Annotated in this window: 48 protein-coding genes (1 of these 48 cut by a window edge); 30 read left to right on the forward strand and 18 right to left on the reverse strand. The window is 72.4% G+C overall.

Annotated features, from left to right (window positions below; translation table 11 throughout):
• Window positions 1-69 precede the first annotated feature (69 nt).
• A complete protein-coding gene (locus tag AC2EAQ_RS07885; RefSeq protein WP_484641726.1) occupies window positions 70-228 on the reverse strand; it encodes a hypothetical protein in 159 nt (52 codons plus the stop codon).
• Between the two features lie 246 nt (window positions 229-474).
• Here AC2EAQ_RS07885 and AC2EAQ_RS07890 point away from each other — a divergent pair, with 246 nt between their 5' ends.
• The 8 genes from AC2EAQ_RS07890 to AC2EAQ_RS07925 all read left to right on the forward strand — a co-directional run bounded on the left by AC2EAQ_RS07890 (window position 475) and on the right by AC2EAQ_RS07925 (window position 11,655).
• On the forward strand, window positions 475-1,461 hold the full coding sequence (locus AC2EAQ_RS07890; RefSeq protein WP_484641730.1) for an AAA family ATPase: 987 nt from the start codon (window positions 475-477) through the stop codon (window positions 1,459-1,461).
• Window positions 1,462-1,522: 61 nt separating this feature from the next.
• A complete protein-coding gene (locus AC2EAQ_RS07895) occupies window positions 1,523-3,538 on the forward strand; it encodes a DUF1631 family protein (protein WP_484641735.1) in 2,016 nt (671 codons plus the stop codon).
• A 238-nt stretch (window positions 3,539-3,776) separates the two neighbouring features.
• A complete protein-coding gene (locus AC2EAQ_RS07900; protein ID WP_484641739.1) occupies window positions 3,777-4,673 on the forward strand; it encodes a 5'-nucleotidase in 897 nt (298 codons plus the stop codon).
• A gap of 151 nt (window positions 4,674-4,824) precedes the next feature.
• Window positions 4,825-6,090, forward strand: coding sequence for a hypothetical protein (locus AC2EAQ_RS07905; protein ID WP_484641742.1), 1,266 nt, complete (start codon window positions 4,825-4,827; stop codon window positions 6,088-6,090).
• Window positions 6,091-6,201: 111 nt separating this feature from the next.
• Complete coding sequence (locus tag AC2EAQ_RS07910; protein WP_484641744.1) at window positions 6,202-6,780, forward strand: RNA polymerase sigma factor; 579 nt, start codon at window positions 6,202-6,204, stop codon at window positions 6,778-6,780.
• Window positions 6,781-6,853: 73 nt separating this feature from the next.
• Window positions 6,854-7,390 (forward strand): hypothetical protein, encoded by a 537-nt coding sequence (locus tag AC2EAQ_RS07915; RefSeq protein ID WP_484641747.1) that lies wholly within the window; start codon window positions 6,854-6,856, stop codon window positions 7,388-7,390.
• A gap of 5 nt (window positions 7,391-7,395) precedes the next feature.
• Window positions 7,396-10,224: a CHAT domain-containing tetratricopeptide repeat protein gene (locus tag AC2EAQ_RS07920; protein WP_484641752.1), complete on the forward strand. Its 2,829-nt coding sequence runs from the start codon at window positions 7,396-7,398 to the stop codon at window positions 10,222-10,224.
• A gap of 81 nt (window positions 10,225-10,305) precedes the next feature.
• Complete coding sequence (locus tag AC2EAQ_RS07925; RefSeq protein ID WP_484641757.1) at window positions 10,306-11,655, forward strand: S8 family serine peptidase; 1,350 nt, start codon at window positions 10,306-10,308, stop codon at window positions 11,653-11,655.
• A gap of 27 nt (window positions 11,656-11,682) precedes the next feature.
• Here the strand turns inward: AC2EAQ_RS07925 and AC2EAQ_RS07930 are convergent, their stop codons facing one another.
• A complete protein-coding gene (locus AC2EAQ_RS07930; protein WP_484641761.1) occupies window positions 11,683-12,411 on the reverse strand; it encodes a Crp/Fnr family transcriptional regulator in 729 nt (242 codons plus the stop codon).
• Between the two features lie 155 nt (window positions 12,412-12,566).
• Between AC2EAQ_RS07930 and AC2EAQ_RS07935 the strand changes: the two genes are divergently transcribed.
• The 8 genes from AC2EAQ_RS07935 (at window position 12,567) to AC2EAQ_RS07970 (ending at window position 21,238) form a co-directional block, all read left to right on the forward strand.
• Window positions 12,567-14,504: an AMP-dependent synthetase/ligase gene (locus AC2EAQ_RS07935; protein WP_484641765.1), complete on the forward strand. Its 1,938-nt coding sequence runs from the start codon at window positions 12,567-12,569 to the stop codon at window positions 14,502-14,504.
• A complete protein-coding gene (locus AC2EAQ_RS07940; protein ID WP_484641769.1) occupies window positions 14,504-15,298 on the forward strand; it encodes an ABC transporter ATP-binding protein in 795 nt (264 codons plus the stop codon). Before AC2EAQ_RS07935 ends, AC2EAQ_RS07940 begins: the two co-directional genes overlap by 1 nt.
• On the forward strand, window positions 15,298-16,227 hold the full coding sequence (locus AC2EAQ_RS07945; protein WP_484641774.1) for a branched-chain amino acid ABC transporter permease: 930 nt from the start codon (window positions 15,298-15,300) through the stop codon (window positions 16,225-16,227). The genes AC2EAQ_RS07940 and AC2EAQ_RS07945 overlap by 1 nt, the downstream gene beginning before the upstream one ends.
• A gap of 100 nt (window positions 16,228-16,327) precedes the next feature.
• Window positions 16,328-17,404 (forward strand): branched-chain amino acid ABC transporter permease, encoded by a 1,077-nt coding sequence (locus AC2EAQ_RS07950; protein ID WP_484641778.1) that lies wholly within the window; start codon window positions 16,328-16,330, stop codon window positions 17,402-17,404.
• Window positions 17,405-17,435: 31 nt separating this feature from the next.
• Window positions 17,436-18,764: an ABC transporter substrate-binding protein gene (locus tag AC2EAQ_RS07955; protein ID WP_484641781.1), complete on the forward strand. Its 1,329-nt coding sequence runs from the start codon at window positions 17,436-17,438 to the stop codon at window positions 18,762-18,764.
• A 103-nt stretch (window positions 18,765-18,867) separates the two neighbouring features.
• Window positions 18,868-19,674, forward strand: coding sequence for an ABC transporter ATP-binding protein (locus tag AC2EAQ_RS07960; protein ID WP_484641786.1), 807 nt, complete (start codon window positions 18,868-18,870; stop codon window positions 19,672-19,674).
• Window positions 19,671-19,964 (forward strand): hypothetical protein, encoded by a 294-nt coding sequence (locus tag AC2EAQ_RS07965; protein ID WP_484641790.1) that lies wholly within the window; start codon window positions 19,671-19,673, stop codon window positions 19,962-19,964. The genes AC2EAQ_RS07960 and AC2EAQ_RS07965 overlap by 4 nt, the downstream gene beginning before the upstream one ends.
• Window positions 19,961-21,238, forward strand: coding sequence for a phenylacetate--CoA ligase family protein (locus AC2EAQ_RS07970; protein ID WP_484641795.1), 1,278 nt, complete (start codon window positions 19,961-19,963; stop codon window positions 21,236-21,238). The genes AC2EAQ_RS07965 and AC2EAQ_RS07970 overlap by 4 nt, the downstream gene beginning before the upstream one ends.
• On the opposite strand, the gene AC2EAQ_RS07975 is transcribed toward AC2EAQ_RS07970, so the two are convergent.
• Complete coding sequence (locus tag AC2EAQ_RS07975; RefSeq protein ID WP_484641799.1) at window positions 21,229-21,939, reverse strand: TetR/AcrR family transcriptional regulator; 711 nt, start codon at window positions 21,937-21,939, stop codon at window positions 21,229-21,231. The genes AC2EAQ_RS07970 and AC2EAQ_RS07975 overlap by 10 nt on opposite strands.
• Before the next feature lie 120 nt (window positions 21,940-22,059).
• On the opposite strand from AC2EAQ_RS07975, the gene AC2EAQ_RS07980 reads away from it, so the two are divergent.
• The 4 genes from AC2EAQ_RS07980 (at window position 22,060) to AC2EAQ_RS07995 (ending at window position 26,026) form a co-directional block, all read left to right on the forward strand.
• The gene (locus AC2EAQ_RS07980; RefSeq protein ID WP_484641804.1) at window positions 22,060-23,874 is read left to right on the forward strand and encodes a feruloyl-CoA synthase; all 1,815 of its coding nucleotides are present in this window, start codon (window positions 22,060-22,062) and stop codon (window positions 23,872-23,874) included.
• Between the two features lie 58 nt (window positions 23,875-23,932).
• The gene (locus tag AC2EAQ_RS07985) at window positions 23,933-24,916 is read left to right on the forward strand and encodes a Bug family tripartite tricarboxylate transporter substrate binding protein (RefSeq protein ID WP_484641809.1); all 984 of its coding nucleotides are present in this window, start codon (window positions 23,933-23,935) and stop codon (window positions 24,914-24,916) included.
• Window positions 24,916-25,707, forward strand: a complete 792-nt coding sequence (locus tag AC2EAQ_RS07990) for an alpha/beta hydrolase (RefSeq protein WP_484641814.1) — start codon at window positions 24,916-24,918, stop codon at window positions 25,705-25,707. The genes AC2EAQ_RS07985 and AC2EAQ_RS07990 overlap by 1 nt, the downstream gene beginning before the upstream one ends.
• A 106-nt stretch (window positions 25,708-25,813) precedes the next feature.
• Complete coding sequence (locus tag AC2EAQ_RS07995; protein ID WP_484641818.1) at window positions 25,814-26,026, forward strand: hypothetical protein; 213 nt, start codon at window positions 25,814-25,816, stop codon at window positions 26,024-26,026.
• Between the two features lie 20 nt (window positions 26,027-26,046).
• Here the strand turns inward: AC2EAQ_RS07995 and AC2EAQ_RS08000 are convergent, their stop codons facing one another.
• Genes AC2EAQ_RS08000 through AC2EAQ_RS08050 form a run of 11 tightly spaced genes read right to left on the reverse strand, consistent with a single transcriptional unit; the run spans window position 26,047 to window position 37,313 of the window.
• Window positions 26,047-27,282, reverse strand: coding sequence for a lanthionine synthetase C family protein (locus AC2EAQ_RS08000; RefSeq protein ID WP_484641823.1), 1,236 nt, complete (start codon window positions 27,280-27,282; stop codon window positions 26,047-26,049).
• A gap of 3 nt (window positions 27,283-27,285) precedes the next feature.
• Window positions 27,286-28,404, reverse strand: a complete 1,119-nt coding sequence (locus AC2EAQ_RS08005) for a CaiB/BaiF CoA transferase family protein (RefSeq protein ID WP_484641828.1) — start codon at window positions 28,402-28,404, stop codon at window positions 27,286-27,288.
• 1 nt (window position 28,405) lies between these two features.
• Entirely contained in the window at window positions 28,406-29,458 is a 1,053-nt protein-coding gene (locus AC2EAQ_RS08010; RefSeq protein WP_484641833.1) for an alcohol dehydrogenase, read from the reverse strand.
• A gap of 51 nt (window positions 29,459-29,509) precedes the next feature.
• Entirely contained in the window at window positions 29,510-30,229 is a 720-nt protein-coding gene (locus tag AC2EAQ_RS08015; RefSeq protein ID WP_484641837.1) for an ABC transporter ATP-binding protein, read from the reverse strand.
• A 1-nt stretch (window position 30,230) separates the two neighbouring features.
• Window positions 30,231-30,992 carry an ABC transporter ATP-binding protein gene (locus tag AC2EAQ_RS08020; protein WP_484641842.1) on the reverse strand — a complete coding sequence of 254 codons (762 nt, stop codon included), beginning with the start codon at window positions 30,990-30,992 and terminating at the stop codon, window positions 30,231-30,233.
• Window positions 30,985-31,995 (reverse strand): branched-chain amino acid ABC transporter permease, encoded by a 1,011-nt coding sequence (locus AC2EAQ_RS08025; protein WP_484641846.1) that lies wholly within the window; start codon window positions 31,993-31,995, stop codon window positions 30,985-30,987. Before AC2EAQ_RS08025 ends, AC2EAQ_RS08020 begins: the two co-directional genes overlap by 8 nt.
• Entirely contained in the window at window positions 31,992-32,870 is an 879-nt protein-coding gene (locus tag AC2EAQ_RS08030) for a branched-chain amino acid ABC transporter permease (protein WP_484641851.1), read from the reverse strand. Before AC2EAQ_RS08030 ends, AC2EAQ_RS08025 begins: the two co-directional genes overlap by 4 nt.
• Window positions 32,870-33,670, reverse strand: a complete 801-nt coding sequence (locus AC2EAQ_RS08035; protein ID WP_484641854.1) for an alpha/beta fold hydrolase — start codon at window positions 33,668-33,670, stop codon at window positions 32,870-32,872. The genes AC2EAQ_RS08030 and AC2EAQ_RS08035 overlap by 1 nt, the downstream gene beginning before the upstream one ends.
• Window positions 33,667-35,265, reverse strand: a complete 1,599-nt coding sequence (locus tag AC2EAQ_RS08040; protein WP_484641859.1) for a benzoate-CoA ligase family protein — start codon at window positions 35,263-35,265, stop codon at window positions 33,667-33,669. The genes AC2EAQ_RS08035 and AC2EAQ_RS08040 overlap by 4 nt, the downstream gene beginning before the upstream one ends.
• Window positions 35,262-36,836 carry a 3,4-dehydroadipyl-CoA semialdehyde dehydrogenase gene (locus tag AC2EAQ_RS08045; RefSeq protein ID WP_484641862.1) on the reverse strand — a complete coding sequence of 525 codons (1,575 nt, stop codon included), beginning with the start codon at window positions 36,834-36,836 and terminating at the stop codon, window positions 35,262-35,264. Before AC2EAQ_RS08045 ends, AC2EAQ_RS08040 begins: the two co-directional genes overlap by 4 nt.
• 6 nt (window positions 36,837-36,842) lie before the next feature.
• Complete coding sequence (locus AC2EAQ_RS08050; RefSeq protein ID WP_484641866.1) at window positions 36,843-37,313, reverse strand: 4-hydroxylaminobenzoate lyase; 471 nt, start codon at window positions 37,311-37,313, stop codon at window positions 36,843-36,845.
• A 96-nt stretch (window positions 37,314-37,409) separates the two neighbouring features.
• On the opposite strand from AC2EAQ_RS08050, the gene AC2EAQ_RS08055 reads away from it, so the two are divergent.
• The 7 genes from AC2EAQ_RS08055 (at window position 37,410) to pcaF (ending at window position 46,711) form a co-directional block, all read left to right on the forward strand.
• Window positions 37,410-38,372, forward strand: coding sequence for a helix-turn-helix transcriptional regulator (locus tag AC2EAQ_RS08055; RefSeq protein ID WP_484641869.1), 963 nt, complete (start codon window positions 37,410-37,412; stop codon window positions 38,370-38,372).
• 114 nt (window positions 38,373-38,486) lie between these two features.
• Window positions 38,487-40,145: a 2,3-epoxybenzoyl-CoA dihydrolase gene (gene boxC, locus AC2EAQ_RS08060; protein WP_484641873.1), complete on the forward strand. Its 1,659-nt coding sequence runs from the start codon at window positions 38,487-38,489 to the stop codon at window positions 40,143-40,145.
• 34 nt (window positions 40,146-40,179) lie between these two features.
• Complete coding sequence (boxB, locus tag AC2EAQ_RS08065; RefSeq protein ID WP_484641878.1) at window positions 40,180-41,607, forward strand: benzoyl-CoA 2,3-epoxidase subunit BoxB; 1,428 nt, start codon at window positions 40,180-40,182, stop codon at window positions 41,605-41,607.
• A 167-nt stretch (window positions 41,608-41,774) separates the two neighbouring features.
• Window positions 41,775-43,058, forward strand: coding sequence for a benzoyl-CoA 2,3-epoxidase subunit BoxA (gene boxA / locus AC2EAQ_RS08070; RefSeq protein ID WP_484641883.1), 1,284 nt, complete (start codon window positions 41,775-41,777; stop codon window positions 43,056-43,058).
• Window positions 43,059-43,170: 112 nt separating this feature from the next.
• The gene (locus AC2EAQ_RS08075) at window positions 43,171-43,959 is read left to right on the forward strand and encodes an enoyl-CoA hydratase-related protein (RefSeq protein WP_484641887.1); all 789 of its coding nucleotides are present in this window, start codon (window positions 43,171-43,173) and stop codon (window positions 43,957-43,959) included.
• Complete coding sequence (locus tag AC2EAQ_RS08080) at window positions 43,956-45,488, forward strand: 3-hydroxyacyl-CoA dehydrogenase (protein ID WP_484641889.1); 1,533 nt, start codon at window positions 43,956-43,958, stop codon at window positions 45,486-45,488. Before AC2EAQ_RS08075 ends, AC2EAQ_RS08080 begins: the two co-directional genes overlap by 4 nt.
• A gap of 20 nt (window positions 45,489-45,508) precedes the next feature.
• The gene (pcaF, locus tag AC2EAQ_RS08085; protein ID WP_484641892.1) at window positions 45,509-46,711 is read left to right on the forward strand and encodes a 3-oxoadipyl-CoA thiolase; all 1,203 of its coding nucleotides are present in this window, start codon (window positions 45,509-45,511) and stop codon (window positions 46,709-46,711) included.
• An 18-nt stretch (window positions 46,712-46,729) separates the two neighbouring features.
• Here pcaF and AC2EAQ_RS08090 read toward each other — a convergent pair whose 3' ends face one another.
• A complete protein-coding gene (locus tag AC2EAQ_RS08090) occupies window positions 46,730-47,398 on the reverse strand; it encodes a trimeric intracellular cation channel family protein (RefSeq protein WP_484641895.1) in 669 nt (222 codons plus the stop codon).
• Window positions 47,399-47,546: 148 nt separating this feature from the next.
• Here AC2EAQ_RS08090 and AC2EAQ_RS08095 point away from each other — a divergent pair, with 148 nt between their 5' ends.
• On the forward strand, window positions 47,547-48,245 hold the full coding sequence (locus tag AC2EAQ_RS08095) for a fumarylacetoacetate hydrolase family protein (protein ID WP_484641899.1): 699 nt from the start codon (window positions 47,547-47,549) through the stop codon (window positions 48,243-48,245).
• Between the two features lie 81 nt (window positions 48,246-48,326).
• Here AC2EAQ_RS08095 and AC2EAQ_RS08100 read toward each other — a convergent pair whose 3' ends face one another.
• Window positions 48,327-51,821 carry a hypothetical protein gene (locus AC2EAQ_RS08100; protein WP_484641903.1) on the reverse strand — a complete coding sequence of 1,165 codons (3,495 nt, stop codon included), beginning with the start codon at window positions 51,819-51,821 and terminating at the stop codon, window positions 48,327-48,329.
• A 126-nt stretch (window positions 51,822-51,947) separates the two neighbouring features.
• The gene (locus AC2EAQ_RS08105) at window positions 51,948-54,875 is read right to left on the reverse strand and encodes an ATP-binding protein (protein WP_484641906.1); all 2,928 of its coding nucleotides are present in this window, start codon (window positions 54,873-54,875) and stop codon (window positions 51,948-51,950) included.
• Window positions 54,876-54,992: 117 nt separating this feature from the next.
• On the opposite strand from AC2EAQ_RS08105, the gene AC2EAQ_RS08110 reads away from it, so the two are divergent.
• Window positions 54,993-55,463 (forward strand): hypothetical protein, encoded by a 471-nt coding sequence (locus AC2EAQ_RS08110; protein ID WP_484641910.1) that lies wholly within the window; start codon window positions 54,993-54,995, stop codon window positions 55,461-55,463.
• Window positions 55,464-55,474: 11 nt separating this feature from the next.
• A complete protein-coding gene (locus tag AC2EAQ_RS08115) occupies window positions 55,475-55,795 on the forward strand; it encodes a hypothetical protein (protein WP_484641912.1) in 321 nt (106 codons plus the stop codon).
• Between the two features lie 412 nt (window positions 55,796-56,207).
• On the opposite strand, the gene AC2EAQ_RS08120 is transcribed toward AC2EAQ_RS08115, so the two are convergent.
• A protein-coding gene (locus tag AC2EAQ_RS08120) for a mandelate racemase/muconate lactonizing enzyme family protein (protein ID WP_484641914.1) crosses the window boundary here: on the reverse strand, window positions 56,208-56,488 show its 3' portion. The gene runs 883 nt beyond the window's last position; only the last 281 of its 1,164 coding nucleotides appear in the window; the start codon falls outside the window, past its right edge; its stop codon occupies window positions 56,208-56,210.

Here is a 56,488-nt window from a genome sequence, read left to right on the forward strand (position 1 = left end):
TCGGCTATCGAGTCTGTCGGCCTTACGTGACGCGACGATGTCCGGATGCGTCCAAACGCAACCGCGCCTTCAGGCGGCGCGGGCGGCGGTCTGCTGGGCCACCAGGGCGGCCGAGCCTTCGGTGCCGGCGAGGTGGTCGATGCCCGACAGCATGGCCAGGGTGACGACGGCCGCGGCAAAGACGGCGTGCAGGCGGGTGGTGACCGGGGTGCTGTACGTGGTGTTCATGGTGTGTCCTTCGTGGGGCGGGTTGACGTTGTCGATGGCTGGACTTTCGGCCCTTCGCCGCCCCGGCGCGAGCCGGATGCGACCAACGGCCGGGACAGCGCGATGAAGTGCCGTCGGCGGCGACGAGCGGTACGTGCAGGCGGCACGCATCGCCGGGATCTGGGGGCCGGGGGACCGGCAATTCCGGGCTTGCGCGGGCACGGCAAGTGCTTCAATGATTCGCACAGGTCGTCACCGGAGGTCCGCATGGCCGTTGCCAGCCCGTCGTCCCCTGCCCTGGGCATCGCCCACATGCGCAGCGTCTACCGCTGCGCCGACGTCGAGAAGCGCCTGTCCAAGCTGCCGGCGCAGGAGCACGAGCCGCTGCGCACCACTTACGAGCGCATGCTCGAGCGCGGGCCGGAGCGGTTCCAGGTCAAGCCCAGCGGCCTGCCGGCGATGGACCGGCTGTACGAGGACCTGCCCAACTTCCACGCCGTGCTCGACGACCTGAAGCGCCAGCTCGCCCTGGTGCACGACAGCGGCGACGCGCTGGAGATCACGCCGATGCTGCTGCTGGGCCCGCCCGGCGTGGGCAAGACGCATTTCGCGCGCGAGGTGGCCGCCCTGCTGGGCACCGGCATGGGCTTCGTCGCGATGAGCAGCCTGACCGCCGGCTGGGTGCTGTCCGGCGCCTCCAGCCAGTGGAAGGGCGCCCGCCCCGGCAAGGTGTTCGAGACCCTGGTCGACGGCAGCTACGCCAACCCGGTGATCGTCGTCGACGAGATCGACAAGGCCCGCGCCGAGCATGCCTACGACCCGCTGGGCGCGCTGTACAGCCTGCTCGAGCACGACACCGCCGCCGACTTCACCGACGAGTTTGCCGAGGTGCCGATCGACGCCAGCCAGGTGATCTGGATCGCCACCGCCAACGACGAGCGCACCATCCCCGAGCCGATCCTCAACCGGGTCAACGTGTACGAGGTGGCCGCGCCGGACCGCGACCAGGCGCGCGCGATCGCGCTGCGGCTGTATCGCCAGCTGCGCGACGGCCACGGCTGGGGCGCGCGCTTTCCGCAGGACCCGGCCGACGCCGTGCTCGACCGGCTGGCCGACCTGGCGCCGCGCGAGATGCGCCGGGCCTGGACCGCCGCCTTCGGCAATGCCCGCCTCGACGGCCGCGACGCGATCGAGCCGCGCGACCTGCCGGTGCCCGGCAGCGGCAAGCGCGCTCCGATCGGCTTCGTCCAGTAGGGCCGGGCCCCGGATTGCTTACAGTCGGGCCGCTGCCCGCTCCGGCCTGACGGCCCCCGCCGTGAACGCACCCCACCTGCTCGACAAGCACATCGGCCTGTGCATCGCCCACGCCCGCGGCTGGCTCGAGCCCGTGCTGCGCGCGGCACATTCCCGGCTGCTGACCCCCAACCACGCCAGCGTGCAGGGCGCGCCGCGCCCGGTCGTCGCCGCCGCGGTCGAGTTCCTGCAGCTGCGGGGATCGGCCCTGGCCGACGCCTTCGAGCGCGAGCTCGGGCGCCAGCTGCGCGACGACGTCGTGCCGGCGCGCCAGGCCGCCGCCGACGGGCCCGACGTGGCCGAGTGGACGCTGGTGGACGAGGAAGCCGCCGCCGAGGAGGTGGAGGTGGTGCGCACCATCCAGCTCGTCGAGGGCGGGGCCGAGTGGGAACTGCGCGAACTGCAGGCCCTCACGGCCACGCTGCGCGGCCAGAGCGCGGTGGGTGCGCGCAGCAACCCGCTGCGCCCCGAGGTCGTGGCCCGCTCGCTGTGGGCCGCCGCCCAGTCGCTCGGCCTGGACGGTGCGGCCCGGCGCGTGCTCATGCGCGCGGCCAGCGACCCGCTCACGCCGGCCATGCAGCAGGCCTGCCGTGACGCGATCGGCTGGCTGACGCAGTGGGGCGTGCAGCCCGCCGCCTGGAAGGTCACCTCGGTGTCCAGCGGCCGGCTGCCGGCGCCGCCGTCGTCGGGCTTCGATGTCACCCGCCCCGGCGCGCTGGACGAACTTCGCGCGGCTGCGTCGGCCTCGGGCCTGCCGGGCCCCGGTGGCTCGGGGCAGCCCGCCGCGGCCTTCGGGGGCGCCGCGGCCTCGCGCGCTGCCAGCGACCAGGCCACCCAGGTGCTGCTGGGCGCCCTGTTCGACCGCATGCTGGCCGACCCCTGCCTGGCCGCGCCGGTGCTGGCGCGCGTGGGGCGGCTGCAGCCGATGGTGCTGCGCGTGGCGCTGGCGCAGGCGCAGCTGTTCGACGACCATGCCCACCCGCTGTGGCGCCTGCTCAACCGCATGGCCAGCCACGCCCTGGGCTATGCCGACGACGGCGACCCGCGCCTGGTGGCCTACCTGGCACTGCTCGATCCCTGGGTCGGCGACCTGGTGACCCTGCGCCAGCCGGACCCGGCGCAGCTCGCCGAGGCTGTGGCGGCGCTGGACGCGCTGTGCCTGACCCATCTGCGCGCGGAACAGAAGTCGCTCGGCGCCGCGATCGAGCGGCTGCGCCGCGCCGGGCGCGAAGCCGAGGCGGCGGCGGCCGCCCGCCAGGCCATCGCGGCGGCGATGGCCGCGCCGGTGGCGCAGGAGCGACTGTCTCCCGTGCTACGCGACCTGTTCACGGGCCCCTGGTGCGACGCCATCGGCCGCGTCGCGGTGCGCGACGGCACCGGCTCGCCGCTCGCGCAGCGGCTGTCGGCGCTGCCGCAGCAGCTCGTCGACAGCCTGCAGCCGATGCCCACGCCGGCGCTGCGCGCCCAGGCGCTGCGCCAGCTGCCGGCGCTGGCTGCCGCGCTGCAGGAGGGCCTGCAGCTCACCGGCCTGCCGGTGTCCCAGCGCGAGGCCGTGGCCGACGAACTGCTGGCGCGCCACACCGAGATGCTCAAGGGCGGGCGCGCCAGCAGCGGCAGCAGCGCCGAGGACATTGTGCGGCGCCTGCGCGAGGAGGACGATTCGTCCGGGCCGGGCGGGCTCGACCCGCGCCTGGCACCGCCCTCGGTCATCGACGAAGGCCAGCTCGACACGCTGCCGGCGGAGATGGTGGACACGGCCCCGGCCACGCGGTCGCTGCGCTGGCTCGACGGCGCGCAACCCGGCCTGTGGTGCCACCTCTTCGTGCAGGGCGGCTGGCGCGCCGCACGCCTGATCTGGATCAGCGAGACGCGTGCCCACTGGCTGCTGAGCAGCACGCCTGGCGTCACCCACTCGCTGACCGCGCGCGCGGTGGAGCGACTGGCGCGCGACGGCCTGTTCGCACCGCTGGAAGAGCGCAACCTGCTCGAGCGCGCGATCGACAGCTGGCTCGCCGACACGCGCAAGCCGCGTCACTAGCGGGCTGGGTTGCCCGGCTTCGCGCTAGTCGCAGGACCTTTGCAGGGGTCAGCGGTGTTGCGGGCGCGCGCTGGCGCGAGCTCGGTTGGGCAGGGGCGGTTTCGACCGCAAGTCAAGGAGGAGGCCCGGACGCCGTCCGGGCCGGGGGACATGGAGGTGCAGGGCTCCCGCCGCCCTCGGCCACCCACGAGCGCTCGCACGCCACAACGCCGCACAACGCGTGGCTATCATCCCCCGCATGCCTGCATCGCTCGACGGCTGCCTGGTGGTGGCCATCTCGTCGCGCGCGCTGTTCGACTTCGAGGAGGAGAACCGCGTGTTCGAGGCGCACGACGACCGCGCCTACATGCAGCTGCAGCTGCAGCGCCTGGAGCAGCCGGCACGCCCCGGTGCGGCGTTCTCGCTGGTGAACAAGCTGCTCGCGTTCAACACGCCGGCACAGCGGCGCGTCGAGGTGGTGATCCTGTCGCGCAACGACCCGGTGTCGGGCATGCGCGTGTTCCGCTCCTGCCAGCACTACGGGCTGCCGGTCGAGCGCGGCGTGTTCACCCGCGGCGAGAGTCCCTGGCGCTACCTCAAGCCGCTGGCCGCCGAACTGTTCCTCACCGCCAACGAGGCCGACGTGCGCCAGGCGCTGGCCGCCGGCGTGCCTGCGGCCCGGGTGGCGGCCGAGTCGGCCCGCGCGTCGGACGCCCACCCGAACGAGGTGCGCATCGCCTTCGACGGCGACGCGGTGCTGTTCTCCGACGAGTCCGAGCGCGTGTACCAGCACGAGGGGCTGGCCGCGTTCCAGGCCCACGAGCGCGACCGCGCCGCGCTGCCGATGGCGCCCGGCCCGTTCAAGCCCTTCCTCGAAGCGCTGCACCGGCTGCAGCGCGAACCGTCGGGCGACATGCGCGTGCGCACCGCCCTCGTCACCGCGCGCAGCGCGCCGGCCCATGAGCGCGCCATCCGCACGCTGATGGCGTGGCAGGTCGACGTCGACGAGGCGATGTTCCTCGGCGGCCTGCCCAAGGGCCGCTTCCTGCGCGAGTTCCAGCCCGACTTCTTCTTCGACGACCAGACCGGGCACGTGGACAACGCGGCGCCGCACGTGCCTTCGGGCCACGTCAGCGCGGGCATCGCCAACGCCTGAGCGGCGCTGCGGCCGGCGGGCGCGGACGCCCGCGCCGCATCGATGTATTTCCCGCGCCCCTGACGGCTCTGTGGAGCACGCCGCCGGACGACCCCGTCGCGGGCGGCAGGCTGTTCCGCCGCGTCCGCGGCTTCCTTCCACGGAGACCCTCATGTCGTCGATCCACCGTTCCCGTTCGATCCCGCCGTTCGCGGCGCGTGCCCTTCCCGCGGCCCTGTGCCTGGCCCTCGCGGCCTGTGGCGGAGGCGGCGGCGACAGCGACGGCGCCACGGCCGCCGCCAACGATGCCGCCGCCGCGGTGGACCAGCGCCTGAACGCGCTGGCCGCACAGCCGGCGCTGCCGCCGGCACCGGCCGGCCTGGCGGGCAACGTGACCTGCGTGAACCAGACCCTGGGCGCGATCGCGCTCGACTCGGTGTTCGTGCCCGCCAACGCGGCCTGCCGGATGGAAGGCACGCGCCTGGTCGGCAACGTGACGGTCGGTGCCGGGGCGTCGCTCGACGCCGTGGACATCGCCGCCAACGGCAGCCTCCAGGCCGAGGGCGCCGCCCACGTGGCGCTGACGGGCCCGTCGAGCATCGGCGGCTCGGTCCAGGTGATGCGCGGCGACAGCGTGCGCGTCGAGGGCGCCCGCATCACGGGGGACCTGCAGGTCGACGCCCTGCGCGGCGCGGTGACCCTGCTGACCAACCGTGTCGGCGGCAGCCTGCAGGCCGTGGGCAACCGCGGCGGCGTGCTGATCGAGTCCAACACGATGGACGGCAACCTGCAGTGCAGCGAGAACCTGCCCGCGCCGGTGGCCACCGGCAACCGCGCCGCGGCCTTCGACGGCCAGTGCGCCACGGGCGCCGGCCCGGCGGTCCCGGGCACGGGCGGCGGCTCGGGTGGCGGTTCGGGCGGCGGCACCGTGCCGGCCCCCGGCCCGCTGTCGGGCAACGTCACCTGCAACGGCCTGCGCATCGGCGCCGTCGCGCTGGACACGGTGATCGTGCCCGCCGGTGCCGCCTGCGTGCTCGAAGGCACGTCGATGATCGGCTCGCTGCTGGTGGGCCAGGGCGCCAGCGTCAGCGCCACCGGCGTGCGCGTCAACGGCAACCTGCAGTCCGAGGGCGCCGCGATGACCAGCCTGGGCGGTGCCTCGCGCATCGGCGGCTCGGTGCAGATCAAGGACGGCCAGTCGGCCAGCCTCACCGGCGCCACCATCGCCGGCGACCTGCAGATCGAGTCGATGTCCGGGCCGGTCAGCGCCTCGGGCAACCGGCTCGGCGGCAACCTCCAGGCCACGGGCAACCGCGGCGGCGTGGCGCTGCTGTCCAACCGCATGGAAGGCGCGCTGCAGTGCACCGGCAACCTGCCCGCTCCCACCGGCAGCGGCAACGTGGCGTCGGTCCGGCAGGAGCAGTGCCGCAACCTGTGAGCGGACGGGCGGGGGGCATCGCCCCCCTGCCTGCGGGTGCGATCGACCGACCCGCCAGCCCGTGGGGCCGGGGCCGCGATGGCATCATGGCCCGCAGGAAGGAAGTGCCGATTGCAGTACGACGAACTCTCCGACGGCGATCTGTGGCAGCGCTGTCGTGGTGGCGAGGCCACCGCATGGTCGGTGCTGGTGCGGCGCTTCCAGCGTCTCGTCTACACCGTGCCGCGCCGGGCCGGCCTTGGCGAGGCCCAGGCTGCGGACGTGTTCCAGACCACCTTCACGCGGCTGGTCGAGCATGCCGACCGCATCACCGATCCGACGCGGCTGCAGGCCTGGCTGGTCACCACCGCCAAGCGCGAGAGCCTGCGCCTGGTCGAGGCGTCGCGCCGCTTCGTGTCGCCGGCACCCGGCGGCGACGACGAGGCCGACCCGGACCCGATGGCCGAGCTGCCGGACCCGGGCCAGCGCCCCGACGAACTGATCGACGACCTGCAGCAGCACCACCGGCTGCGCCTCGCGGTGGACCGGCTCGACGCGCGCTCGCGCCAGTTCGTCGAGCTGCTGTTCCTGCAGGACGAACCCCTGCCGTACTCGGAGATCGCGGCGCGGCTGGGCATCGCCGAGGGCAGCATCGGCCCGACCCGCGCCCGCTGCCTGGCCAAATTGCGCACTTTGCTGGGGTCGCCCTGACGCCGATGTATTTCGGGACCGCCCGCGCTGTCTGTTGTCCAGCACCTCACCGAACCACACACTTCTTGCCGCCATGAACACCACCCCCTCCCCCCAGGACGACGCGCTCGAACAGGCCCTGCGCGCGAGCCGCGTCCTCGAGGACGCGCCCGAGGCGCTGATCACGCGCACGGTGGCCGCGGTCCAGGCCCTGCAGGCGGCGCGAGGCGCGCAGGCGCCCGCAGCGCCCGGGCTGCTGCAGCGGGTGGTGGCGGCGCTGGCCTTCGACAGTGCCGGCGCCCCGGCGCTGGCCTTCGGCATGCGGGCCGGCGCCCCCACCTCGCGGCAACTGCTGTTCACGGCCCACGGCCACGACGTGGACCTGCGCATCACCGCGGCCGTGCCCGGCGCGGGCGACTGGTGGCTGCTGTCGGGGCAGGTACTCGGCCCGCAGAGCCAGGGCCAGGTGAGCCTGGCCGACGCCGGCGGCAGCGTCGTGTCGCACTGCGCGCTCAGCGAGATGGGCGAGTTCCGGCTGGCGGCCGTCCCGCGCGGCCGCTACACGATGAACATCCGCCTGGGCACCGTGGAAGTGGTGCTGCCCGAGTTGTCGGTGCCGCAAGGCCAGTGACGCCCATGCAGGAGGCGCTGCGCGAGCGGGTGCGCGAGCTGGCCGACGGCACGGCGCCACCGCAGGCTGCGCCCGACGGCCGGCCGGCGCACGAGCAGGCCGAGCTGGCCTGGGCCCTCAAGGACGAAGTCCTGGCGTCCTGGACGGCCGACCCCGACCGCGCGCGGCGCTGCGCCGCGGCGCTCGCCGCACTGGCGCGCGCCGCCGCCAACCCGGAGGTGACGGCCGCCGCCGCCTGGGGCGCCGGCATGGAGCAGCTCACCCGCGGCGAGATGGACAAGGCGCTCGAGTGCTTCGACGACGCCGGCCGCACGCTCGCGTCGCTGGGCCAGGAACTGCGCGCGGCGCAGTCGCAGATCCCGCGGCTGATCGCGCTGTCGATGCTCGGCCGCCACGACGAGGCCGTGGCCAGCGCGGAGCAGGTGCGGGCGCGGCTGATCGACTGCGGCGACGAACTGGGGGCCGGCAAGACCGAGCTCAACCTCGGCTCGATGCTGCTGCGCCAGGACCGCCACGAGGCCGCGGCCACCTTCTACCGGCAAGCGGCGGTGCGGTTCGCGCGCGCCGGCGACGTGCGCCACTCGATCATGGCCGACATCGGCCTGGCCGGCGCGCTGACCTGGCTCTACGAGTTCGACGAGGCCCTGCGCCTGTACGACCGGGCGGCGATGCGCGTGCGCTCGCGCCAGCTGCACGACCTGCAGGGCGTGATCGACACCAACCGCGGCCGGCTGGAATTGCACCGCGGGCACTACGACGCCGCGCTGGTGTGCCTGGACGCCGCGCTGCGCGAGGCCGAGCAGCATGGCATGCCGCACGACGTGGCCGAGACGCGTCGCGACCTCGCCGACGCCTACCTCGCGCTGAACCTGCTGCCCGAGGCGATCGCGCTGTACGACCAGACGATCGCGGCCTGCGAGGCCCTGGACGCGCCGGTCGAGCGCGCCTGGGCCGAGCTTCAGCGCGCCCAGGCGCTGGCGCGCAGCGGCCAGGCCGCGCTGGCGGCGCAGGGCCTGGGCCGGGCGCGCGCGCTGCTCGTGGCCCATGGCAGTGCGGTCGGGCCGACGCTGGCCGACCTTCGCCTGGCCACGCTGCAGCTCGAGCTGGGCGACATCGAGAGCGCAGCCGCGCTCGCGCGCGACGCCGCCGCCGCGTTCGCCGACGCCGGCATCGACGGCTGGCGGGCCGAAGCCGAGCTGGTCGGCGCGCGCGCCCTGGTGGCACAGGGCCGGGACGATGCGGCGCTGGACAGCCTGCAACGCACGCTGCAGACCTCGGCGCTGCTGCCCGAGCCGACCGTGGCCTGCCGCACGGCGCTGGGCCGGCTGCTGCAGCGGCGCGGCCGCAGCGCCGAGGCGCGCGAGCATTTCGAGCTGGCCGCGCTGCTGATGGAACAGCAGCAGGCACGGCTGCCCGGCGACGAGTTCCGCGTGGCCTACCTCGCCGACAAGCAACCCGCGCTCGACGCCCTGGTCGAGCTGGCGGCCCAGGACACGTCCGACGGTGCTTCGGCACGCCTGCTCGCGGCGATGGAGCGTGCCCGCGCCCAGGCGCTGGCCACCGCGATCCGCGGCCGCGACGCGCCCGCCGGGGTGGACCCGGCCCGGCGCGAACAGCTGCACTGGCTGCAGGGCCAGTGGCAGGACGCGCTGGCACAGGACGAGCCCGAGCGGGCCCAGGCGCTGCAGGCGCGCATGCGCGACCTCGAGCAGCAGTGGCTGGAACAGCAGCGCCGCCACCAGGCGGCCCAGGGCTCGCGCACGACCGCCGCTGCGGACTCGTTCGACCTCGCTCGGCTGCAGGCCGCGCTGCCCGAGGACTCGGCCTGGGTGCAGTACGCCCTGCTGGACGACCGGCTTGCCGCCGTGGTGGTGCGCGCCGACGCCGTCCACCATGCCGTGCTCGACGCGCGCGGCCTGGGCGAGCGCATCGCCGCCCTGCGGCTGCAGATCGACGCGCTGCGCCACGGCGGCGCGGCGCTGGCGCGGCATGCCGACCAGATGCTGCAACGCACCCGCCATCACCTGCAGGCGCTGCACGCGCACCTGTGGCAGCCGCTGGGGCCGTGGATCGACGGTGCGTCGCGCGTGTTCGTGGTGCCGCACCGCGACCTGCACTACGTGCCGTTCTGCGCGCTGCACGACGGCGAACGCAGCCTGCTCGAGCGGCACGAGCTCGCGCTGGCGCCGAGTGCGGCGCTGTGGTCGGCCGCGCACGACCGGCGCCGCCGGCCCGGCGCGCCCGCACTGCGCCGCGTGGCCGCGGTCGGGGTGGGCGGCCCCACGCTGCCGCAGGTGGGCGCCGAGCTGCGCGCGGTGGCCGCCGCGTTCGAGGACCGGCCCGGCGGGTCGGCGGTGCTGCGGCTGGACGGCGACGCGACGCTGGGCGCCCTGCGCGACGCCCTGGCCGGCGCCGACGTGCTGCACCTCGCCTGCCACGCCCAGTTCCGCGCCGACAGCCCCGAGTTCTCGGCGCTGCACCTGGCCGACGGTGCGCTGACGGTGCGCGACGCCGCCGGGCTGCCGCTGCAGGCGCAGCTGGTCACGCTGTCGGCCTGCGAAACGGGCCTGAGCCGCGTCGCACCGGGCGACGAACTGCTCGGGCTGCTGCGCGGCTTCCTCGTCGCCGGAGCGCCGCAGGTGCTGGCGTCGCAGTGGACCGTGGACGACGACAGCACCGCCACGATGATGCGCGGCTTCTACGCCCGGCTGCTGGCCGGGCAACGCGCCGCGGCGGCCCTGCGCGCCAGCCAGATCGAGCTGGCGGCGCGGCATCCGCATCCGGGCCACTGGGCGGCGTTCGCCCTGCACCAGCGCACACGCTGCGACGCCTGAGCCGCGCACGATGTATCAGGCTCGCGCGTCCCTGCTCTGTTCAATTCCGGCGCATCGCGCCCCGCCACGAGGACCCTTCCAATGAATCCCTTCGCCCATCGCTTCCTGGGAGCAGCCCTGCTGGCCGGCCTGCTGGCCGCCTGCGGCGGCGGCGGTGGCGACGACGCAGCGGGCGGCGGCGGCAACCCGCCAGGCAATCCCGGCGCGGTGGCCGCCGACGTGATCGTGCAGCTGCGCACGGGCGCCGATGTCACGGCGGTGGCGGCGGCGTTCGGCCTGAGCGTGGCCGACCAGTTCGGCCGCCGGCCGATCTGGCGCCTGCGCGCTGCCGGCGGCACCGATCTGACCGCGCTGATCGCGGCCCTGCAGGGCGACGCCCGGGTGCTGTTTGCCGAGCGCAACGTCGAGAGCGAGACCCCCGAAGGCCGGCGCCGCACCGTGTGGGCCGCCGGCGGCGACGCCGGCAGCTACGGCACGCAGTGGGCCCCGGCGGCGCTGCGCCTGGCCGACGCGCACGCGATCAGCACCGGCAGCGGCATCCGCGTCGCGGTGCTCGACACCGGCATCGACCTCGCGCACCCGGCGCTGGCCCCGCGCCTGGCGCGCAATGGCACCGGCGCCGTGCTGGGACGCGACTTCGTCGACGACGACGCGCAGCCGGCGGAAGGTGGCGGCCTCGGCGACGCCGGCTGGGGCCACGGCACGCATGTGGCCGGGCTGGTGGCCCTGGCCGCCCCCGGCGCCACGCTGATGCCTGTGCGCGTGCTCGACGCGCAGGGTCGCGGCAATGCCTGGGTGCTGTCCGAGGCGCTGCTGTGGGCGGTGGACCCGGACGGCAACCCGGCCTCCGACGATGGGGCCCATGTCATCAACCTGAGCCTGGGCACCACGCAGCCCACGCGGCTGCTGCGCACCGCGGTCACGCTGGCCGACTGCGACTTCGACGACGACGACGACGACTTCGCCGATGCCGGCTTCGACGACGACAAGGCGCGCTGCGCCGCCCGGCATGGCGCCGTGGTGATGGCCGCGGCCGGCAACGCGGGCAACGACACCGAGGTCCAGTTCCCGGCCGCCGAGCAGGTGCCCGGGTCGCTGGCGGTGACCGCCAGCAACGCTGCGGGCACGCTGGCCTCGTTCGCCAACCGCGGAAGCTGGGTCGAGATCGCGGCGCCGGGCGACACGGTGATCAGCACCTTCCCCGGCGGCGGCTATGCCACCTGGAGCGGCACGTCGATGGCCTCGCCGCTGGCCGCGGGCACGGCCGCGCTCGTGCTCGCCACGTTCGGCAGCCCGCGCGACGTGGTGCCGGTGGACATCACGAGCCGGCTCGCCGCCCGGTCGGTCAACCTGTGCGGCACCACGCTGCGCCAGGTGGACGCGCTGGGCGCGGTGAGCGGCATCGACCCGCCGGCCCGCACCTGCCCCTGAGCCGGCGCGCGGCCACGCGCCGCGCCGTCACTCGGGCCGCGCCCGCTGCAGCGCCGCGAGGTCGAGCACGCGCACGCCGCCGTACTCGACCCGGATCCAGCCGCGCTGCTGCAGCCGCGTCAGCGCCTCGTTGACGCGCTGGCGCGACAGGCCCACCAAGTAGCCCAGCTCCTGCTGCGTGATGCGCAGCACCTCGCCCACGCCGGGGTAGAGCACCGGGTGGAACAGCGCGCCCAGGCTGCGCGCGACCTTGGTGTCCGGGTCGGCCAGGCGGTCGATCTCGCGCGCCGCGATGAACTGGCCCAGGCGCTCGTTGAGCTGGTTCATCAGGTGGCGGTTGAACGGGATGCTGCGCTCGAGCAGCCAGTCGAAGGTGGCGATCGGCAGGCCGGCCACCACGCTCGGACGCAGCACCTCGATGTTGTAGCGGTACACCTCGTGCTTGAGCAGCGTGCCCTCGCCGAACCAGGCGCCCGACGGCAGGCCGGCGAAGGTGACCGTCATGCCCTGCGCGCTGTCGTTGCTCATCTTGAGCAGGCCGTCCACCACGCCGAGCCACAGCGTGGCCTGGCGCCCGATGCGGCACAGGAACTCGCCAGGGTCCGCGTCGGCCACCTGCATGTCGGTGGCCACGCGGTCGCGCTGCGGCGCGTCCAGCAGCGCCCACCACGGCACGCGCTCGAGTTCCGACGGCGTGGCCGAGCGCACGCGATGACGCAGCGACGGGCTCGGGGGTGCGGACGCGGGCGGGCTCATGCGCTGTGCGGTTGACGCCTTGCTGACACGACGGCCCCGGGAAAGTCCCCGGCGGGCCGACCCTAGGATTGTCGTCAGAACGACAACCGGGCGTCAAACTTCTCCCTAGCATCGCGCTCTCAAACACGGCACCGACCGTGACCCGGAGACCCGCGTTGCAGACCACCTTCCCCCGCCTGTTGCTCGAGCACGCGAAAGCGCGACCCGACGCGCCGGCGCTGCGCGAGAAGGAATACGGCATCTGGCAGACCACCACCTGGTCGGCGCTGGCGCTGCTGGTGCGGCGCCTGGCCTGCGGCCTGGCGCACGCCGGCCTGAAGCGCGGCGACCACATCGTGGTGGTGGGCGAAAACCGCCCGCGCCTGTACGCCACGATGCTGGCGGCGCAGTCGCTCGGCGCGATCCCGGTGCCGCTGTACCAGGACGCCGTGGCCGCCGAGTACGCCTTCCCGATCCAGAACGCCGAGGTGGCGTTCGCGGTCGTCGAGGACCAGGAGCAGGTCGACAAGATGCTCGAGCTGCGCCAGCAGCACCCGGCGCTGGCACGCATCTGGTACGACGACCCGCGCGGCCTGCGCAACTACAACGAGCCGGGGCTGGACTCGCTGGACGCCCTGGTGGCCGCCGGCGCCTCGCACGACGCCGCCAACGCCGCGCTGTTCGAGGACGAGGTGGCGCGCTGCCGGCCCGACGACGTGGCCGCGATGTTCTTCACCTCGGGCACCACGGGCAACCCGAAGGGCGTGGTGCACACGCACTTCACGCTGCTCGACCGCGCCGCGGCCGGCGCGCGCTTCGACCGCCTGACCGAGCGCGAGGAGGTGCTGGCCTACCTGCCGCCGGCCTGGATCGGCCAGAACATCTTCAGCTACGCCCAGTGGCTGGCCTGCGGCTACGTGGTCAGCTGCCCGGAAAGCGCGGCCACCGCCTCGATCGACCTCAAGGAGGTCGGCCCCACCTACTACTTCGCGCCGCCGCGCGTGTTCGAGGCGCTGCTGACGTCGGTGACGATCCGCATGGAAGACGCCGGCGCAGTGAAGAAGTGGCTGTTCCGCCACTTCATGACGCTGGCGCAGCGCGTGGGCCCGGCGCGCATGGACGGCAGGCCCGTGGGCCTGCTCGACCGCCTGCACTACGCGCTGGGCAACCTGTTCATCTACGGGCCGCTGCGCAACACGCTGGGCTTCTCGCGCGTGCGGGTGGCCTACACCGCCGGCGAGGCCATCGGCCCGGACCTGTTCACCTTCTACCGCTCGATCGGCATCAACCTGAAGCAGCTCTACGGCTCCACCGAGACGGCGGTGTTCGTGTGCCTGCAGCCCGACCACGAGGTCAAGGCCGACACCGTGGGCGTGCCGATCGAGGGCGTGGAGATCAAGGTGGACGACAACGGCGAGCTGCTGGTGCGCTCGCAGGGCCTGCTCAAGGGCTACTACAAGAACGACGCCGCCACGCGCGAGGTGCTCACGCCCGACGGCTGGTACCGCACCGGCGACGCCGGCTTCCTGGACGCCACCGGGCACCTGAAGATCATCGACCGCGCCAAGGACGTCGGCCGCCTCGCCGACGGCTCGATGTTCGCGCCCAAGTACATCGAGAACAAGCTCAAGTTCTTCCCGTTCATCAAGGAGGCGGTGGCCTTCGGCGACAAGCGCGACAAGGTCTGCGCCTTCGTCAACATCGACTTCGAGGCGGTGGGCAACTGGGCCGAGCGGCGCAACCTGCCCTACGCCGGCTACACCGACCTCGCCGGCAAGGCGGAGGTGCTCGAGCTGGTGAAGGACTGCGTGGAGAAGGTCAATGCCGACCTGGCCTCCGACGAGCGGCTGGCCGGCTCGCAGATCAGCCGCTTCCTGGTGCTGCACAAGGAGCTGGACGCCGACGACGGCGAGATGACGCGCACGCGCAAGGTCAAGCGCGGCTACATCGCCGACAAGTACCAGGTGCTGGTGGACGCGCTGTACGGCGGCCTGGCCGAGCAGTTCATCGAGACGGCCGTCAAGTTCGAGGACGGCCGCAGCGGCAGCGTCAGCGCGACGCTGAAGATCGTCGACGCGAAGACCTTCGCGTCGGTGGCAGGAAAGGCGGCGTGATGGCCGAGCGCAGGATCGGCGAGGTCATCCTCGACGTCAGGAACATCAGCCTGCGCTTCGGCGGCGTGAAGGCGCTGACCGACATCAGCTTCGACGTGCGCCAGCACGAGGTGCGCGCCATCATCGGCCCCAACGGCGCCGGCAAGAGCAGCATGCTCAACTGCATCAACGGCGTCTACACGCCCCAGGAAGGCAGCATCACCTTCCGCGGCCAGACCTTCGGCCACATGAACAGCCGCCAGGTCGCCGAGATGGGCGTGGCGCGCACGTTCCAGAACCTGGCCCTGTTCAAGGGCATGAGCGTGCTGGACAACATCATGAGCGGCCGCAACCTGCGGATGAAGACCAACCTGTTCCAGCAGGCCCTGCGCAACCCCTGGTGGAGCGCCGCCGAGAAGGAAGAGGCCGAGCACCGCGAGGTGGTCGAAAGGATCATCGACTTCCTGCAGATCCAGGCCGTGCGCAAAACCCCGGTGGGCCGCCTGCCCTACGGCCTGCAGAAGCGCGTGGACCTCGGTCGCGCGCTGGCCATGGAGCCCAGCGTGCTGCTGCTCGACGAGCCGATGGCCGGCATGAACGTCGAGGAGAAGCAGGACATGAGCCGCTTCGTGCTCGACGTCAACGACGAGTTCGGCACCACCATCGTGCTGATCGAGCACGACATGGGCGTCGTGATGGACATCTCGGACCGCGTCGTCGTGCTCGACTACGGCAAGAAGATCGGCGACGGCACGCCCGACGAGGTGCGTTCCAACCCCGACGTCATCTCGGCCTACCTGGGGACCTCTCACTGATGGGCTTCTTCATCGAGGCAACGATCGGCGGCCTGATGGCCGGCATGCTGTATTCGCTGATCGCGCTCGGGTTCGTGCTGATCTTCAAGGCCAGCGGGGTGTTCAATTTCGCCCAGGGCGCGATGGTGCTGTTCGCGGCCCTGGCGATGGCACGCTTCTCGGAGTGGTTCCCCAAGCTGCTGGGCCTGGACAGCAAGGTGCTGGCCAACGTGCTGGCCTTCGCCGCGGCCATGGTGCTGATGGTGCTGGTGGCCTGGCTGATCGAGAGGCTGGTGCTGTCCAAGCTGGTGAACCAGGAAGGCATCACGCTGCTGATGGCCACGCTGGGCATCACCTACTTCCTCGACGGCTTCGGGCAGACGATCTTCGGCAGCGAGATCTACAAGATCGACGTCGGCCTGCCCACCGAGCCGATCTTCCTGCTCGAGCAGGTGTTCCAGGGCGGCGTCCTGGTGAACAAGCAGGACCTGTACGCCGCGGTCATCGCGGCCGGGCTCGTCGTGGTGCTGGCGATGTTCTTCCAGTACACGTCCACCGGTCGCGCGCTGCGCGCGGTGGCCGACGACCACCAGGCGGCGCAGAGCATCGGCATCCCCCTGGGCCGCATCTGGGTCATCGTCTGGAGCGTGGCCGGCTTCGTGGCACTGGTGGCCGGCGTCATCTGGGGCAGCAAGCTCGGCGTGCAGTTCTCGCTGTCGCTGGTGGCGCTGAAGGCGCTGCCGGTGGTCATCCTGGGCGGCCTGACCAGCGTGCCGGGCGCCATCATCGGCGGGCTGATCATCGGCGTGGGCGAGAAGCTGTCCGAGGTCTACCTCGGGCCCGTCATCGGCGGTGGCATCGAGATCTGGTTCGGCTACGTGCTGGTGCTGCTGGTGCTGCTGGTGCGGCCGCAGGGTCTGTTCGGCGAGAAGATCATCGACCGCGTATGAAGCAAGCAAGCATCGAATCGGGTGCCCGGCGCGGAACCGGCCTCGCCGGCCGGCGTCAGGCGTCCCGCCGTGACCGCGCGACCGCAGGAGGCCTGCGCGCATGATCTACCGCGAGAACGGCCAGTTCAAGACCAGCTACGCGCTGGATAGCCAGGTGTTCCCGATCGCGCAGGACCGCGTGGCCATCGGCGCGCTCGTCCTGTTTGCCGTGCTCGGCGTGCCCCTGCTGGCCGACGAGTACCTGTTCCGCGCCATCCTGATCCCCTTCCTGATCCTGTCGCTCGCCGCGATCGGGCTGAACATCCTGGTCGGCTACTGCGGGCAGATCTCGCTGGGCACCGGGGCCTTCATGGCGGTGGGCGCCTATGCGGCGTTCAACTTCTTCGTCCGCATCGACGGCATGCCCGTGGTGGTGGCCATCCTGCTCGGCGGCGTCTGCACCACCGTGTTCGGCGTGCTGTTCGGCATCCCGTCGCTGCGCATCAAGGGCCTGTACCTCGCCGTGGCCACGCTGGCGGCGCAGTTCTTCATCGACTGGGCCTTCCTTCGCATCTCCTGGTTCACGAACAACTCGCCGTCGGGCTCGGTGTCGGTGGGCGCCTTCAGCGTGCTGGGCATCGGCATCGACACCCCGGTGGAGAAGTACCTGTTCTGCCTGGGCTTCGTCCTCGTGTTCGCGCTGCTGGCCAAGAACCTCGTGCGCAGCCACATCGGGCGCGAGTGGATGGCGATCCGCGACATGGACGTGGCCGCCGCGGTGATCGGCATCCGCCCGGTCTACGCCAAGCTCACCGCCTTTGCCGTCAGCAGCTTCATCGTCGGCGTGGCCGGCGCGCTGTGGGGCTTCGTGCACCTGGGGTCCTGGGAGCCGCTGGCGTTCTCGATCGACCGCTCGTTCCAGCTGCTGTTCATGATCATCATCGGCGGGCTGGGTTCGATCATGGGCAGCTTCTTCGGCGCGGCCTTCATCGTCATCCTCCCGATCTTCCTCAACCGCGCGCTGCCGTCCCTGGGCGACCTCGTCGGCGTCACCATCGACACCGCGCTGGTGGCGCACGCCGAGTTCATGATCTTCGGCGCGCTGATCGTGTTCTTCCTCATCGTCGAACCCCACGGCCTGGCGCGGCTGTGGTCGATCGCCAAGGAAAAACTGCGCCTGTGGCCCTTCCCTCACTGACACCCCCACCGACAACCACGGAGACTGACCCATGAAATTCAAGTCGATCGCCCTTGCAGCGGCCCTGGTCGCCGCGGCCGGCAGCTTTGCCAACGTCGCGATGGCGCAGGCCAAGGTGCAGTTCTTCCCGAGCCTGACCGGCCGCACCGGCCCGGTCGCGCCGAACGCCACGCCGTTCGCCAACGGCTACGCCGACTACATGAAGCTCGTCAACGCGCGCGGCGGCATCAACGGGGTGCAGACCCTCGTCGAGGAGTGCGAGACGGCCTACGCCACCGACCGCGGCGTGGAGTGCTACGAGCGCCTGAAGGGCAAGCACGGCGGTGCCACGGTGTTCCAGCCGCTGTCCACCGGCATCACCTTCGCGCTGACCGAGAAGGTGCCGGCCGACAAGATCCCGCTCATCACCTCGGGCTACGGCCGCAGCGACAGCGCCGACGGCGGCGTGTTCAAGTGGAACTTCCCGCTGATCGGCCACTACTGGGTGGCGGGCGACACGGTGCTGCAGCACATCGCCAAGACGCAGGGCGGCTGGGACAAGCTGCAGGGCAAGAAGATCGCCGTCGTCTACCACGACAGCCCGTTCGGCAAGGAGCTGCTGCCCATCATCGAGGAGCGCCGCAAGATGCACGGCTTCGAGGTGCAGCTGCTGCCGGTGCCGGCGCCGGGCGTGGAGCAGAAGGCGATCTGGCTGCAGGTGCGCCAGCAGCGCCCCGACTTCGTGATCATGCAGACCTGGGGCGTGATGACGGCCACCGCCATCAAGGAAGCCGTGGCCACCGGCTACCCGCGCGAGAAGATGTTCGGCACCTGGTGGAGCGGCGCGGAACCCGATCTGCGCGACATCGGCGCCGCGGCCAAGGGCTACAACGCGGTGATGATGCAGCACGGCGCCGAGCCGGGCTCGGCGGTCGTCAAGGAGATCCTGGACAAGGTGCATGCCAAGGGCCAGGGCACCGGCCCGAAGGACGAGGTCGGCCAGGTGCTGTACATGCGCGGCGTGGTCGGCGCGATGCTGGCCGTCGAGGGCGTGCGCGCGGCGCAGGAGCGCTTCGGCAAGGGCAAGGTCATGACCGGCGAGCAGGCGCGCTGGGGCTACGAGAACCTGAACCTCACGCAGGCCAAGCTCGACGCGCTCGGCTTCAAGGGCGTGATGCGCCCGGTGTCGACGAGCTGCTTCGACCACATGGGCTCGGCCTGGGCGCGCGTGCACACCTGGGACGGCGCCAAGTTCACCTGGTCGTCCGACTGGCTGCAGGCCGACGACCAGATCATCAAGCCGCTGGTGCGCGGCTCCGCCGATCGCTATGCCGGCGAGAAGAAGCTCACCCGTCGCGATCCGAAGGACTGCCAGAGCTGAACCACCCCCGCCGCGGCTGGCGCCGCTCCCCCTCAAGGGGGCGACGCCAGCAGCCCGGCCAAGCCGGGCTGCGGCGTCCGCTGGACTGCGCTCCCTCACTACCATGGCCAACGTACTGCTCAACGTCAACGGCATCGAGGTCATCTACAACCACGTGATCCTGGTGCTCAAGGGCGTGTCGCTGCAGGTGCCCGAGGGCGGCGTGGTGGCGCTCCTCGGCGGCAATGGCGCCGGCAAGACCACCACGCTGCGCGCGGTGAGCAACCTGCTGGCCGGCGAGCGGGGCGAGGTCACCAAGGGCTCGATCGAGCTGCGCGGCGAACGCATCGAGAACCTCAGCACGGCCGAGATGGTGCAACGCGGGGTGATCCAGGTCATGGAAGGCCGGCACTGCTTCGCCCACCTGTCGATCGAGGAGAACCTGCTCACCGGTGCCTACACGCGCCGCGACGGCAAGGCCGCGGTCGCGGCCACGCTGGAGAAGGTCTACAACTACTTCCCGCGCCTGAAGACGCGGCGCACCTCGCAGGCGGCCTACACCTCCGGCGGCGAGCAGCAGATGTGCGCGATCGGCCGCGCGCTGATGGCCAACCCCAAGATGGTGCTGCTCGACGAGCCGTCGATGGGCCTGGCGCCGCAGATCGTGGAAGAGGTGTTCGAGATCGTGAAGGACCTCAACCAGCGCGAGAAGGTCACCTTCCTGCTGGCCGAGCAGAACACCAACATGGCGCTGCGCTACGCCGACTACGGCTACATCCTGGAGAACGGGCGCGTGGTGATGGACGGCGCCGCCCGGTCGCTGCGCGAGAACGAGGACGTCAAGGAGTTCTACCTCGGCATGGGCGGCGGCGACCGCAAGAGCTTCCGCGACGTCAAGAGCTACAAGCGCCGCAAGCGCTGGCTGTCATGAGCGACGACGGCTGGATGGCGGCGCCGGCCTTCCGCCCCGACGCCGCCCTCGAGACCCTGCGCCGCACGCTGCGCGACCTGCGGCTGGCCGAACGCGGCACGGGCTTCGAGCTGCGCGGCAAGCGCGTGGTCGAGCTCGCCGTGCAGGGCGATGCCATCGACGCCCGGCTGGCGCGGCGCCTGATGAACACCCCCGAATGGGACCGCCTGCCGGTGCGTTCCGCCGCCGACCAGCGCAAGCTGGTGGACGAAGTGAAGAAGCGCCTCGCGCGCTGGGAGAGCGAGGAATGAGCGACGCCTCGGCCACGCCGTTCTACGACACGCTGGAAACGCGCGACCCCGCGCAGCGCGAGGCCGCGCTGATGGCCGCGCTGCCGCGCCAGGTGGCCCAGGCCCAGGCCCGCACCGACGCCTTCGCGCGCCTGCTGGCCGGCGTCGACGCCGCCGCGGTGACGAGCCGCGCCGCGCTGGCGCGCCTGCCGGTCACGCGCAAGGGCGAGCTGCTCGAGCAGCAGAAGGCCACCCGCGCCACCGACCCCTTCGGCGGCTTCTCGGCGCTGGGCTGGCGTGCGCTGGGCAAGCCGGTGGCGCGCCGCGTCTACCAGTCGCCCGGGCCGATCTACGAGCCCGAGGGCCATGCCACCGACTACTGGCGCCTGGCGCGCGCGCTGCACGCCGCCGGCCTGCGCGCGGGCGACCTGGTGCACAACTGCTTCTCGTACCACCTCACGCCGGGTGGGCTGATGATGGAGTCGGGCGCGCATGCGCTGGGCTGCGCCGTGTTCCCGGGTGGCGTGGGCAACACCGAGCTGCAGCTGCAGGCCATGACCGAGCTGCGCCCGGACGCCTACATCGGCACGCCGAGCTTCCTGAAGATCCTGGTCGAGAAGGCGGCGGAGACCGGCACCGACATCGGCTCGCTGAAGAAGGCGCTGGTCGGCGGCGAGGCCTTCCCGCCGTCGCTGCGCGACTGGCTGGCCGAACGCGGCATCGCCGCCTACCAGAGCTACGCCACCGCCGACCTGGGCCTGGTGGCCTACGAGACGAGCGCGCGCCAGGGCCTGGTGCTCGACGAGGGCGTGATCGTGGAGATCGTGCGCCCCGGCACCGGCGACCCGGTGCCCGAAGGCGAGGTGGGCGAGATCGTCGTCACCACGCTCAACCCGGACTACCCGCTGATCCGCTTCGGCACCGGCGACCTGTCGGCCGTGCTGCCGGGCCCCTGCCCCACCGGCCGCACGGCCACGCGCATCAAGGGCTGGCTCGGCCGCGCCGACCAGACCGCCAAGGTGCGCGGCATGTTCGTGCACGCCAGCCAGGTGGCCGAGGTGGTCAAGCGCCACCCCGAGATCGCCCGCGCCCGACTCGTGGTCGAGGGCGAGATGGCCGAGGACCGCATGACGCTGTTCGCCGAGCTGTCGGGCGCCGAGCCCGAGGGCCTGGCCGATCGCGTGGCGCAGAGCGTGCGCGACGTGACCAAGCTGCGCGCCGCCGTGGCCTGGAAGCGCCCCGGCGAGCTGCCCAACGACGGCAAGGTGATCGAGGACGCGCGCAGCTACCGCTGAGCGCCCGCGCGCGGGGCGGGCGGCAGCGGGCCACCCGTGCCGGCGCCGTCGACCGCAACTGCCAGCGGCTGCTGCACGAGCTGCTCCACCAGCACGGCGCGCGCGCGCCGCTGCTCCTCGCTGCCCTGCCGGTGCAGCAACGACTCCGCCACCTCGTAGCCGTAGAGCAGGAACGCGCGCGAGCGCGCCTCCGGCAGCGCGAAGCCGATCGACGCGAACAGGTGCACGTGATAGGCGATGCGCGACGCGTCGGCCTCGTCGACCGCGGCGCGCGCCATGTCGTCGCGCCGCGCCCAGGCCCGGATCGCCAGCTCGATGCGTGCCGCGCGCGCGGCCGCGCGGCCGCGGAAGGGCAGCGTGATCACGTCGTGCAGCTGCTGGCGCGGGTCGGTATGGGCGCGTTCGAGGCGGCTCGTCAGCTGCTCGGTGCTGCGTTCGCGCCAGGCTGCCAGCACGCGGCGCAGCAGATCCTCGCGGTCGCGGAAGTGCCAGTAGAAGCTGCCGCGCGTGACGCCCAGCCGGCCCGCCAGCACGTCCACGCGGACATGGTCGATGCCCTGGTCCACCAGCACGTCGGTGGCCGCCTCGACCCAGGCCTCGGGCGTGAGGGAGGTGCGCTCGGCGTCGCCGGCGCGCGCCCGGGCGCGGCGCGACGGCGCGGGCCGAACGGCAGGCGTGACGGGCGTGACGGGCGTGGGCATGGTGACCGCATGATGCCATGCAGTGCTGTACGTTCTCCAGCCCATCCGCGGCTCTGGAAAACCCTGATCATCCAAGAGAGCGCAGGCCCTACGATCCGCGCCATCAACGTACACAACTGTATGGACAGCGCAGGCCCACCCGGCTTCTTCGACGACCCGCAGCAGCTGGCGCCACGGCGCGCCGTGCGCACGGACCTCGGCGGCGGCGCGTTCACGCTGCACCACCCCGAGCCGCTGGGCCCGTATGCGCGCTGCGTCGGCGACTGGCTCGAGCAGTGGGCGCGCGACACGCCCGACGCCCCGGCCTTTGCCGAGCCGGCACCGGGCGGCGGCTGGGTCGTGCTGTCGTGGCGCGAGTTGCGGCGCCAGGTCGGCGCGGTGGCGCAGCGCCTGCTCGACGCGGCCCTGCCCGCGGGTCGGCCCGTCGTCGTGCTGTCGGACAACGCGCTGCACCACCTGGTGCTCACGCTGGCCGCGATGCACGTCGGGCGCGCGGTGTGCGCCGTCAGCAGCGGCTACTGCCGCCTGGCGCAGGGCGACTTCGGCAAGATCCACGGCATCCTGCGCACGCTGGAGCCGGCGCTGGTGTATGCGTCCGACGCGGCCGTGTACGCGCCGGCGCTGGCCGACTGCGGCGTGCCCGATGCGCTGCGCGTGTTCAGCCGCGGCGCCGACACGGTGCCGGGCGCGCAGGCCTTCGAGCCCTGGCTGGACACGGTCGAGACCCCGGCCGTGCACGCCGCCTTCCTGGCCATCACGCCCGACACCGAGGCCAAGTACCTGCTGACCTCGGGCTCGACCGGCATGCCCAAGGTGGTGATCAACACCCACCGCATGCTGTGCGCCAACCAGCAGATGCTGGCGCAGACCTGGCGCTTCCTGGAGCGCGAGCGGCCGGTGCTGCTGGACTGGCTGCCCTGGAGCCACACCTTCGGCGCCAACCACAACATCGGCATCGTGCTGCGCAACGGCGGCACGATGTACATCGACGACGGCCGCCCGATGCCGGGCCTGGTGGACCGCACGCTGGCGCACCTGCGCGAGGTGCAGCCCACGCTGTACTTCAACGTGCCGCGCGGCTACGAGATGATGCTGCCCGCGCTGGAAGCCGACGACGAACTCGCGCGCCGCTTCTTCGGCCCGCTGAAGATGCTGTTCTATGCCGGCGCCGCCATGCCCGAGGCCACCTGGCGCCGGCTCGACGCCGTGGCGCGCCGCGTGCGCCCGGACCCGGTGTGGTTCACCACGTCCTGGGGCTCCACCGAAACCGCGCCGGCCATCACGTCGGCCAACTGGCGCCTCGAGCGGCCGGGCGTCATCGGCCTGCCGCTGCCCGGCGCGTCGGTGAAGTTCGTGCCCAACGGCGACAAGCTCGAGATGCGCATCAAGGGCGACCACATCTTCACCGGCTACCGCCGCAACGACACCGCCACGCGCGAGGCCTTCGACGAGGACGGCTGGTACCGCATCGGCGACGCCGGCCACCTGGCCGACGAGTCCGACCCGGCCTCGGGCATCGTGTTCAACGGCCGCGTGGCCGAGGACTTCAAGCTCGGCAGCGGCACCTGGGTGTCGGTGGGCACGCTGCGCGTGCGCGTGGTCACCGCGCTGGCCCCGCTGGCCGCCGACGTGGTGGTCACCGGCCACGACCGCAGCGAGATCGGCGTGCTGGTGTTCCCGACCGAGGCCGCGCGCCAGCTGCCGCCCGACGCGCTGCGCTCGCGCGTGCAGCAGGCCCTGCGCGCGCTGCTGGCCGACGGTGGCGGCAGCTCGCGTTCGCCGTCGCGCGCCCTCGTGCTGGCCGACGCACCCAGCCTGGCCGCCGGCGAGATCACCGACAAGGGCTACGTCAACCAGCGCCTGGTGCTGCAGCGCCGCGCCGCCGACGTGGCCGCGCTCTACGATGGCGCCGACCCGCGCGTGATCCTTCCCTGATGTCCCACCCGAGGCGGCCGACCGCGGCCGCCGCCCCGAGAACCCGAGGAGAAATGCCATGACCCAGATCCAACGCCGCCAGATGCTGCTGGCCGCCGCCGCCACGGCCCTGCCGCTGGGCGCGCGCGCCCAGGCGATCGAGCAGCCCAAGTTCCTGTACGGCTTCCCGGCCGGCAGCGCCGGCGACATCGTCTGCCGCCGCGTGGCCGAGAAGGTGGCCGGCACGCCCTACGCGCGCAATGCGGCGATCGTCGAGAACAAGCCCGGCGCCGGCGGCCGCATCGCGCTCGACGCGCTGAAGATCTCCCCGGCCGACGGCTCGGTGCTGGCGCTGTCGCCCTACTCCACGGTGTCGATCTACCCGCATGTCTACCGCAAGCTGAGCTACGACCCGGTGGCCGACTTCGTGCCGGTGTCGATCGCGGCGATCATCCACCACGGCTTCGCCGTCGGCCCGATGGTGCCGGCCAGCGTGACCGACGTGAAGGGCTTCGTGGCCTGGGCCAAGGCCAACCCGGACAAGGCCAACTACGGCTCGCCCGCGGCCGGCTCCACGCCGCACTTCCTGGGCGCGCTGCTGGGCCTGTCGCAGAACTTCGACTTCAAGCACGTGCCCTACCGCGGCTCGGTGCCCGGCATCACCGACGTGGTCGGAGGCCAGATCGCCGGCATGTTCACGCCGGCCGGCGACTTCCTGGCCAACCACCGCGCCGGCAAGCTGCGCCTGCTGGCCACGTCGGGCAGCAAGCGCCTGCCGTTCGCCCCGGACGTGGCCACGTTCGCCGAGCAGGGCTTCGGCGACCTGACCACCGAGGAGTGGTTCGGCTTCCACGCCCCGGCGCGCACGCCGGCCGCCGTGGTGGCGGCCGCCAATGCCGCGATCAACGCGGCGCTGCGGGACAAGTCCGTGATCGACGGCCTGGCCGTCGTCGGCCTGCCGGCCCAGGGCTCCACGCCCGACGAGATGGCGCGCAGCCAGGCTGCCGAGCTGGCGCGCTGGGCGCCGCTGGTCAAGCGCATCGGCTTCACCGCCGACAGCTGATGCGCGCGCGCGGCGCGGCGGCGGTGCTGGCGCTGGCCGTCGCGCTCGCCGGCGCCCCCGGCGGCGCCGCCCGCGCCCAGGGCCAGGCCCTCGACGTGCCCACCCGGGCCGGCGTCACCACGTCGGTGTGGTGGGTGCCCGTGGCCGGGGCGCGTGCCACGGTGCTGCTGTTTCCCGGCGGCGACGGCGGCTTCGGCCGCATCGAGGACGGCCGCGCCACCAGCCGCAACTTCCTGGTGCGGTCGGTGCCGCTGTTCCAGGCCCGCGGCCTGAACGTGGCGGTGTTCGGCCGCCCGAGCGACAAGCCCGGGCTCGACTACGCCGACCGCGTGGCCGAGCCGCACCTGGCCGACATCGAGCGCGTGCTGGAGGACCTGCGCACGCGCAGCGCCGCGCCGGTGTGGCTGGTGGGCACGAGCCGGGGCACGGTGTCGGCCACGGCGGCGGCGATCCGGCTGCAGGGCCGGGTGGCCGGGCTGGTGCTGAGTTCCAGCGTGGTCAGCCCGCGCCGCACCGGCGCGGTGCCGACCCAGGACCTGGCCGCGCTGCGCCGCCCGGTGCTGGTGGTGCACCACGCGCAGGACGCCTGCCCGATCTGCGCGCCGGCCGACGTGCCCGCCGTCCTGCGCGGCCTGACCCAGGTGGCCGACAAGCGCCTGTGGCTGGTGCAGGGCGGCGGCCCGCCCGAGGGAGACCCCTGCAGCGCACTGCACTGGCACGGCTTCGTCGGGCAGGAAGCGCTGGTGGTGGGTACCATCGCCGACTGGATCGACGCGCACCCCGTGCGCTGACGGGCGCCGCGGCATGGCGGTGCCGGGGCTCCATCGGTGCTTTTGTTGCGCCAGGGCAGTGTCGGTCCGGGAACTCATGACGCAAGATCGGTATCCAGGCTCTGTCGTGAACAAGCTCCACCCCGCCGCCCAAGCCTCCCGACCGGACCGCCGGTCGGGCTCGGACCGCCGCAAGGTCGACAAGGGCCCGCCCAAGGGTCTGCGCGAGCGCCGCGTCAGCGTCGAGCCGCGCAAGCCCGAAGTGCAGGAAGTGGAGATCAGCCCGTCCGACTGGGCCAGCCTGACCGACCTGCCGCTGCCCAAGCCGCCGTCGCGCTGAGCACGGCCCGCGGCAGCAGGTCAGGCCGGCGGCCAGAACACGTCGAGCGTCGGGAACGCGGCGCGGCCGCGCAGGCAGTCCCACAGGTAGATGGCGAAGCCGGGGTCGCCGGTCCACAGCGAGAAGCGCTGCTGCCCGTGAGCCGCTTCGTCGGCGCGCGTCTGCTCGATGCCGTGCATCGCGAACGCGCGCGCCCGCTCCAGCCACCGCGGGTCGCCGGTGCGCTCCCACAGCCGCAGGAAGGCATAGCCGTTGCCGCCGGTGCCGTGGCACAGGTTCGAGCCCTTGGCCAGCGGCCCGGCGTGCCAGGTGGCCTCGCCGGCCTCCAGCAGCAGGGTGTCGAGCGCCGTGCCCGCGGGCAGCGCGGACAGGTTGACCACGAAGCCGGGCGCGCCATGGCAGTACTGCATCAGCATGCGCGGCGCACTGCCGGGCGGCGTGTCGAGCCAGGCGCGCCAGCTCGTCCGGCCGTCCTCGCGCGTGGCGGTGCGGGCCACGGTGTCGACGATCATCGCCTGCCACGCCGCCGCCTGTGCGGCGGGCAGCAGGTGCAGGCCGCGCAGGGCCACGAAGGCCGTGCCGGCGAAGCCGTGCACCGCGTCGATGTAGCTGCTGCAGCGGCCGTACATGTCCTGCGTCCAGTAGTGGCAGGCATGCTCGTCGGACCACAGCCGCTGCGACCACAGCTTCTCGGCGCTGCGCCGGAACAGGTCGGCCCAGCGCGGGTCGTCGGCGCCGAAGCGCTCGTGCAGGTGCAGTGCGGCCAGCATCGTGCCGGGAGCGCCCCAGAGCAGTTCCCGCGCCGGGTGGTCGAGGTTGCGCTCGATCAGCGCGGCGAGCTGGTCGGCGCGCCCGGCCGTGGGCTCGCGGCCCTGCATCATCATCAGCACCGGGGTGTCGCCCATCAGGTACGACGCCGTCTCGTCCTGCGAGCCGTCGTGGTCGAGCCAGGCCCGGTTGCGCTCCAGCACCTGCTGCAGCGCCGCCAGCCCGAACGCCGGCCGCTGCGGCGTGGCGCCCACGCCGTGCAGGTAGTCCAGCGCCCAGATCACGCCGGCCGCACCGAAGTACAGCGTGTAGTTCGGCTCGCCGGCCTTGTCGCCGCCGTCGGCGTCGCGCGCGTGCATCGGCCACCAGCCGCCGCTGTCGAAGCGGCTCACGGTGTCGCGGACGATGTGGTCGATGGTCTCGCGGGCGCGGTCGGCGTCCCAGGGCAGCGGTCGCAGCGGTTCGTGGCGGGCGGGGTCGTGCAGCATGGCTCAGGCTTCCGGGTCGCCGCTGCGCCGGGGCGGCGGCAGGCGGTAGGTGGCCGGCGTGCGCGACAGCTTGATCGGCGAGGCCACGCCGCGGTAGTGCTCGCCGATGGACACCACCATGCCGCGGTGCGCGGTATGCGGGTCCGCCAGCGCGGTCGGGATGTCGCGGATCGGCGCGCAGGGCACGCCGGACCGGATCAGCCGGTCGGCCAGCGCGTCGCAGTCGGCAAACGCCGCCAGCCGGGCTTCGAGCAGCGGCTTGAGCGCCTCGCGATGGCGGTTGCGCAGGGTGTTGTTCACGAAGCGCGGGTCGGTGGCCAGCTCCGGCGCGCCGATGCCGTCGCACAGCCGCCCGAACTGGCCGTCGTTGCCCACCGCCAGGAAGATCGGCGTGCCGCCGGTGGCGAAGGTGTCGTAGGGGCAGATGTTCGGATGCGCATTGCCGCTGCGGCCGGGCACGCGCGACGGGTCGAGCAGGTGGTTGGCGCTGTGCGGATGCAGCGCCGACAGCCCGCAGTCGTACAGCGCCGACTCGACGAACTGGCCGCGGCCGCTGCGCTCGCGCTCCTTGAGCGCGAACATGATGCCCAGCGCCGCGTTCAGGCCGGTGACGATGTCCACGATGGGCACGCCCAGGCGCACGCCGGGCCGGTCGGCGTCGCCGTTGACCGTCATCAGGCCGACCAGGGCCTGGATCGCCGCGTCGTAGCCGGGCAGGCCGCCGCGCGGGCCGTCGGCGCCGAAGCCGCTGACGCGGCAGTGCACCAGGCGCGGGAAGCGCTCCTGCAGCATCGCCTGCCCGAGGCCCCAGGCCTCCAGCGTGCCGGTCTTGAAGTTCTCCACCAGCACGTCGGCGTCGGCCAGCAGCGCGAGCAGCCGCTCGCGCGGGCCGGGCTGCGACAGGTCCAGCGTGATGCCGCGCTTGTTGCGGTTCAGGCCGAGGAAGTACGAGGCCGTGCCGTCGGCGTCGAACGGCGGCCCCCAGCCGCGCGTCTCGTCGCCCTGCGGCGGCTCGACCTTGAGCACGTCGGCGCCGTGGTCGGCCAGGATCTGGGTGCAATACGGCCCGCCGAGCACGCGCGACAGGTCGACGATGCGGATGCCTTCGAGGGAGCCTGCCATGTCAGGCCACCAGCACGATGCGCCCGCGCACGCGGCCCGCGCGCAGGTCGGACAAGGCCGCATCGGCATCCTCGAGCGGGCGCTCGACGACCGGCAGCTCGGGCAGCGGCTGCTCGTGGGCCAGCGCGAACAGCTCGCGCAGCTCGTCGAGGCTGCCGACGTAGGAGCCCTGCACCGTCACCGCGCGCATTGCCAGCATCACCGGCGTGACCGTGGCCGCGCCGCCCATCAGGCCCACGCACACCAGGTGGCCGCCCTTGCGCAGCGCGCCATAGCCGAAGCTGAAGCTGGTGCCCGCGCCGACGAAGTCGATCGCCGCGGCGGCGCCGCCGCGCGTGGCCTTGACCAGGGCGCGCACCGCGCCGTCGGCGCGCGGGTCCACCACCTCGGCGGCGCCGGCCTCGCGCGCGAGGTCCCACTTGGCCGGGTCCACCTCGGCCACCACGACGGTGGCGTCGGGCTGCAGGCGCCGCGCCAGCCGCACCGCCGACAGCCCCACGCCGCCGGCGCCGATCACCAGCAGCGTGTCGCCGGGGGCCAGCGGCGCGATCTTCTTCAAGGCGCTGTAGGCGGTGACGCCGGCGCAGGCATAGGTGCAGGCCTGCGACGCGGGCAGGCGGCCATGGTCGAGCAGCACGTCGGGGCTGCGCACCAGCACATGATCGGCAAAGCCGCCGTCGCGGTGCACGCCGATGGCCTGCGGATACGGGCACAGGTGCTGGCGGCCGCCGGTGCAGGTGCTGCACTGGCCGCAGCCGAGCCAGGGGTAGACCACACGCCGGTCGCCGGGGGCCACGCCGCGCGCGTCGGGCCCCAGGGCCACCACGGTGCCGGCGATCTCGTGGCCGAGCACGCGCGGCAGGCCCAGGCCCTTGCTGACGTCGAGCTTCTGGCCGTCGCCGAGGTCGTAGTAGCCGTCCTGCAGGTGCAGGTCGGAATGGCACACGCCGCAGCGGTCCACGCGCAGCAGCACCTCGGTGCCCTGCGGCACCGGCGTATCGCGCAGCACCCGGGCCAGGGGTCGGCCGAAGGACTCGACGGGGTGACAGATCACGCAGGCTCCTCCACGGCGGCACCGGCCGCCGCGCGGCATGATGCCACTGCGCTAGACGCCCAGGTAGGACGCCAGCTCGTCGCTGCCGCGCAGGTCGGCCGCGGCGCCGGCCAGCACCACGAGGCCCTTCTGCAGCACCACGGCGCGGTCGCACTGCGCCAGCACCTTGCGGTAGTCGCGGTCGACGATCAGCGTGGCGATGCCGCTGGCGCGGATTTCGCCGATGACGCGCCAGATGTCGGCCACGATCAGCGGCGCCAGGCCCTCGGTAGCCTCGTCCAGGATGATCAGCTCGGGCTGCGTCATCAGCGCGCGGCCGATCGACAGCATCTGCTGCTCGCCGCCGGAGAGCTGGCCGCCGAGGTGGCCCACGCGCTCGGACAGGCGCGGAAAGGTGGCCATCACGCGCTCGTAGCTCCAGCCGGTGGCCGCGCTGCGCGGCGCGCGCGCGGCCATCACGAGGTTCTCGCGCACCGACAGGTTCGGGAACACGCCGCGGCCCTCGGGCACGTAGGCCACGCCCAGGCGCGCCACCTCGTGCGGCCGGGCGCGGCTCATGTCGTGGCCGAACAGGCGGATGCGGCCGTCGCGCTGCGACACGTGGCCCAGCACGGTGCGGATCAGCGTGCTCTTGCCCATGCCGTTGCGGCCGAGCAGGCCGACGGTCTCGCCGCGGCCGACGGCCAGGTCCACGCCGTGCAGCACGTGGCTGGAGCCGTACCAGGCCTGCACGCCGCGGGCGTCGAGGATCGGGGAGTCGGCAGCGCTCATCTCAATGTCCGCCGAGATAGGCGGCCTGCACTTCGGCGTTGCTGCGCACCGCCTCGGGCGTGTCCGACGCGATGACGCTGCCATTGACCATCACGGTGATGCGGTCGGCGATGCGGAACACGGCGTCCATGTCGTGCTCGACCAGCAGGATCGCGTGGCCCTCGCGCAGCTCGGCCAGCAGTTCGAGCATTCGGTCGGTCTCCTCGGCGCCCATGCCGGCCAGCGGCTCGTCCAGCAGCAGCACCTCGGGCTCGGTGGCCAGGCACATCGCGATCTCGAGCTGGCGCTTCTGGCCGTGCGACAGCAGGCCGGCCTGGCGGTCCAGCAGGTCGGCCAGCCCGGCACGCTGCGCCGCGCGCTGCGCGCCGGCCCGGCTGACGTCGCAGCGCTGCGCGTCCTGCCACCAGTGCCAGGGCTTCTGCGTGCGCGCCTGCGCGGCGAGACGGCAGTTCTCGAACACGGTGAAGTTGGGGTAGATCGTGGTGCGCTGGTAGCTGCGCCCGAGCCCGGCGCGGGCGCGCCGCGGCTGCGTCCAGCCGGTGACGTCCTGGCCGAGCAGCTCGACCGTGCCCTCGGACGCCGGGATCTCGCCCGACAGCATGTTGATCAGCGTGCTCTTGCCCGCGCCGTTGGTGCCGATCACGGCGTGCACAGCACCGCGCGCGAAGTCCAGCGACACCTGGTTCACGGCCACCAGGCCGCCCCAGCGGCGGGTCAGGCCGCGGCAGCCCAGCAGCACCTCGCCGACGACCGCCTCAGGCATCGCCGGTCTCCTTGGGGGCGGTGGCCGCGCGGCGCGACGCCGCGCCCACGAGGCGCGCGCGCCATTGCGACGGCAGGCCCACCAGGCCGCGCGGCAGCAGCGCCACGCTGACGATGATGGTCAGGCCCAGGCCCAGGTGCCAGTGCTTGGCGAAGCTGCCGAACACCGCCTCGGACTTGAACAGCTCCTGCAGCAGCGCGAAGGCGAAGGCGCCGATCAGCGCGCCGCGCAGGTGGCCGATGCCGCCCAGGATGATCATGATCAGTACCGCGCCGGACTGGTGCCAGGACAGCAGCTCGGGGTTGACGAAGCCGTCCTTCACCGCGAACAGGAAGCCGCCCAGGCCGGCCAGCCCGCCCGACACCGTGAACGCCGCCAGCTTGTACGGGTAGGTGGAGAAGCCCGTGGCCCGCATGCGCTGCTCGTTGACGCGGATGCCGTCGAGCGCGCGGCCGAAGCGCGAGCGCCTCAGCACGGCCAGGAACACGAACACCGCGGCCAGCATCGCCAGCGTGAAGCCGTAGAACACGAGCGGCTTGTCGAGGTCGATCAGGCTGCCGAGCACCGGCTTGACGTTCAGGTAGATGCCGTCGGTGCCGCCGCCCAGCGGCGTGTCGTGCACCACGTAGTAGGCCATCTGCGCGAAGGCCAGCGTGACCATGATGAAGTACACGCCCTTGGTGCGCAGCGACAGCGCACCGACCACCAGCGCATAGGCCGCGGCCAGCAGCACGCTCGCGGGCAGCAGCCACAGCAGCGACGCCGCCTCGGTCTCGGGCGAGAGCTTCACCGCCGTGTACGCGCCGATGCCGAAGAACGCGGCCTGGCCGAAGCACACCAGGCCGGCGCCGCCGACCAGCAGCTCCAGGCTGAGCGCGAAGATCGCCAGGATCATGATCTTGGTGACGAGGTCGATGCCGAACTTGCCCGCCACCAGCGGGTACAGCGCCAGTGCCGCGAAGCACAGCAGCACGAAGGCGAGCTTGCTCTTGTCCCCGGTCATGCCTTGAACAGCCCGTCGGGGCGCCAGAGAAGGATGAGCGCCATCAGCACGTAGACCAGCACGCCGGCCGCGCTGGGCAGCAGCACCTTGCCGAAGGTGTCGACGATGCCGATCAGCAGCGCGGCCAGCAGCGCGCCGCGGATCGAGCCGATGCCGCCGATGACCACCACCACGAAGCAGATGATCAGCACCGAGTTGCCCATGCCGGGGTACACCGACGACACCGGCGAGGCCACCATGCCGGCCAGCACCGCGATGGCCACGCCGGCGGCGAACACCACGCGGTACAGGAAGCTGATGTCCACGCCGAGCGACTGCACCATCTCGCGATTGGTGCTGCCGGCGCGGATCATCATGCCCAGCCGGGTGCGCTTGAACACGAAGTACATGCCCAGCGCGAGCGCCAGGCACACGCCGCTGATGAACAGGCGGTACACCGGGTACTGCTGCACGTCCGACAGCTGGATGCTGCCGGCCAGCAGCGGCGGGATCGGCACGCCGTGCACGTCGTCGCCCACCAGCAGGCTGCGCAGTTCCTCGAACACGAGGATCAGGCCGTAGGTCATCAGCACCTGCTGCAGGTGCTCGCGCTCGTACAGGTAGCTGTAGAACGCCCACTCGAGCACGTAGCCCAGCACCACCGACAGCACCACGCCCACCGCCAGCGTGGCGAAGAAGCCGCCGCCGAAGGTGGCCGCCACGAAGGGCGCCAGCGCGTAGGCCATGTAGGCGCCGATCATGTAGAAGCTGCCGTGCGCGAGGTTGATCACGCCCATGATCCCGAAGATCAGCGTCAGCCCGCTGGCCACCAGGAACAGCAGCAGCCCGTACTGCAGCGCGTTCAGGCACTGGATCAGGAAGGTGGCGAAGTCCATCAGGGGCTGGGCGTGTGCTTGCGCAGGAAGGCCGCCACGGCCCGGGTCAGTGCCTCGGGCTGGTCGCGGTGCGGCGAGTGCGCGCAGTGTGCCAGTTCCAGCAGCTCGGTCTGCGGCAGGCGGCGCGCGATGCCGCGCACCTGCTCCAGCGTGCCGTACTCGTCGTCCACGCCCTGCACCGCCAGCAGCGGGCAGGCGATGGTGCGGATCTCCTCCTCGATCGACCAGCTTCGGAAGGCGGGGTCGAGCCAGATGCGGTTCCAGCCCCAGAAGGCCGAGTCCGGGTCGTCGTGATGGCGCGCGAGGCGGCCGCGCAGGTCGCCGCCGACGTAGGCGTCGCGGGCGCGGGCGATGTTGCGCACGCTGACGTCCTCCACCAGGATGTGCGGCGCCAGCACCACGGCGCCGGCCAGCGCCTGCGGCCGGTGCGCCGCGTACAGCAGCGCGATCGAGCCGCCGTCGCTGTGGCCCACGAGCCAGGGCCGGGCGTCCTGCAGGCCCAGCGCCGCCAGCAGCGCGGGCAGCACCTCCAGCGCCTGGCGGTGCATGAAGTCCGGCGCCCAGGTTTCGTCCTGTGCGCGCGGCGTGGATCGGCCGTAGCCGGGGCGCGAGTACACCAGGCCGCGCGCGCCGGTGGCGTCGCACAGCCGGGCCGGGAAGTCGCGCCACATCGACAGCGAGCCCAGGCCCTCGTGCAGAAACACCAGCAGCGGCGCGCCGGGGCGCGGCGCCCCGACGAACGCATGCTCGATGCGCACGCGCCGGCCGCGCCAGTCGATGTCGACGAAGGCGGAAGTCACTGCGCCGACGCCTCCTGCTCGCGCAGCCGGAAGCGCTGGATCTTGCCGGTGGCGGTCTTGGGCAGGTCGGTCACGAAGACGATCTGGCGCGGGTACTTGTAGGGCGCCAGCTTGTCCTTGACGAAGGCCTTGAGCTCGTCGGCCGTGGCCTGGCCGCCGGGCTTGAGCACGACGAAGGCCTTGGTCTTGGTCAGGCCCTCGGCGTCGGGCACGCCGATCACCGCGGCCTCGAGCACGGCCGGGTGCTGCACCAGCGTGGCCTCCACCTCGAACGGGCTGACGTAGATGCCGCTGACCTTGAGCATGTCGTCGCTGCGGCCGCCGTAGGTGTAGCTGCCGTCGTCGTTGCGGATGTACTTGTCGCCGCTCTTGGTCCAGCCGCCCTGGAAGGTCTCGCGCGTCTTCTGGCGGTTGCCCCAGTACATCATCGCCGCCGACGGGCCGGCGATGTACAGGTCGCCGGGCTCGCCGTCGGGCACCGGGCCGCCGTCGTCGCCGCGCAGCGCGATCTCGTAGCCGGGCACCGGCCAGCCGGTGGTGCCGTAGCGCACGCGGTCGGGCCGGTTGGAGATGAAGATGTGCAGCATCTCGGTGGAGCCGATGCCGTCGACGATGTCGACGCCGAAGTGCGCCTTGAAGCGCTGGCCCAGTTCCGCCGGCAGCGCCTCGCCGGCCGAGGACACGAGCCGCAGCGCGACGTCGCCGCGCGTCGGCAGCGCCGGGCTGGCGAGCATGCCGGCAAAGCCCGTGGGCGCACCGAAGAACACCGTGGGCCGCAGCCCGGCCAGCGGGGCGGTGGCGCCGATCCAGCGGCGGAAGGTCGCGTCCGGCGTGGGCCGCTCGGCCATCAGCACCGTGGTCGCGCCCACGCTCATCGGGAAGGTCAGGCCGTTGCCTAGCCCGTAGGCGAAGAACAGCTTGGCCGCGGAAAAGCACAGGTCGGTCTCACGCAGGCCCAGCACGTTGCGGCCGTAGAGCTCGGACGTCCAGTACGGGTTGGCGTGCGAATGCACCGTGCCCTTGGGGCGGCCGGTCGAGCCCGACGAGTAGAGCCAGAAGCCGGGATCGTCGGCGCCGGTGGCCGCGGGGCGCGCCAGCGGCGACTGCGCGGCGAGGAAGGCCTCCAGCTCGACCTCGGACGGATGCAGCGGCGCCACCGGGCGCGACACCACCACCTTGCCCACCTCATGGTCCGACTTGACCATCGCGGCGGTCAGCGTGGGCAACAGTGCGCCCGATACCAGCACCGCCTGCGCGCGGCTGTGCTCGAGCATGTAGGCATAGTCGTCCGCGGTGAGCAGGGTGTTCACCGCCACCGGCACCACGCCGGCATACATCGCGCCCAGGAAGGCCAGGGGCCAGTCGGTGCAGTCCTGCATCAGCAGGAGCACGCGCTCCTCGCGCTTGAGCCCGAGCGCGCGCAGGCCTGTGGCGAGGCGGCGCACGCGGTCCGCCAGCTCGCCATAGGTGACCCGGCCCAGGTCGTCGATGAAGGCGGTCTTGTCCGGGCGCGACGCGTTGAGCGCCAGCAGGTGCTGCGCGAAGTTGAAGGGCTCCGGCGGCGCCGGCACGTTGGCGTTGTCGGTCTGGGTCATGCGAGGTCTCCGGTCCGGTCCAGGTGGTCGAGCACCGCGGTGCTGGCCTGCACGGCAGCGCGTCGGTGATGGAAATTCAGGGCGCGCAGGCCGCCCAGTTCCTCGCCGCCCCCGGCGCGGCCGGGGCCGCCGTGCACGGACTGCGGCATCACGTTGCCGTGACCCGTGTGGGTCGAGGCGACGTCGGGACTGACCACGTGCACGCGGCCGTGCAGCGCGGCCAGCTCGATCGAGGCGTCGGCCAGCGCGCGCGGGTCGCTGCCGTACACGGACGCCACCAGCGAGCCCTGGCCGCGCGCCACCAGCGCCATCGCATGCGCGTCGTCGCGGTAGGGCACGAGCGTGGCCACCGGGCCGAACACCTCGGTGTCGTGGACGAGGTCGCAGGCGTCGCTGCCGTCGGCGCTGCGCGTGCCCAGCAGCGTCGGGCCGACGCAGCAGGCGAGCGCCGGGTCGGCGTCCAGCAGCGCGTGCGTGGCGCCGTCGTGCAGCGTCTCGGCCTGCTGCTGCAGCCGCGCCAGGCCCTGGCGCACGCTGTCGAGCTGCGCCCGGCTGACGAGCGCGCCCATGCGCACCGACTCGTTGCGCGGGTTGCCGACCGTGGTGCGGGCCAGGCGCGCGCCGATGGCCTCGGCGGCGACGGCGTAGCAGGCCTCGGGCACGAGCACGCGCCGGATGGCGGTGCACTTCTGGCCCGACTTCTGCGTCATCTCGCGGGCCACCTCGCGCACGAGCAGCTCGAAGGCCTCGCCGCCCGGCGCCTCGCCCGGCAGCAGCAGCGCGCTGTTCACGCTGTCGGCCTCGATGTTGACGCGCACGGAGCGCTGTGTCACCGCCGCGTGCGAGCGGATCAGCGCCGCGGTGTCGGCCGAGCCGGTGAACGACACCGCGTCGAACGGCTCCAGCGCGTCCATCAGGCCGGCGCCGCTGCCGCACACCACCGACAGGGCCCCCGGGGGCAGCACGCCGGCGTCGACCACGTCGCGCACCATGCGCTGGGTCAGCCAGGCGGTGGCGGTGGCGGGCTTGACGACCACGGGCACGCCCGACAGCAGGGCCGGCGCGGCCTTCTCCCACAGCCCCCATCCCGGGAAGTTGAAGGCATTGATGAACAGCGCCAGCCCGCGCGAAGGCACCCACACGTGGCGCCCCTGGAACAGCTCGTCCCGGGCCAGTCGCACCGCGTCGCCGTCCGGCAGGTGGCGGCGATCGCCGAGGGTGTCGCCCAGGCGGGCGTAGGTGGACAGGGTGTAGATGCCGCCGTCGATGTCCACCGCCGAGTCGGACTTGACGGTGCCGCTGTTGGCGGTGGAGATGGCCTCGTAGTCGGCGCGGTGCGCCTGCAGCACCTTCACCGCCGCGGCCAGCAGGGCTGCGCGCTGTCGGTAGGTGAGCGCGCGCAGCGCCGCGCCGCCCTGTTCGCGGGCAAAGGCAAAGCCGGCCCGCAGGTCCAGGCCGGTGGCGTCGACGCGCACCAGCTCGTCGCCCAGCACGGGGTCGACGAGCGGCGTGGCCGTGCCCTGGCCGGCGACCCAGCGGCCGCCGAGATGGTTGAGCAGCAGTTCGGTCATGTCAGCCTACCGGGTGAACTCGATCGCGCCCTGCGGCAGCAGGTACAGCACCAGCGCGCGGCCGCCGCTGACGGTGGGGCGGTGCGCGCTGCCCGGCGCCATCACCACCCAGCCGGCGGCACGGCCGTCGAATCGGGCGTCGCCGCCCAGGGGCATCACGAGGTCGATCTCGCCGTTCGGGTGCGTGTGGTGCGGGCCGGCGATGTCGGCCATGTCCACCACGTCCACCGAGAACCCCTGCAGGTCGTCGGCGGGCTTGAAGATGCGGCCGTAGCGGATGCCGCCGCCCTCGCGGTTGCACAGCCAGCCCGCGGCCACGCCGGCCTCGCAGGCCTCGCGCAGGCCGGCGTAGGTGGCGCTGCCGACGCCGTGTTCGTGGTTGAGCCAGGCGTCCAGCGCGGCGTCGAGCGGCCGGCCGGCCATCGCCGCGGTGAGCGCGGCCACACGGGCGCGGAAGTCTTCGGGGGTGATCGGCATCGCGGTCTCCTTCGGTCGGCCTGTCCCGCCTCAGGCTTGCCTTCGGCGGGAGCATGCAGTATTGTGCGTGCCGGACTCTAGGAGTCGAGACGGCTCATGTCAAGCACTATATTGCAGCAACCCTCCGTGGGGCAGGAAAACACCGAGGCCCCGGCGGGGGAGGACGAGGCCAAGAACCCGTTCCTGGTGGCCCTGGGCGAGCGCGCCCGCGCCCTGCGGGCCCGACGCGGCATGACCCGCAAGGCCCTGGCCGCCGCCGCCGACGTGTCGGAGCGCCACCTCGCCAATCTGGAGTACGGCGTCGGCAATGCGTCGATCCTGGTGCTGCTCCAGGTCGCGCGGGCGCTCCAGTGCTCGCTGGCCGAGCTGATCGGCGATGTGAGCACGTCCTCACCCGAGTGGCTGATGCTGCGCGAGATGCTCGAGGGCCGCGACGAGGCCACGCTGCACCGGGTGCGCGTGGCAGTGGGCGAACTGCTCGGCACCGGCGGCACCAACACCCGCTCGGCGACCGGACAGCCGCGTCGCCGCAGCGAACGCGTGGCCCTGGTCGGGCTGCGCGGGGCCGGCAAGAGCACGCTCGGGGCGATGCTGGCCGAGGACCTGGGCTACCCCTTCGTGGAACTGAGCCGCGAGATCGAGAAGTTCGCCGGCTGCAGCATCAGCGAGATCCAGGCGCTGTACGGCCAGAACGCCTATCGCCGCTACGAGCGCCGCGCCCTGGAAGAAGCGATCCAGATCTACCCGGAAGCGGTGATCGCCACGCCCGGCGGCCTGGTCTCCGACCCGGCCACCTTCAACCTGCTGCTGGCGCACTGCACGACGGTCTGGCTGCGGGCCTCGCCGGAAGACCACATGAAGCGGGTCACGGCCCAGGGCGACACGCGCCCGATGGCGGCCAGCCGCGAGGCGATGGACGACCTGAAGTCCATCCTCGCCGGCCGCGCCGCCTTCTATTCGAAGGCCGAGTTCCAGGTCGACACCAGCGCCCATCCGCTGCAGCCCACGTTCGAGACGCTGCGGTCGGTGGTGCGCGAGGCCCTCGATCTGCCCCGCTGAAGGTCAACACGCAAAAAAGTGCAGATTTCTGTTGACATCGGGATTTCAAGCACTATCATGCATGTCATCCCAGGCGCTGCCGCCGGCAGCACAGTGCATCACCAGGAGCCCGCCGTGACCGAATCCACCCGCGTCGACTACCAGACCGATCCGTCCCAGTACAAGCACTGGAAGCTCAAGTTCGAAGGCCCGGTCGCCACGCTGGCCGCCGACTTCGACGAGAACGCCGGCCTGCGCCCCGGCTACAAGCTCAAGCTCAACAGCTACGACCTGGGCGTGGACATCGAGCTGAACGACGCCATCCAGCGCATCCGCTTCGAGCACCCCGAAGTGCGCACGGTGGTCGTCACCAGCGCCAAGGACAAGGTGTTCTGCTCCGGCGCCAACATCTTCATGCTGGGCGTCTCCAGCCACGCGTGGAAGGTGAACTTCTGCAAGTTCACCAACGAAACCCGCAACGGCCTGGAGGACTCCTCGCGCCACAGCGGCCTGAAGTTCCTGGCCGCCGTCAACGGCGCCTGCGCCGGCGGCGGCTACGAGCTGGCCCTGGCCTGCGACGAGATCATCCTGGTGGACGACCGCAGCAGCGCCGTCAGCCTGCCCGAGGTGCCGCTGCTGGGCGTGCTGCCCGGCACCGGCGGCCTGACCCGCGTGACCGACAAGCGCAAGGTGCGCCACGACCTGGCCGACATCTTCTGCACCACCAACGAAGGCGTGCGCGGCCAGAAGGCCAAGGACTGGAAGCTGGTCGACGACATCGCCAAGCCCGCCGCGTTCGCCGCCAAGGTGCAGGAGCGTGCGATGCAGATGGCCCAGCAGAGCGACCGGCCGGCCGGCGCCAAGGGCGTGGTCTTCGGCCCGCTGGCCCGCACCATCGAAGCCGATGCGCTGCGCTACCCGCATGTCACGGTGGAGATCGACCGCAGCCGGCGCACCGCCACCTTCACCGTGAAGGGCCCGCAGAGCGCCCAGCCGACCGACGTGGCCGGCATCGAGGCGGCCGGCACCGGCTGGTACCCGCTGGCGCTGGCGCGCGAACTGGAAGACGCCATCCTGCAGATGCGCACCAATGAACTCGAGATCGGCACCTGGCTGGTCAAGACGCAGGGTGACGCCGCCGCCGTGCTGGCCGTGGACGCCACGCTGAAGGCGCATGCCGGCCACTGGCTGGTGCGCGAGACGGTGGGCTACCTGCGCCGCACCTTCAGCCGCCTGGACGTGAGCAGCCGCAGCCTGTTCGCGCTGATCGAGCCCGGCTCGTGCTTTGCCGGCAGCCTGCTCGAACTGGCCCTGGCCTGCGACCGCAGCTACCACCTCGCCCTGCCCGACGACGAGGCCAAGGCCCCGAAGATCACGCTGAGCGATGCCAACTTCGGCCTGTACCCGATGGCCACCGAGCAGACCCGCCTGGGCCGCCGCTTCTACGACGACGCCACGCAGATGGCCGCCGTGCGCGCCGCCATCGGCCAGAGCCTGGACGCCGACGCCGCCTTCGCGCTGGGCCTGGTCACCAGCAACCCGGACGACATCGACTGGGGCGACGAGACGCGCATCGCCATCGAGGAACGCGTGGCCATGAGCCCCGACGCGCTGACCGGCATGGAAGCCAACCTGCGCTTCAACGGCAAGGAGAACATGCACACCCGCGTGTTCGGCCGCCTCACCGCGTGGCAGAACTGGATCTTCCAGCGCCCCAACGCCGTCGGCGAGAAGGGCGCGCTCAAGGTCTACGGCAAGGGCGACAAGGCCGCCTTCGACTGGAACAGAGTTTGACGACCCGCACGCACAGCATCGATCGGAGACTGACATGAGCACCATCAACTACAGCGAGAAGATCCCCAACAACGTCAACCTGAGCGAGGACCGCACGCTGCAGCGCGCGCTCGAACAGTGGCAGCCGAGCTTCCTGAGCTGGTGGGACGACATGGGCCCCGAAGGCAGCCCGAACTACGACGTGTACCTGCGCACCGCCGTCAGCGTCGACCCCGAAGGCTGGGCCCAGTTTGGCCACGTGAAGATGCCCGACTACCGCTGGGGCATCTTCCTGAACCCGGGCGAGAAGGACCGCAAGATCCACTTCGGCGACCACCTCGGCGAAGCCGCCTGGCAGGAGGTGCCCGGCGAGTACCGTGCCAATCTGCGCCGCATCATCGTGACGCAGGGCGACACCGAGCCCGCGAGCGTGGAGCAGCAGCGCCACCTCGGCCTGACCGCGCCGAGCAACTACGACCTGCGCAACCTGTTCCAGGTGAACGTGGAAGAGGGCCGGCACCTGTGGGCCATGGTCTACCTGCTGCACAAGTACTTCGGCCGCGACGGCCGCGAGGAAGGCGAGGCGCTGCTCGAACGCCGCAGCGGCCAGGAGGACAACCCGCGCATCCTGCAGGCCTTCAACGAGAAGACGCCCGACTGGCTGAGCTTCTTCATGTTCACCTACTTCACGGACCGCGACGGCAAGTTCCAGCTGTGCGCGCTGGCCGAGAGCGCCTTCGACCCGCTGGCGCGCACGACCAAGTTCATGCTCACCGAAGAGGCGCACCACATGTTCGTGGGCGAGTCGGGCGTCAGCCGTGTCATCCAGCGCACCTGCGCGGCCATGAACGAGCTCAAGACCGACGACCCGAAGAAGCTGCGCGAGGCCGGCGTGATCGACCTGCCGACGATCCAGCGCTACCTGAACTTCCACTTCAGCGTGACGGTCGACCTGTTCGGCGCCGACGAGTCGAGCAACGCCGCCACGTTCTACAGCACGGGCCTGAAGGGCCGATTCGAAGAGGGCAAGCGCACCGACGACCACCAGCTGCGCAGCCAGACCTACCGCGTGCTGCAGGCCGTGGGGGGCCAGCTCGTCGAGAAGGAAGTGCCGATGCTCAACGCGCTGAACGAGGTGCTGCGCGACGACTACATCAAGGACAGCGTGGCCGGCGTCGGCCGCTGGAACAAGGTGATCGAGAAGGCCGGCATTCCGTTCCGTCTGACCACGCCGCACAAGGCCTTCCACCGCAACATCGGCGCGCTCGCCGGCGTGAAGGTGTCGCCCGACGGCCGCGTGGTGAGCGAGGCCGAGTGGGCCGCCAAGCACGACGACTGGCTGCCCAGCGGCGCCGACCGCGCCTTCGTCGCGAGCCTGATGGGCCGCGTCGTCGAGCCGGGCAAGTTCGCCAACTGGATCGCGCCGCCGCCCATCGGCATCAACCGCCAGCCGGTGAACTTCGAGTACGTCCGGTTTAACTGATCCCCCCCGTTGCGGCTTCGCCGCTCCCCCGGAACCCGGAGGGTTCCTTTCAGGAACCAGGGGGGCGACGCCAGGGGACCGGCGGAGCCGGGTCACCGGCGTCTGCTGGTCGACGCGCGCTCTTGGCGCTGGAAGGCGTCCTTTGTGTGTGAGATGCTTTGCCTACTATGAATGCACCTCTTGAGGCTGGGCTGATCCAGCAGCACCTGATCGATCCGGAGATCTGCATCCGGTGCAACACCTGCGAGGCGACGTGCCCGGTGCAGGCGATCACGCACGACTCGCGCAACTACGTGGTCGACGCGGAGAAGTGCAACCTGTGCATGGCCTGCGTGCCGCCCTGCCCCACGGGCAGCATCGACAACTGGCGCACGATGCCGAAGGTGCGCGCCTACTCGGTGGCGGATCAGCTGACCTGGGACACGCTGCCGGCCGAGCTGGCGCCCGACGAACTGGGCGCGGCGGCGGGCGACGCCGCCCCGCCCGCGGCGGCGCCGGCCCCGTCGGCCGCGGCGCACGCCGAGCCGGGCACCGGGCCCGCCTTCAGCAGCGCGCAGTACGGCGCCACGCTGCCGCCGTGGAGCGCGGCGCATGCCTACACCAACCTCTACGGCCCCAAGGCGGCCGACAAGCACGTGGTGGCCACCGTCACCGGCAACGTGCGCGTCACCGAGGTCGGCCGCGAGTACGACACGCACCACGTGGTGCTGGACTTCGGCGCGATGCCCTTCCCCGTGCTGGAAGGCCAGAGCATCGCGGTGATCCCGCCCGGCACCGACGCGTCGGGCCGGCCGCACCACCCGCGCCAGTACAGCGTGGCCAGCCCGCGCAACGGCGAGCGCCCGGGCTACAACAACGTCTCGCTGACCATCAAGCGCGTGCTGGAGGACCACCAGGGCAAGCCGGTGCGCGGCGTGGCCAGCAACTACATGTGCGACCTGCAGGTCGGCGACAAGGTGCAGGTGATCGGGCCGTTCGGCGCCAGCTTCCTGATGCCCAACCACCCGAAGAGCCACATCGTGATGATCTGCACCGGCACCGGCAGCGCGCCGATGCGGGCGATGACCGAGTGGCGGCGGCGCCTGCGCCAGTCGGGCAAGTTCGAGAGCGGCAAGCTGATGTTGTTCTTCGGCGCGCGCACGCGCGAGGAACTGCCCTACTTCGGCCCGCTGCAGAACCTGCCGAAGGACTTCATCGACATCAACTTCGCCTTCAGCCGCACCGCCGGCCAGCCGCGCAAGTACGTGCAGGACGCGATGCGCGAGCGCGCCGCCGACCTGGTGGCGCTGCTGTCCGATACCAACGCCTACTTCTACGTCTGTGGCCTCAAGGCGATGGAGGAAGGCGTGGTGCGCGCGCTGCAGGACATCGCGCGCGGCGCCGGGCTCGACTGGGACGCCATCGCGGCGCAGCTCAAGAGCCAGGGTCGGCTCCACCTCGAAACCTACTGATGGCGCCCCCGAGCTCGCTTTCGCTCGCTGCCCCCCGAGGGGGCCGTCCGCCGACGGACCGGCCTGGCCGGATCCGTGGCGGGAAGCTGGGTTGCTCGGCCGAATGCACGGCATGAGCAGCGTGCGGACCGAGCGCCGCGACGGCGGCGTGGCGTGGGTCACCATGGCGCGGCCGGCGGTGTTCAACGCCTTCGACGAGGCCATGATCGGCGCGCTGGACGACGCCTTCGCGGCGCTGGCCGGCGACGCCGCGGTGCGCGTGGTGGTGCTGGCCGGCGAGGGCAAGCATTTCTCCGCCGGCGCCGACCTGCAGTGGATGCAGCGCGCGTCCCAGGCGACGCTGGACTGGAACGTGGCCGACGCTCGCCGCTTCGCCGGCATGCTCGCGCGCATCGACAGCTGCCCGAAGCCGGTGGTGGCCCGCGTGCAGGGTGCCGCGCTCGGCGGCGGCGTGGGCCTGGCCTGCGCCTGCGACATCGCGGTGGCCGCCGACAACGCGAGCTTCGCCGTCAGCGAGGCGCGCTTCGGCATCCTGCCGTCGGTGATCGGCCCCTACCTCACCAATGCCGTCGGCAAACGCCAGGCGCGCCGTCTGGCGCTGACCACCGAACGCATCGGCGCGGCCGAGGCGCTGGCGATGTCGCTGGTGCACCGCGTGGTGCCGGCCGACGGCCTGGACGCCGCGGTGGACGCCGTGGTGCACGACCTGCTGGCCGGCGCGCCACAGGCCCAGCGCGAGATCAAGCAGCTGTTCGCGCAGCTGGAGGTGGGCGCCGTGACGCCCGAGGTGCGCGAGCTGACGGCGCAGACCATCGCCCGCGTGCGCGGCACCGACGAGGCGCGCGAAGGCTTCGCCGCCTTCCTGGCCAAGCGGCCGCCTTCCTGGAACCCCGGTTCATGAGCATCGACCTCCGACACGCGCCCCTGCTGGTGGTGGGCGCCGGCATCATGGGCGCGGGCATCGTGCAGGTGGCGGCGCAGGCCGGCCATGCGGTGCGCCTGGTGGACACCCGGCCCGGCGCGGCGCGCGATGCCAAGGCGCGCATCGAGACCACCTTTTCCAGCCTCGTGGCCAAGGGCCGCCTGGGCGCCGACGAGGCCAGCGCCGCGCTGGCGCGCATCACGCCGATGGAAGCCCTGGAAGGCCTGCAGGACGTGGGGCTCGTGATCGAGGCTATCGTCGAGGACCTGGAGCTCAAGCGCGGCCTGTTCCGCGACATCGAGGCGCTGGTGTCGCCGCGCTGCGTGCTGGCCACCAACACCTCGTCGATCTCGGTCACGGCCATCGCCAACGGCCTGCAGCACCCGGGCCGCCTGGTCGGCATGCACTTCTTCAACCCGGTGCCGCTGATGAAGCTGGTGGAGGTGGTGTCGGGTCTGCACACCGAGCCGGCACTGGCCGAGGCGGTGTTCGAGCTGGCGCGCGCCTGGGGCAAGGTGCCGGTGCATGCGCGCTCCACGCCCGGCTTCATCGTCAACCGCATCGCCCGGCCGTTCTACGCCGAGACGCTGGCGCTGCTGCTGGAGCGCGCGGCCGAGCCGCAGGTGCTCGACGCGTGCCTGCGCGCCGCGGGCTTCCGCATGGGCCCGTGCGAGCTGATGGACCTGATCGGCCACGACACCAACTTCGCCGTCACCTGCTCGGTGTACGAGGCCAACTTCCAGGACAAGCGCTACCTGCCGTCGCTGGTGCAGCGCGAGATGGTCGAAGGCGGGCTGTTCGGCCGCAAGAGCGGCCGCGGCTTCTACCGCTACGGCACCGACGGCGCCGGCGTGCCGCCGCTGCCGGTGGCGCTGCACGACGCGCCGGCCACGGCGGGCGAGGTGACGGTGCACGGCGCGGGCCCGATCGCCGACGCGCTGGAGCAGGCCGCCACGCAGGCGCTGCAGGCGCAGGGCTGGGGCCCGGCGCGCCTGCGCGACAGCGGCTGGACCGGCCTGTCGATCGACGGCGCGCGCCTGATGCTCACCGACGGCCGAACGGCCGCCGCCGTCAGCGCCGCCATCGGCGTGCGCGACGTGGCGCTGTTCGACCGCCCGCTGGCGCTGCCAGCCGCCGCCGGCACGGCGCTGGCCTACGCGGTGGCGCCCGGTGCCGGCGCGGCGTGGCGCGCGCAGGCCCCGGCCTGGCTGGCGGCGCTGGGCTTTTCGCCGCTGCCGCTGGCCGACGCCCCGGGCCTGGTGGTGGCGCGCACCGTGGCGATGCTCGTCAACGAGGCCGCCGACGCGGTGCAGCAGGGCGTGTGCACGCCCGAGGCCGCCGACGCCGCGATGAAGCTCGGCGTGAACTACCCGCAGGGCCCGTTCGAATGGCTGGCGCGCTGGAGCGCCGCCGAAGTGCTGGCGCTGCTGGACGCGCTGGACGCGCACTACCGCGGCGAGCGCTATCGAGCGAGCCCCTGGCTGCAGCGCGCGGCCGCGGCGTCCTGAACCCCCAACCCCTGGTGCCCATGAACCACGCCTTCATCTGCGACGCCGTTCGCACCCCCTTCGGCCGCTACGGCGGTGCCCTGTCGTCGGTGCGCACCGACGACCTCGGCGCGGTGCCGCTGCGCGCGCTGGTGGCGCGCAACCGCCGGGTGGACTGGGCCGCCGTGTCCGACGTGTTCTTCGGCTGCGCCAACCAGGCCGGCGAGGACAACCGCAACGTGGCGCGCATGTCGCTGCTGCTGGCCGGTCTGCCCGAGGGCGTGCCCGGCGCCACCATCAACCGGCTGTGCGGGTCGGGCCTGGACGCGGTGGGCACCGCGGCGCGCGCGATCCGCGCCGGCGAGGCCGGGCTGGTGGTGGCCGGCGGCGTGGAAAGCATGAGCCGCGCGCCCTTCGTGATGCCCAAGGCCGAGAGCGCCTTCTCGCGCAGCAATGCGGTGTACGACACCACCATCGGCTGGCGCTTCGTGAACCGGCTGATGAAGGAACAGTACGGCGTCGACTCGATGCCCGAGACGGCCGAGAACGTGGCCGTGCAGTTCGGCATCGAGCGCGAGGCGCAGGACCGCATGGCGCTGGCGTCACAGACCAAGGCCGTGGCGGCGCAGCAGGCCGGCTTCTTCGACGCCGAGATCGTGCCGGTGACGATCCCGCAGAAGAAGGGTGACGCGCTGGTGGTGAGCCGCGACGAGCATCCGCGCGAGACGAGCCTGGAATCGCTGGCGCGCCTGAAGGGCGTGGTGCGGCCCGACGGCAGCGTGACCGCCGGCAACGCCAGCGGCGTGAACGACGGCGCCTGCGCGCTGCTGCTGGCCGGCGAGGCCGACGCCGCACGGCACGGGCTGACGCCGCGCGCCCGCGTGGTGGGCATGGCCACCGCCGGCGTGGCGCCGCGCATCATGGGCATCGGCCCGGCGCCGGCCACGCGCAAGGTGCTGGCGCTCACCGGCCTGACGCTGGCGCAGATGGACGTGATCGAGCTGAACGAGGCCTTCGCGGCGCAGGGCCTGGCGGTGCTGCGCGACCTGGGCCTGGCCGACGACGACCCGCGCGTCAACCCCAACGGCGGCGCGATCGCGCTCGGGCATCCGCTCGGCGCGTCGGGCGCGCGGCTGGCCACCACGGCGGTGAACCAGCTGCACCGCAGCGGCGGCCGCTATGCGCTGTGCACCATGTGCATCGGCGTGGGTCAGGGCATCGCGCTGGTGCTCGAGCGCGTGTAGCCGTTCGGCAGCCGCACGTCAGCGGTCGCGGTCGCGCGGCTCGCCGATCTGCCACGCCGGCAGCGTGAAGCCGGTGACCAGCGCCAGCGCCCGCAGCAGCGTGGCGGTGCCGGCGCCCAGCAGCAGCGCCGCGTCGGCCGACAGCCCCGACGCCTGCGCCCCCACCAGCACCCAGCCGCCGACGAAGGCGCACACCGCGTAGGGGCGGTGGTCGCTGAACGCGCGCGGGATCTCGTTGCAGACGATGTCGCGCAGCACGCCGCCGAAGGCCGCGGTGACCACGCCCATCAGCACCGCCACCAGCGCCGGCGTGCCCGAGGCCAGCGCGATCTGCGTGCCGCCGGCCGAGAACAACCCGAGGCCGAGCGCGTCGGGCCACTGCATCGCGCGCTCGGTGAGCGCCAGGTGACGCCGGCGCAGGAACAGCATCGCCGCCACGCACAGCGCGAACAGGCCCCACAGCCAGTTGGCATGCTCGACCCAGAAGAACGGCCGACGGTCCAGCAGCACGTCGCGCAGCGTGCCGCCGCCGAACGCGGCCAGCCCGGCCACCACGCACACGCCCACCGCGTCCAGGCGCCGGCGTGCGGCCTCGATCAGCCCCGACAGCGCAAAGGCGACGGTGGCCACCGCCTCGACCGCGATCTGGGCGTTGGACAGGGTCAGCAGGGGCAGGCTGGGGGTCATCGGGGCATCAGGCGTCGGCCTGGTGCAGTCTAGTGGCCTGCCGCGTCGGCCGGGCTGGCCAGCCTTCGGGTTTCACGCACTCGGGGACCACGGGGATGCGTCATCATCGCGTCCGCAACGACCCCCAGAGGACGACGAGGAGCCCCGCATGACGTTCTCCATCACGCCCGATCCGCAGGCCGCCGTGCCCGTGGCCGGCACCGACACCCTGTTCCCGGTGCGCCGCGTCTACTGCGTCGGCCGCAACTACGCGGCGCACGCGCGCGAGATGGGGTCGGACCCGACACGCGAGCCGCCGTTCTTCTTCTGCAAGCCGGCGGACTCGGTGGTGGTGGTGCCGCCGGGGCAGACGGTGACGGTGAGCTACCCCACGCTCACCAGCGACTACCAGCACGAGATCGAGATGGTGGTGGCCATCGGCCGCGCCGGCCGCGACATCGCCGTGGCCGACGCGCTGCAGCATGTGTGGGGCTACGGCGTGGGCCTGGACATGACGCGGCGCGACCTGCAGGGCCAGATGAAGAAGACCGGCCGCCCGTGGGAGATCGGCAAGGCCTTCGACCAGTCGGCGCCGATGGGGCCGCTGCATCCGGCGTCGCGCGTCGGCCACCCCACGCGCGGCGCGATCTGGCTGCAGGTGGACGGCCAGGACCGCCAGCGCAGCGACATCGACCAGCTGATCTGGTCGGTGCCCGAGATGATCGCCAACCTGTCCACGCTGTTCGAACTGCGCCCGGGCGACCTGATCTTCACCGGCACGCCCGAAGGCGTGAGCAAGGTCGAGCGCGGCCAGACGATGACCGGCGGCGTGGACGGCCTGGGCGAGATCCGCGTGCGCGTGGCTTAGACCCCGGGGCCCTCGCCGATACCGCGGGCCCGCCGAGGCCGACGCCGAGCCTGGCGATCGAACCTCAGCGCCACCCCGCCGTCAGGGCATCCAGAAGTCGCGGGCGTACAGCCGCTGCAGGCGCGAGCCCGGCGCGGCGGCGGTCTGGAGGTACTGGTCCCAGGCGTCGAGCTGCTTGTCGGGCCCGATGACCATGAAGCTGCCGGCCGGATCGAGCCCGCTCGTCGCGAATCCCGGCAACAGCCGTGCATGCACGCGGTTCTTGCGTTCATACAGCTTGTCGATCAGCTTCGGGTCACGTCGCAGTTCGAGCATCGCACTGCGGAAGCGGCGCACCATCTCCGGCGGCTGACCGTCGGCCAGGTCGGCAGCGATGCCCTCGGCACGCGCCTCGTAGGACTGCGAAGAGCGGGTCTCGGAGAAGGTCTGCGCGATCACGTACTCGCCCAGTGCGCGGTCCGGCTGCCCGTTCCTGATGATGTCGACGACGAAGCGCACGGTTTGCGGCAGCTCCGGCGTGCGCTCGGCGTAGTAGCCGGCGCTGCCGGCCGACACGGTGCCGCGCAGCCCGTTGCTGTAGGCCAGTCCGGCGCCGACGGTCTTCGTGAACACGCCGTGCGAGCCGGCACCGCCGTACAGCCGCGTCGCCAGGAAGTCGAGTTGCTTGTCCTTGTCGCCGACGTCGGCGAAGTGGACGGACGGGACCGAGGTCAGGATCACGCCGCCCTGCTTGTTGGGTGCGAGAAGGCCGACATGCTGGGGCGCGGCATCGGCGCCCCGCTGTCGCAGCCGGGCACCGATCAGCGATTCCCCGCCGGCGGGCAGCGCGGCGAACGGCGTCGCATCCAGGCGCTTCGCGAAGGCGTCGATCTGCGGCACGAGCCCGTTGCGCATCTCCTGGGAGCTGGCCAGGAACACCCGCGCCCCGCCGGCGCGCAGGAGGCGACGGCGAAGCGAGTCCAGCCGCACCAGCGCCTCGCCGGCCGGCATCGCCAGATCGTCGCGCAGCAGCAGCGTCAGCTGCGCGAAGTCGGCACCGACGCTGCTGTCGGGCATGTCGGCCAGGCTCAGTTCGAGGTCACGCAGCGCCTCGCCGGCCAGCTTGCGTTGCGACGCCGTCAGCGTCACCCAACCCGGGGCCTTGTCGGGGCCGAGCAGTTCCTTCAGGCGGGTGCGGTCCAGCGCACGGCCGGTGTCGGCCAGCCGCGTCAGAAACGTAGCCAGCGCGTCGGCGTCGCCGGGCGCCGGGTCGAGCAGTTGCCAGCGCACCCGCAGGGCGTTGTGCGTGCGGGTCAGGAACGACGACGAGGCGAGCCACGTCGGATGCCGCTGCATCCGCCAGGCGTTCGCGGGGTCCTGCACCCAGGCCTCCTCGGACCGCTGCATCGTCCCGCGCAGCGCGCCGAGCTGCTGGTCGACGACGTCGCGGATGCGCGGCAGGTTCTCCGGACGCCAGTCCGGCGCGTGCAGCGCGAGCGTCATCCAGTCGATCGCGCGGCGCGACTCCTCCAGGCCCACGCCCGCGCCGCGCAGGACGAGTTCGACGCGGCCGGTGCGCACGCTGGTCGAGAACCCGGCGCTCATCGCCAGGATCTCGCGCTTGAGTCGCTCGCTCATCTGCTCGTAAGGCACCGGTCGGCCGTTCTCGATCACCCCCACCGACGTCAGCAGGTCGGGCAGCACCGACAGGTAGCGCAGTTCCTCGCGCGGCACGCCGTCCGCGCGCAGGGCGATGCCGGTCTGCGCGCCGGTCACGCTGTCGAAGCGCGACGCCACCAGCGGCACCCCTTGCGCCACGCGCAAGGTCTCGAACTGCAGGCCGTCGTCCAGCGTCATCGGTGGCGACTTCACGAACGGGGTCGGCGGCACCTTCGTGCGCTCGTCGATGCGCGCCAGGGTCGCCTCGGCCTCGGCGGCGTAGCGCGCCAGCGCCTGCTGCTCGTCGTCGGTGCCGTACCGCTTCTTCAGCCTCTCGGTCTCCTCGCGAAGCCGCGCCTCGCGCTCCGCCTGTTCGCGCGAGATGAGCTCCGGGTTCGGCCGGGCGCCGACGATGTAGGGCGTCACGCCGGTGACCTTCCAGCGCGCCAGCGCCTCGCGCCAGACATTGCGGTCGCTGGCCAGCAGCGCGCGCACGCGAGCGAACTCCGGCTTCATCACCAGCGACTTGCGGGTGCCCGGCGACTGCTCGAGCTGCATCAGCAGGTCCGCCCACGCCGAACTGCCGTTGCGGGCGCCGAATCCCGGCGGGGTGCCCAGGAACTTGACGGCCTGCCGCTCGCGCTCGGTGACACGACTGGCCATGCGTTCGTTGAAGGCTCTCAGTTCGGGCGAGCCGTCGGCGAGCGCCGCCACGCGCTGGATCTCGTCGACCACCGCGGCGCGGAGCGAGCGCAGGCCGTCGTCGCTCATCGCCGAGGGCCGCACGTCGTTGAGGTCGATCGCGATCGGGTGCCCGCCCCACTCCTGGACCGACGCCTCGACCGAGCGTGCCCCGGTGTCGAGCTTGCGCGTGCGCCCGTCGATGAGCAGCGCGTAGAGGTTGGTACCGGCGTCGCCCGCGAGGTTGCCGAAGAACAGGTCGGCCAGCAGCCACTCGCCGGCGTCGAGCGTGCGCGTGGCGGGCCACACCAGGGAGACGGGGCTGGGCTGTTGCCGGTTGACGCTCGGGTACTCGTAGATGCGCAGCGCGCCCTCAGGGTCGCCGGCCGGTGGCGGCAGCTTGTCGAGCGAGTCGGCCGGCCGCGGGCCGCCCCTGGGTGCGTCCTTCATCAGCACGCGGTCGAAGCGCGCAAGCAGCATGTCCAGCGGCGCCGACTTCGGGAAAGCGGCCACCGTGCCCATGTTCGCCAGGTGGTGCGTGGCGGCGTGGAAGCGGCGGATGTCCTCGGGCGTCATCGTGCGGATGGCGGCGGGCTCGCCGCCCGCGTTGTACGACAGCGCATGCTGTAGCCCGTAGACCGCATGAGACCGCGCGCGCCAGGCCTGCCACGGGCCATTGGCCATCGACGCCACCATCTCGTTGTAGACGGTGCCCTTCTCCTCCAGCCGCAGGGAGCCGTCGCGGTTCCTGGTCACGCCGACGTTGCGCACCTCCAGGCGGATCTCGTCGTCGCTGTAGTCGGGGTGCAGCATCGCTCGCTGCTGCTCGGCAAACAGATTGAAGAAGGTGTCCAGCCCGGCCGCCGTGTTGAAGAAGTAGCTGGTCCGCCAGGTCTCGGTGTAGGCCGAGCTGTTGGCCAGCGACATCGCCTTCTTGGTCTGCAGCGTGCGGCCGCGGATGCCGCGCAGGAGCAGCAGGTGTTCCTGCGTGTGGGGCTCGCCCTGGTCGGAGGTGGCGAACGACTTGACCCACGTAAAGGCCTGCGGCACGGACTCGATCTGCAACAGGTCGAGCTGGAAGCCGGTGGGGCGGTGCATGAACCGGCCGCCCATCGGCCGGTCGGCCGCGTCGAGGTAGACGGTCGTGGTCTCGAACCGCTGGATGCGGTCACCGGCCTTCAGCGTGGCGAGCGTCAGCGGGGCAGCGTGCAACTGCGTGGTGGCGAGCAGCGCAAGCGAACACAGGGCAAGGCGCATGGTGCGTTGGTCCGCGGAGAGGGGGCTTGAAGTCTAGACGCGCCCCGAACGGCCGATGCCGATCCTGAAGCGGTCGTGGACGCATGTTGACGCTGCGGCGACGCAGCGTCCGCCGGACCGCAGTGGTCAGACGGGCAGGCGTGCCAGCACATCGGCCAGGGGCGTTTCCGGTGGCAGCAGGCGCAACGCGGCGGCTTCCTCGGCAGGGTCGATCTGCATCGGCGCGACACACCGCTCCGCATCCTCGCGCTCCGAACGGGTGAAGAGCGTCTGGCGCTGGGCCCAGCGCACGAAGGACAGGCCCTCCTCACGGCGCCCGGTCCGCGCCAGCACCACGCCGGCGGTGGCCACGCAGTCCAGCAGCAGCGGGTTCGATCCGACGCGGTTCGCCACGCCGAGGGCCACCGACAGGTCCTTCAGCGCCTGCTCCGCATGGCCGCGCTGCAGGGCCACCAGGCGGGCACGCATCAGCAGGGCGGCAACCTCGATGACCGGCTCACCGCGCTCCTGGGCGCAGACGACCGCCTGGTGAGCCCAGCGTCGGGCGTCGTCCAGCCGATCCTGCGTCTCATGGATGCGGGCGATGTTGGTCAGAACGTAGGCCTCGTCGGTGGGGTCACCCGGCGTCCGGCTGAGTTGCAGGGCCTTGTTCAGGAGCTGCAGCGCCTCGTCGCCTTGCCCCATCAGGCGCAGCAGGTTGGCCAGGTTGATGCATACGAACAGCATGTGGCGAAGCCGACCCCGGCGCTGCACCTCGTCCAGCACTGATTCCAGGGTCTGGCGCGCCTGTTCGTAGCGGCCCAGGGCCTTGAGGATCAAGGCCCGGTCCGACAAGGCCGCGATCTGCGAGCCCGCCCCGTCAGCCGCCTTGCCAATGGCGATGGCCTCGTCGATGTGGGCCAGTGCGGCTTCCAGTCGGCCGTACCGCCAGTGGATGTTGCTTTGGGTGGCCAGTGCGCTGCACTGGCCGTGGGGGTCGTCCAGTTCGCGTGCGCGCGCCTGGGCCTGCCGGGCTTCGTCCATCGCTCGTGCGAACAGCCCTTGCCCATAGCTGAGCTGGCCCTGCATGAGCACCAGTTCCAGCAGGGCCCGCGCCACGGTGCGCTCGGCTGTTGCCGATTCCGCCGTCGACGGCCCGCCCCGGACGGCTTCCAGGGCTGCGCGGGCGGCGTCCATCTGATGCCAGCGCTGCGCCATGTCGGCGCGGTGCCGGACCATCCACCGCAGCGGCCGCGCCAGGGCTTCCAGCGTCGGTGCGTCGGCTCGATCGAGCGCCCAGCGCCAGGCCTCCTGCAAGTGAGCCGCATCGCTCTCCGCGGCCCGACCATGGCGCAGGCGCTGCGCCAGTTCGCGCGCGTGGCGCTCCCGCAATGCCGGCACATCGGTGGCCAGCGGTGCCGCACAGCGGCGGATCAGCGGGTGCAGCGAGATCAGTCCGTCGTCTTCGGCACGCAGCAGCGAGCGGTCGGACAGCGTCGCCACCACCGGCAGCGGCGCCTGCAGCACCGCACGCACCTGGGCGCGAGAAAAGGGCCCGGGCAGCACGGACATCTGCGCGAGCACGCGCTGTTCCAGCGCCCCCAGCTGCGCCCAGGCCTTGGCGAAGCTGGCGCGCACGCTGCGTTCGTTGGGCGTGGCCGGCTCCAACAGGTCCAGCGACTCAGCCAGCTCGGCCAGGATCTCGCGCACCGGCATCAGCCGGCGCCAGGCGGCCAGCAGCTCGATGGCCAGCGGCAGCCCCTCGACCTCGTGCACCAGACGCACCACGTCGGCCGCTTCGGCGGCCAGGTCAAAGGCCGGCGCCAACGGCCGCGCGCGGCGTTCGAAGAGCAGCACGGCGTCGTTGGCACGCAGCACCTCGGGGTCGGTCTCGTCCAGGTCGGGCAGGGGAAGGCCGGCGATGGGCAACCGCCATTCGCCGGCCACGCCGACGGGAGCGCGCGAAGCCACCAGCACGCGCAGCCCGGGGCAGCCCGCCAGAAGGGTCTCCAGGCCCGAGGCCAGCTCCAGGTGTTCGGCGTTGTCGAGCACCAGCAGGCGCTCGGCCGCATCCAGGCTGCGCGCCAGCGCAAGCCACGGGCCATCGCTGGCCTCCAGCGGCAGTTGCAGGAGCGCGGCCATCCGGCCGGGCACCTGGTCGGCCTGGCGCAGGTCCTCCAGCGCCACCCACAAGGCGCTGGCGCCCCGGGCGGAATGCACCGCACGGGCCAGGGTGCTCTTGCCGCTGCCGGGAGGGCCCAGCAGTGTGAGCACGCGACAGCCCGGTTCGGCCAGACGCTGCGCGATCTGTGCCAGTTCCTGGCGTCGGCCCACCAGCGCGCTGCCCGCTGGGGAATGCTCAGGCGCGCCCGCCTTGCCTTGCAACGCCTCACTCAACGCCCGCACGGCGGCCGACGGCTGCAGGCCGGCCTCGGCGGAAAGACGCTGCTCGAACCCACGCAGCTGGCTCAGCGCCTGGGCTGGGCGGCCCAGCGCCAGCTGGGCGCGGCCCAGGGCCTGCAGTGCGATGTCGTCCAATGGGTCAGCGCGCAGCAGGGCCTGCGCCAGTTCGCTGGCTGCCATGGGGTCGGCGGTCAGCTGGTCCAGTCGGCGGGTGCAGGCCTCGTGCCAGCGCGCATGCAGGCGCTGGCGCTCCGCATGCAGCCACTCGGCCGCTTCCGCCGGCCAGGCACTGTCCAGGCCCAGCAGCAGCGGTCCGCCGTAGGCCGCCACGGCCTGCTCGTGCTGCTGGGCGCTGCAGGCGGCTTCGAAACGGGCAAGGTCGGTGTCGGGCGCCCAGCGCAAGAGATCGCCCTGCTGCTCCAGACCCTCGACGCCTTCCACCTGGCGCGCGAGGTGCAGCACCTTGCGCAGGTTGCTGCGTGCTGCGGCCAGGTCACGACCGGGATAGAGCAGGTCGGCCAGTTCGTCGCGGCGCACCCACGCGCGGCGGCAGGCCAGCAGGGCCAGCAGCAGGAACGGGCGTTCCGCGGTGAACGGCAGGCTGCGGCCGCCCACGCGCAGCGTGGGCACGCCCAGCAGGCACAGCGTGGGGGGCTCCCGGTCGGTGTTCACGAAAGGCGATTCTGTCGTGCCGCGGCCGGCGTTCCGCCGCGAAACGCCCACGAAACGGGGGATGCCGAGAGTGGACCCCGTCGTTGCACGGGCAGCGACACCAACAGGGGAATGCACATGAACGCACTTTACGTTTTCGCCTCGACCCTCACGCTCGTGGCCGCTGCAGGCCTGACCGCCTGCGGCGGCGGTGGCGACATCGCCGCCGACATGGCACCGCAGGCGCGTGCCGCCACCGCGACGCAAGCCACCTTGCTGGACGACGAGGGCCACCCCACACCGACCCTGCCGGCCGCGCTGCCGGTCGACGCCGGTGCCCGCACCCGCAGCACCGGCTATGCCACACCGGCTCAGGCCGCCGCGCTGGAGCGGACCCTGGGCAGCGAGGTACTGAGCACCGAGGTGGGGTGCTGCGGCGCCGAGGCCGCCGACGTGGCGGTGCTGATCGTCTACGGCCTGCAGGCGGCCGGCAATCTGCCCAACAGCGCTCCGGTGCTCGTGCGCGGGGCCGACCTGCGGCTGGCCGCCACCGTGGCGCAGCGCCTGGCCGACAACGGCTTCAGCCGCGTCTGGATGGTGGTGAACTGAGCGCGGGCGCCATGGAATCCAGCCGCGGCAGTGCCGCCACCGCACCCGCACCGAGGGCCACCTACCTGGCGCTGCTGGCCTGGGCCTTCACGCTGTTCAACTCGGTGCGCGTGCTGGCCTACCTGCCCACCCTGGTGAGCATCTGGCAAAGCGGCCAGTCCGACCAGCACTCGCTGCTGACGTGGCTCATCTGGGTGGGCGCCAACGCCACCATGGCGGCATGGCTGTACGAGCACAACGGCGGCCGCATCAACCGTGCGGTGCTGGTGAACATCGGCAACTCCGCGATGTGCGTCGCCACCGTGGTGCTGATCGCCTGGTTCCGGCTGTGAACTCCGCACCGTAGCGCGCGCGATGGACTCGCAAGCCTTTCCTCTTCCGCCCAACGCCCTTGGCTGGCTTGCCGCGGGCCTGACGTGACTGACCTTTTTCTGCAGCGACATGCGCCGGCTGGCACTGGGCGCCAACGCGGCTTTCATCACCGACGCGGCCTTGGCCCATCTCTGGCCGGTACCGGTGCTGCACCTGGCGCCGGTGCCGGTGAACCTGTGGCGGCTGACGCAGGTGATGCAGGCACCGGCTGCGCAGGCGCCGGCGCCGACGGTCGAGCGGGTTCAGTTCGATGCGCCGAGGCGGTCGGAGCGGAAGCGCAAGACGCCCAGCCGCGACCGGACCACGCACCCGATGATGTGCGGGCTGGCACTCATGCAGCGACGGGCCAGGACTCGATGCCCGGCGCCGACATCACCCCGCCGCCAGCGACTCGACCCCGGCCGGCACCGGCTGGTAGGGGTGGCGAGCCAGCAGCGCGGTCTGCAGTCCGGCGCGCTGGCCAGCCTGCGTGGGCACGGCAAAGCTGCCGTCCACCAACGCCGGATGCTGGCCGGGCATCAGCGCCTCGAACAGCGGGCTCTCGTCGAACTGCAGTTCGATCATGTCGCACTCGGGTGCGACCCCGGCGACGTTCAGGCTGTGCAGCGACGCCAGCGGCCCGGTCGGGTTGTGGGGCGAGAACTGCACGCCGG

Source organism: Aquabacterium sp. T101 (genome assembly GCF_057219775.1).

Excerpts from the sequence above, each read along its gene's own strand:
- AC2EAQ_RS07885 (WP_484641726.1), bottom strand. The coding sequence starts at position 228 with ATGAACACCACGTACAGCACCCCGGTCACCACCCGCCTGCACGCCGTC.
- AC2EAQ_RS07890 (WP_484641730.1), top strand. The coding sequence starts at position 475 with ATGGCCGTTGCCAGCCCGTCGTCCCCTGCCCTGGGCATCGCCCACATG.
- AC2EAQ_RS07900 (WP_484641739.1), top strand. The coding sequence starts at position 3,777 with ATGCCTGCATCGCTCGACGGCTGCCTGGTGGTGGCCATCTCGTCGCGC.
- AC2EAQ_RS07905 (WP_484641742.1), top strand. The coding sequence starts at position 4,825 with ATGTCGTCGATCCACCGTTCCCGTTCGATCCCGCCGTTCGCGGCGCGT.
- AC2EAQ_RS07915 (WP_484641747.1), top strand. The coding sequence starts at position 6,854 with ATGAACACCACCCCCTCCCCCCAGGACGACGCGCTCGAACAGGCCCTG.
- AC2EAQ_RS07920 (WP_484641752.1), top strand. The coding sequence starts at position 7,396 with ATGCAGGAGGCGCTGCGCGAGCGGGTGCGCGAGCTGGCCGACGGCACG.
- AC2EAQ_RS07925 (WP_484641757.1), top strand. The coding sequence starts at position 10,306 with ATGAATCCCTTCGCCCATCGCTTCCTGGGAGCAGCCCTGCTGGCCGGC.
- AC2EAQ_RS07930 (WP_484641761.1), bottom strand. The coding sequence starts at position 12,411 with ATGAGCCCGCCCGCGTCCGCACCCCCGAGCCCGTCGCTGCGTCATCGC.
- AC2EAQ_RS07940 (WP_484641769.1), top strand. The coding sequence starts at position 14,504 with ATGGCCGAGCGCAGGATCGGCGAGGTCATCCTCGACGTCAGGAACATC.
- AC2EAQ_RS07945 (WP_484641774.1), top strand. The coding sequence starts at position 15,298 with ATGGGCTTCTTCATCGAGGCAACGATCGGCGGCCTGATGGCCGGCATG.
- AC2EAQ_RS07950 (WP_484641778.1), top strand. The coding sequence starts at position 16,328 with ATGATCTACCGCGAGAACGGCCAGTTCAAGACCAGCTACGCGCTGGAT.
- AC2EAQ_RS07955 (WP_484641781.1), top strand. The coding sequence starts at position 17,436 with ATGAAATTCAAGTCGATCGCCCTTGCAGCGGCCCTGGTCGCCGCGGCC.
- AC2EAQ_RS07960 (WP_484641786.1), top strand. The coding sequence starts at position 18,868 with ATGGCCAACGTACTGCTCAACGTCAACGGCATCGAGGTCATCTACAAC.
- AC2EAQ_RS07965 (WP_484641790.1), top strand. The coding sequence starts at position 19,671 with ATGAGCGACGACGGCTGGATGGCGGCGCCGGCCTTCCGCCCCGACGCC.
- AC2EAQ_RS07970 (WP_484641795.1), top strand. The coding sequence starts at position 19,961 with ATGAGCGACGCCTCGGCCACGCCGTTCTACGACACGCTGGAAACGCGC.
- AC2EAQ_RS07975 (WP_484641799.1), bottom strand. The coding sequence starts at position 21,939 with ATGCCCACGCCCGTCACGCCCGTCACGCCTGCCGTTCGGCCCGCGCCG.
- AC2EAQ_RS07980 (WP_484641804.1), top strand. The coding sequence starts at position 22,060 with ATGGACAGCGCAGGCCCACCCGGCTTCTTCGACGACCCGCAGCAGCTG.
- AC2EAQ_RS07985 (WP_484641809.1), top strand. The coding sequence starts at position 23,933 with ATGACCCAGATCCAACGCCGCCAGATGCTGCTGGCCGCCGCCGCCACG.
- AC2EAQ_RS07990 (WP_484641814.1), top strand. The coding sequence starts at position 24,916 with ATGCGCGCGCGCGGCGCGGCGGCGGTGCTGGCGCTGGCCGTCGCGCTC.
- AC2EAQ_RS08000 (WP_484641823.1), bottom strand. The coding sequence starts at position 27,282 with ATGCTGCACGACCCCGCCCGCCACGAACCGCTGCGACCGCTGCCCTGG.
- AC2EAQ_RS08005 (WP_484641828.1), bottom strand. The coding sequence starts at position 28,404 with ATGGCAGGCTCCCTCGAAGGCATCCGCATCGTCGACCTGTCGCGCGTG.
- AC2EAQ_RS08015 (WP_484641837.1), bottom strand. The coding sequence starts at position 30,229 with ATGAGCGCTGCCGACTCCCCGATCCTCGACGCCCGCGGCGTGCAGGCC.
- AC2EAQ_RS08020 (WP_484641842.1), bottom strand. The coding sequence starts at position 30,992 with ATGCCTGAGGCGGTCGTCGGCGAGGTGCTGCTGGGCTGCCGCGGCCTG.
- AC2EAQ_RS08025 (WP_484641846.1), bottom strand. The coding sequence starts at position 31,995 with ATGACCGGGGACAAGAGCAAGCTCGCCTTCGTGCTGCTGTGCTTCGCG.
- AC2EAQ_RS08030 (WP_484641851.1), bottom strand. The coding sequence starts at position 32,870 with ATGGACTTCGCCACCTTCCTGATCCAGTGCCTGAACGCGCTGCAGTAC.
- AC2EAQ_RS08040 (WP_484641859.1), bottom strand. The coding sequence starts at position 35,265 with ATGACCCAGACCGACAACGCCAACGTGCCGGCGCCGCCGGAGCCCTTC.
- AC2EAQ_RS08045 (WP_484641862.1), bottom strand. The coding sequence starts at position 36,836 with ATGACCGAACTGCTGCTCAACCATCTCGGCGGCCGCTGGGTCGCCGGC.
- AC2EAQ_RS08050 (WP_484641866.1), bottom strand. The coding sequence starts at position 37,313 with ATGCCGATCACCCCCGAAGACTTCCGCGCCCGTGTGGCCGCGCTCACC.
- AC2EAQ_RS08055 (WP_484641869.1), top strand. The coding sequence starts at position 37,410 with ATGTCAAGCACTATATTGCAGCAACCCTCCGTGGGGCAGGAAAACACC.
- boxB (WP_484641878.1), top strand. The coding sequence starts at position 40,180 with ATGAGCACCATCAACTACAGCGAGAAGATCCCCAACAACGTCAACCTG.
- boxA (WP_484641883.1), top strand. The coding sequence starts at position 41,775 with ATGAATGCACCTCTTGAGGCTGGGCTGATCCAGCAGCACCTGATCGAT.
- AC2EAQ_RS08075 (WP_484641887.1), top strand. The coding sequence starts at position 43,171 with ATGAGCAGCGTGCGGACCGAGCGCCGCGACGGCGGCGTGGCGTGGGTC.
- AC2EAQ_RS08080 (WP_484641889.1), top strand. The coding sequence starts at position 43,956 with ATGAGCATCGACCTCCGACACGCGCCCCTGCTGGTGGTGGGCGCCGGC.
- pcaF (WP_484641892.1), top strand. The coding sequence starts at position 45,509 with ATGAACCACGCCTTCATCTGCGACGCCGTTCGCACCCCCTTCGGCCGC.
- AC2EAQ_RS08090 (WP_484641895.1), bottom strand. The coding sequence starts at position 47,398 with ATGACCCCCAGCCTGCCCCTGCTGACCCTGTCCAACGCCCAGATCGCG.
- AC2EAQ_RS08095 (WP_484641899.1), top strand. The coding sequence starts at position 47,547 with ATGACGTTCTCCATCACGCCCGATCCGCAGGCCGCCGTGCCCGTGGCC.
- AC2EAQ_RS08100 (WP_484641903.1), bottom strand. The coding sequence starts at position 51,821 with ATGCGCCTTGCCCTGTGTTCGCTTGCGCTGCTCGCCACCACGCAGTTG.
- AC2EAQ_RS08110 (WP_484641910.1), top strand. The coding sequence starts at position 54,993 with ATGAACGCACTTTACGTTTTCGCCTCGACCCTCACGCTCGTGGCCGCT.
- AC2EAQ_RS08115 (WP_484641912.1), top strand. The coding sequence starts at position 55,475 with ATGGAATCCAGCCGCGGCAGTGCCGCCACCGCACCCGCACCGAGGGCC.